Here is a 47,417-nt window from a genome sequence, read left to right as displayed (position 1 = left end):
TGTGGGCACGGGCACCGCTCCTACCTCACGACCTCAACCAAATGCCCCCGCGAGGGTGATGGATCGAACCGGTCGCCGAAATATTGCGTTTCGTGCGCTACCAGTCCGTCGCGGAATTCCATGATGCTCACGACGTAGGACGGCGCGCCGTCAAAAGTCAGCACGAACTCGCTCACCCAGAGATCGCCGCCGCCGATGATCCGCCGAACCGAGAAGCGCTTCTTGTTCGGCTGCACGAAGCGGCTCTCCTGAATGTTCCTCCGGCCGTGGATGCGCTCGCTCGATTGGGGATAGTCGAGCACCGCGTCGTCGCGATAGATGGCGTGCTCGGCCTCGAAATCGTTCGCGTCCGAAGCGTCCCAATGGCGCTGGAGCGCCGCCAATCTGGCCCGATCGTCCATCTCGACCTCCGATCCCGAATGAAACCGCCTCCCGCCGCCTTGATCTGATGACGCAGGACTCCGGCGGCAAGGGTTCCCTTGCAACGTCTAACAACGGCTAACGAGCTAACAGTTCGAATTGGATGCAGATTAGCGTGCAGGCGACCCGTCGGATCGGGTCGCACCTCAGGATCGAGGAAACCGTGATGGCACGTCTGCTTTCCGTCAATGTCGGCCTGCCGCGAGACGTCGCCTGGCAAGGCAAGACCGTCCATACCGGCATCTGGAAGGCCCCCGTCGAAGGGCCGCGCAGGGTGCGCAGGCTCAACATCGACGGCGACGGCCAGGGCGATACGGCCGGCCATGGCGGCGAACAGCGCGCCGTCTTCGTCTACCAGGACGAGTCCTATCGGTACTGGCAGGAACATCTGGGGCGACCGGATCTCGTTCATGGTCAATTCGGCGAGAACTTCACCGTCGAAGGCCTTGCCGACACCAACGTGTGCATCGGAGACCGCTACAGGATCGGCTCCGCCCTGTTCGAGGTGACGCAGCCGCGCGTCACCTGCTACCGGCTGGGCATTCGCATGGACGAGCCGGACATGCCCGCACTGCTCGTCAGGCACGGCCGGCCCGGTTTCTATTTTCGCGTGATCGAGGAAGGCGACGTGGAGGCCGGTGACGAGATCACGCAAGTCGCCAGAGGTCCTGAAAGCATGAGCGTGTTCGAGATCAACGCGCTGCTTTACCTGCCCCCTCACCCACGCGACCGCCTGGAGCGCGCGCTGCGGATTCCGGCGCTGAGCCGCGGCTGGAATCGTTCCTTCGCAGCGCTGCTCGAGCAGCAGCGCACAAGCAAGATTGCCGCAGGAAACGCCGGGCTCGGCCCGGCGGCGAGCCCACCTCCTGCCTGGCGCGGCTTCCGTCCGTTTCGCGTCTCGCGCAAGATCGCCGAAAGCGGCACCGTGACGTCACTGATCCTCGAACCCACGGACGGGCATCGCGCGGCCCCCGCCCTGCCCGGTCAATTTGTCGTCGTGCGGCTCGGGCCTTCTGAGGCACAGGCGATGACGCGCAGCTACTCGCTGTCGAGCCGCTCCGATGCCCCGCCCTACCGCATCAGCATCAAGCGGGAAGCGCACGGCGCGGCCTCCCTCTATATCGCCGACAGTCTCCGAGTTGGCGACGTCGTCGAAGTCGGTGCGCCACGCGGCAGCTTCACGCTCCGGCAGGATGCGCGGCCCGTCGTCTTGCTCAGCGCGGGCATCGGCGTGACGCCGGTGCTCGCCATGCTCCACGCGCTCGTCGCGGAAGGGTCGACGCGAGACGTCTGGTGGCTGCACGGCGCGCGCAACGGCCGCGAGCATGCGTTCGCCGCCGAGACGCGCGGGCTGTTGGCCGGACTCGCTCACTATCACAGCCACGTCTGCTTCAGCGCACCCGATCCGGCCGATCGTCCGGGAGCGGATTTCGACAGCGCCGGACATCTGGATCAGCACCTGATCGAACGGCTCAACATGCCGCGCGACGGCGATTTCTATCTCTGCGGGCCGGCCGCTTTCATGAGCGATCTCACGGCCGGCCTGGCCGCATTGGGCGTCGCGCCCGATCGCATCCACACCGAGCTGTTCGGCGCGAGGCCATCGCTGACGCCCGGCATCGCGGCTTCGCCGCGGACACCCGCGCATGCGCCGGTCGGAGCACCCGGCCCGGGCCCGATGGTGTCATTCGCGCGCAGCGGCCTCAATGTCCGCTGGGGACCATCCTATGCCAGCCTGCTCGAGCTGGCCGAAGCGTGCGACGTCCCGGTGCGCTGGTCGTGCCGGACCGGGGTTTGCCACAACTGCGAGAGCGGGCTCGTAGCCGGAGAGGTCAGCTACGCGCCCGATCCGCTCGACCCGCCGGCGGACGGCAATGTCCTGATCTGCTGCTCGCAACCGAAGGCAGATGTCGTGATCGATCTTTGACCGGCTTCGACACACCCTCGCCAAACCATGGAGCGATTCAAATGCGGCCCGACATCACGGAAGGTGTCACCTTCCCCGACTACGAGCTCAGTGACCACACCGGCAGACGCCGCAAGCTCTCGGATTTGCAAGGCGATGATCCCATGGTGCTCGTCCTTGGCCGCGGCGGCTTCTGTCCTAAGGATCGACGCCAGGCCGAGGGCTTGCTGCAACTCCATCGCGAGATGGAGGTGGGCTACTGCCGCATGGTCACCATCACCACCGACACGATCCTCCAGACCAACGAGTACCGCAGCGGGGTCGGAGCTCACTGGCCCTTCCTCTCCGATGCCAGGCGTATCGTTCAGAAGGATCTCGACATCGCCGAATACACCGATCCGGTCCACAATCCGATGATCCCGCACGTCGTCGTGCTGGAGCCCCGCCTCGTCGTTCACAAGATCTACAATGGCTATTGGTTCTTCGGCCGCCCGACCGTCGAAGAGCTTCGCCAGGATCTCAGGGCCGTCAGCATGAAGTGCCGTCCGGATTGGGACATCACCGCACCGGGGCTCAAGGCGCTCTGGGATCAGGGCCGCAAGGAGCATTTCTATCCGTATGGCAAGGCTCCGTCCAAGGTACTCGACGAGCAGGATTAGACACAGGCGGGTGTCGCGCGGTCGCCGCGGCTTCTGTCGGGAACACAAACGCCGTCGGGTTTGTTGGTGCACCTCAAGAATAACCCCTCGACTGGAACCTGCATGTGCCGCTGGATCGCATACCGGGGCGAGACCACCTCGTTCGAACCTTACGTCACCGAGCCCGAGCATTCGCTGATCGCGCAGAGCATCCGCTCGCTCCAGTCCACCGCGGGTTCGAATGGCGACGGCTTCGGGCTCGGCTGGTACGGCGAGCATCCGGAGCCCGGCCTCTACCGTGAGACGCGCCCGGCCTGGTCGGATGAAAACCTGCGCTATCTCTGCCGCCATCTGCGCTCGCATCTCTTCTTCGCTCATGTCCGCGCCGCCACCGGCACGGCGGTGACGCGGCAGAATTGCCATCCCTTCGCCTGCGGCCAATGGATGTTCATGCACAACGGATTCGTCGGCAGCTGGAACCGGCTGCGGCGCAAGGTCGAGGCGCTGATCCCGGATGCGTATTATCCGTCGCGATTGGGGACGGCCGACTCCGAAGCCGTTTTCCTCGCCATCATGGGCGCCGGCCTCGACAACGACCCGCTTCGAGCAACGCAGGCCGTGTTGCAATCGCTCGTCGGTCTCGTCAACGAAGGCCAGCTTCGCGAGCGGCTGCGCTTCACCAGCGCGATCGCCAACGGCAGGGATCTCTATGCGTTTCGCGTCGCGGTCAACGATGCCGCCAACACGCTCTATTTCCGCGAGGCCGGCGGCCAGGTCGTCGTCGTGTCCGAGCCGTTCGACAAGGAATCGGACTGGACGGAAGTGCCGCCGAATCACGCCCTGATCGCGCGCGCGTCCGAAAGCGCGAAAATTGTTCCGTTCGACCTTGCAATTTCCAGTGGGGCTGACGCGGAACCCGCCCCCGTCAGGAGGATTATTTCCCGCAGGTAATGCCTTCGCCGGGTGGCACGATGACATTTGCTTCGGACGTCTTGAAATTGCTGCGTCTCGATTCCTCCGACGACAAGCAGCACCTCGTCATTCGCTCGGCCGGCGGCCGTGGCAAGGCGGCTGAATATTCATTCGGCATCGAGGAGGAATACTTCCTCGCCGATCGGCGCAGCCTGGACGTCGCGATCCAGACGCCCAACGAGCTGTTCGAGTCGGCGAACTGGTCGACCGGCGGCCAGGCCATGCGAGAGATGCTGCAATCCCAGCTCGAGGTCGCCACCAACGTTCACGTCGACGTCAACGACGCGCGTGAAGAGCTGCGCTTTCTCCGCCGCGAAGTCGCGAACGTTGCCGCCCAGTACGGCTTCGTGATCATGGCCTGCGGCACCCATCCGACCGCCGTCTGGCGCATGTCGCAACCGAGCCCGAAGCCGCGCTACGAGGAGATGATCGAGGATCTGCGCAGCATCGGCCACCGCAACATGATGTGCGGCATGCATGTGCACGTCCAGCTGCCCGATCCCGAGAAGCGCATGGCGGTGATGCGGGCGATGCTGCCGCATCTGCCGCTGTTCATCGCGCTGTCGGCGTCCTCCCCGTTCTGGAACTCGCACAAGACGGGCCTGAAGGGCTACCGCCTGGCGGCCTATTCCGAGCTGCCGCGCACCGGCCTGCCCGAACTGTTCGAGAGCAGGCATGATTACGACGAGTATGTCGGCGCATTGCAGCGCTCCGGCGTGATCCCTGACGAGAGTCACATCTGGTGGGCGATGCGCCCTTCCATGAAGCATCCGACCCTCGAGCTTCGCGCGCCCGACACCTGCACCTTCGTCGACGACGCCGTTGCCATCGCCTCGCTCTATCGCTGCCTGACGCGACATCTGTATCGGCGGCCTCATCTGTCGAAAACCGTCACGGTCGTCGAGCGCGCGATCGCCGTCGAGAACAAATGGCGCGCCCAGCGCTACGGCACCGATTGCATCTTTGCCTCGAAGGACGGGCCAGTCACCATCTCGGAGCTGCTCTCCCGCCTGATCGACGACATCGTCGAGGACGCGGATGCGCTGAATTGCGCGGCCGAGGTCGAGCATTGCCGTACCATCGTGGAACGTGGCAGCTCGGCGGAATTCCAGCTTCGCGCCTACCGTGAAAACGGCAACGACATCGCAGCCGTGTCACGCTGGATCGCTGCATCGACGATATCAGGGACGAGCGCTCCGGTCGGACGCACCGCGTCTGCGCCGACATAGCGCCCGCGCAAGCTTTGGGAACGATAACGGCATTCCGGAATTTGCCGTGTCTCGTGCAGTGTCTTGGAGAAAAGCATGACCGACATCACCTGTTGCTGCGGCCACGGCCTGGTGCCCATCCTGTCCGAGAAGGGCGCGACGGAATCGAGCTGCTTCTGGTGCGAAGGTGTCGATGCCCGAACGATGGACATGGCGAAGTGGGCGGACAGCCCCTCCGGCAAGCCCGAGCGCGCCGCGCTTCAGTCGTTCGAATGAGCGGCTTCGGACGTCTTACGGAATTCCTGTCCCTCGGTGCTGCAATGCCTTCCGGCTTGCAGGATCACCATGCTGAGCAGGTGAGCCAGGAATGAAAGTCCGGCCGTGTGCGCGATCTCGCGCAGCTCGGTGCAGATCTCCGCAATGTAGCGGGCGGCCTCCTGCGGCCTTGCGTAGCCGTCTTGCATGGAAACTCCCGGGTTAGAGCCGGACGAGACCTGCTGCCTCGGTCGAAAGGCAACCTAGGACGCCTAATCCCGCCGAGCCGAATGCGTTCCGCGGTTGCGCCCGGGAGCAGCCATGCCCTGCACGCTGCCCGTCAGGGCTTGCCGACAAATTAGACAGTTTGCGTCACGTTCGCGAGATCGCGAGGTTCGGCAGGACGGTCGGGCAATCCCGCTCAACGCGCGGTCTAACCTTCGGCGGAACCACTGGATTTTCTGCTGTCCGGTCTCGCCATCCCGACCCGCGGTGGCCATTTGCTGCCCTGCAACCGAACTGGCCCAAAATTCGCAAAGCCGCATCAGGCCCCAAGTCCCCGCCCTCGCCACCAGGGCAGCCGGGACGAGCGGATCAGATCGGAGAATGCCATGAACGTGCATGCTGCGGGCGATCTCAAATTCACCGGCCTCACCCGTCCGAATGGCACGCCCCTTCGTCTGAACGATCAGGACTTCGTCGCGATCGACCGCGACAAGAATGCGAAGTTTGAGGCGACCTACCGGCCGCAAGCTCTCTACAATCGCGCCAACGAGGGCTTTCACGCCAACAACGAAACCTTCCTCCTGCACGAGGTCGCGACCAATCTGCCGATCTACCGCCCCGAGACCGGCCCCACCGATTTCCATCTTCATCTTCCGCCGGGCGGCTTTCAGCTCGTGCTGGTCACCTCGGGCGCATTCACCTTCGACTACGACGGACGCTTCTACAGTGTCGGCCCGGGCGCTGTGATGCTGCAAAGCGCGATCGTGCATCGCCAGCTCTTCTACACCTGGTCGGGCCTGTCGACCGAAGAGAACTTGAAGACGCCGCAGACAGTGGTGCCCGATCCGATCTCGATGGGCTATTCGGGCAAGTTCCTCGAAGCCTTCATCACCGATCCCACCACGTTTCCGAACCCGACCATCGTCGGTCCGAGCCAGATCAACGAGGCCGAGACGCCGCGTGTGGCCTGGCGCCATCCTCTGCATGATCGTCCCGCCGATGCAGGCTTCTGGCTTCAGGACCCGCTGGCTCTGGATGCGCTGTTCAAGCCGCTCACCGATGGCTCGGTCAAATCGGCCATGCCGGTCCATGTGCGCGATATCGGCATCGAGGTGCCGAGCGGGCATCTCGTCACCGGCCACATCATCGCAACCGACCCGCCCGGTCAGTCGCTGCTGCCGAAGAGCACGTCGGCAACAGCGGACGGCACCTCGTTTGCCAAGGGCGAGGTCGTGATCTATCGCGTCATCCGCGGCACGGCCGAATTCAAGAACAAGTCAGGCGAGACCTTCGAACTCTCTGCCGGCGACGTGGTGACGGCCGGCAAGAGCTCGATCAACCTCATTGGCGTCGGTGAGAACACCCAGGTCCTCCGGCTCGGCCTGCTCAAGGGCATGAACGACCTTCGCAGCTGGACGGCGACGCAGCGCGACGAGATCGACGGCCTGGCCGGTCAGATCATCACGCACAAGGACATCCGTCCCCTGCGCACCGAAGGCAAGCCGGTCGGGTATCTGTACGCGTAGTGCCAAAAAAACGGCCCGCCGGAGCGGGCCGTCGAGATCTCATTTAGCGCAATGATCCCCCGTAGAGCTTTCGCTCCTTGCGAACCTCTTCGGCGCCGTAAGGCTTGCTGGCAGGATCGAACGATTTCCATCCGGCCTTTTGCCAGCTGGCACTGCGGTCACGTAAATTGACGGAAGACTCGTTCAGGATTGAGTCAAAGCGGGACCGATCCGCGTCCGCCACCCGCGCCGACACGAGCGTGCCTCCGCGACGGACGCCCTCGGCGTAGGTGTCCGCATCCTCACGCGAAATGCCGGCCTCCGTGAGCGCCCCGACGATCCCGCCGGTAGCTGCTCCGGCGGCGGCACCAACCGCGGTCGCGGCCAGCCAGCCAGCTGCGACCACAGGTCCGAGGCCGGGAATTGCCAGCAAGCCAAGGCCGGCAAGAAGGCCAGCGGTACCACCGACGCCCGCACCGATGCCGGCACCCGTACCGGCTCCCTCGGCACGATCATCGACACCATCCCGGTCGCGATCTACCTTCTTGTCGGTGTTAAACCAGCTGTCCGAATTGTTGGCGACGATGCTGATGTCCGAGTGCGGCACGCCGGCAGCTTCGAGACGCTGAACCGCCTGCTGCGCGGTGTTATAGTTGTCGTAAAGACGAGAAATTGTAACGGTCATCTTGAGTCCTTCTTGCTTGCTTACTTGGCCGAATTGACGTTACCTTGAAAATCGACGCTGACCGCGGTGGCTGATCCACCCTTGCTGGCCTGTCCGCGCCACACGCCCTTGTCGTCCTTCTTCAATTCGGTGACGTTGGCGTAGCCGGCATCCTCGATCTTCGATTTGGCCTGTCCTTCGGTGAAGCTGTTGCGCCCCGCGACAGGAGCGTCGGAGTTGTTTTGGCCGGCAGTGTTGACCGCGCCGTTGTTAGGTCCGGACTGCGCCGGCGGAGTCTGCGCCGAAGCCGACGTCGCCGCCAATGCCGCGGCCGCTGTGAATAAAGAAATGCAAATGTAGAGTGATGGGCGTCTCATGATTGTCTCCAGTGTCTAAGGAGTGAGCCAAACCCCCATGGGTGCTTTGGTTCCTAAGCTCTTCGCCCGGGGACGTCGGCTTCGAGATCAAGCGCTGAAGAACATCATCCCCGTGACCGCCATGATGAGAATGGCAAGTCCCATACTCACGCCCAGCAGCATCAGCACGCTCGGACCGAGCTCGCCCTGGCGCGCTTCGAGCGCAGTCTCGACGATGCGTCCGCTCTTGTCCTTGTCCATGTCATTTGGTCCTGCATTTGAAGGGATCGGCTTGACCGTTTGCTGCGCTGGCATGACGCGCTTTGCCTTTGCCGAAATCCCGCGTCACCGGATTCAAGCGGCGCGGTCGCGCTTCTCAGTCATGAAAGTCGTTGCCGTGCGTCGGGAGAGTGGACGAGATCAGGCCTGCGCGCTTTGCGGCGGAGGTCGCGAGACCGGTGGCGTCTCGCCGTCGAGCCAATCCGGCGTGTCCGCGAGAGCGAGCCAAGCATCGCCCATGCGCCTGAACTGATTGCGCGCCATGTCGTCGGGAGCGGTGCCTTCCAGGGCCAGGCAGTGTCCGGCGTTCTCCCGAAGATGCTCGGACCGGTTCGATTGGAGATCCGTGCTGCTCGCGGGATCCGCAGAGGTCTGCCAGGCGTTCCGGCACACCGGGCACCGCCACTGATTGACGAGCTTCCCGGTGGGCAAATAGGTCGAGTGCACGGGAGTCACCACGAGCCGCCCGCAAGCGGTACAGCCGTTCGTCCCTTGCGACGGCGGCAATTGGCCGCTGTCCTGAATCACCTTCGTGCTCCAGCGACGTTCGAGCTTACGGCAAAGATGCAGAGGATAAAGCAAGACGTTCATCGCGCGCCTCCGGTTTGTGGCGGGAGCGCGGCAGCGTCTCTCGGTCACTGGCGCCTGTCGTGTCTGTGCCAGCGATATGCTGGATATGGTGTCTCACACGACATTCACCAGAGCGCGATCCTGAGAAACCGCTCTTGGCGGCGGCCTGCTTGCCGCATCGATTGGGGTTAGGAACATATCTCCACGCCTCCTGTTGCATCTCCACGACATGACCCGTGAATGCGCATGCCGCATGGAATCTGGCCATGGTGCCCTCCGTTGGCACGGCATAGGCAACGTCCAGGTCGATACGGTTCCGGATCCCAGGAGCGCATCATCAAGATCGCGATGAGACCAGGACGTTAATCCGGAAGCGTCCCTTCCTATTCTCCAACAGCTGGCCGCGGTCAGCGAAAGTGTCACATGCGCATACTGAAAAAGCGTTCGCCGTCTTTGGCGGCGACGACCCTTCATGCTCTTGCGGAATATCCGTTCGCCTCCGCGCTCATCGCAGCAGCCGGCCTGATGGCGGCCGCCGCGGTCGTCAATCGGCGGCTTGCCGACAAGGCACAACGCGACAACCCGCCACAAGGACGGTTCATCGACATCGACGGCGTTCGCCTGCACTATGTCGAGCGCGGATCCGGACGCCCTTTGGTCCTGCTCCATGGCAACGGCAGCATGATCCAGGATTTCGAGTCGAGCGGCTTGATCGACCTCGCCGCGAAGGACTATCGCGTCATCGTGTTCGACCGTCCCGGCTTCGGCCACAGCCTGCGGCCCCGCAATGTGGTGTGGACGCCTGCGGCGCAAGCCGATCTCTTCAAGGACGCGCTTGCGCATATCGGCGTCGAAAAGGCGATCGTGCTCGGACATTCCTGGGGAGCGTCGGTTGCGATCGCCCTGGCGAGCAGACATCCCTCGACGGTCGAGGCCTTGATACTGGCATCGGGCTATTATTTCCCGACCGCCCGCACCGATGCCATGATGGCGATAGCCGGGCCGGCGATACCGGGATTCGGCGATATCCTCAGTCACACGATTTCGCCAATCCTCAGCCGCCTGATGTGGCCGGCGATGCTGCGACAGCTGTTCGGACCGAAATCCGTCCCGCAAAAATTCGACGGCTTCCCTAAGTCACTGGCCGTGCGTCCCTCGCAGCTTCGTGCCGGCGCCGCCGAGGCGGCGCTGATGGTCCCTGCGGCAATGCTGTCGGCGAAGACCTACGGCGAACTGGCCATGCCGGTCACCATCCTGGCCGGCGAAGACGATCGCCTCATCGACATCGACGAGCAGTCGGGCCGTCTGCATGACGAGATCAAGCACAGCAAGATGCACCGTGTCCCGGACGCGGGTCACATGATCCAGCAATCGAACACGGCCGACCTGATGGCCGCAGTCGAGGAAGCCGCGGCCGGAACGTTGCATTGAGACGGGAACGCCCCTACTCCGCCGCCTGACGCACGTGGCGCGCGGTCGGGGTGCGCATGGTGACGAGCTCTTCGGCCGCGGTCGGATGCAGCGCGATGGTCGCGTCGAAATCGGCCTTGGTCGCCTTCATCTTCACCGCGATCGCGACCGCCTGGGTGATCTCGGCGGCGGCGTCACCGACGATGTGGCAGCCGAGCACGCGGTCGGACGTGCCATCGACGACGAGCTTCATGAGCACGCGGGTATCGCGGCCTGACATCGTCGCCTTGATGGGGCGGAAGGTCGTCTTGTAGATGTCGACGTGACTGAACTGCGCGCGCGCTTCGGTCTCGGTCAGACCGACGGTGCCGACCTCCGGCTGCGAGAACACCGCAGTCGGGATATAGGCATGATCCACCCTCGCCTCGCGCTTGCCGAACACGGTGTCGGCGAACGCATGACCCTCGCGGATCGCGACCGGCGTCAGATTGTGGCGATGGGTGACGTCGCCGATCGCATAGATGCTGTCGACCGAGCTCTTCGAGAAATGGTCGACCGCGATGCCGCCGTTCTTCGGATTGATGGCGACGCCGGCCTTCTCCAGGCCGAGATTGGCGACGGAAGGATGACGGCCGATCGCGAACATCACCTGGTCGGACGCAACGCTCGAGCCGTTCGACAGATGGGTGGTGAATTCCTCGCCATGGCGATCGACCTTCGCCACCGTGCAGCCTGTGAGAATGGTGATGCCCTGCTTCTCCATCTCGCTGCGAACGTGAGTGCGGACATCCTCGTCAAAGCCGCGCAAAATGTTGTCGCCGCGATAGATCACGGTGACGTCGGAGCCGTAGCCCGCGAAGATGCCGGCGAATTCCAGCGCGATGTAGCCGCCGCCCTGGATCACGATCCGCTTCGGCAGCATCTTGAGGTGAAACGCCTCGTTGGAGGAGATCACGTGCTCGATGCCGGGGATCGAGGCGCCATGGTTGGGCGCGCCGCCGGTGGCGATCAAAATGTATCTTGCTGTAATCTTCCTGTCGTTCTCGAGCAGGCGGACGGTGTGCTTGTCCTCGATCACCGCACGGCTCTTGACGATCTGCGCGCCCGACTTCTCGACATTCGTCGTGTAGGCCGCCTCCAGCCGCGCGATCTCCTTGTCCTTGTTGGCGATCAGCGTCGCCCAGTCGAAGCTCATGGACGGAATGGTCCAGCCGAAGCCGGCGGCGTCCTCGATCTCGTGACGGACATGCGAGCCGATCACGAACAGCTTCTTCGGCACGCAGCCGCGGATCACGCAGGTGCCGCCCATGCGGTACTCTTCCGCGATCATGACGCGGGCGCCGTGGCCGGCCGCGATGCGGGCGGCACGCACGCCGCCCGAACCACCACCGATGACAAAGAGGTCGACGTCGAATTCAGCCATTGTCCACTCCGACCTCTTTCAGGAACTCCCTATCAGATAGGTACTGTCAGATTTCCTTGCCACGCTTGCGCATCTCGGCGCGGAAGGCGCCCATCACGGTCTCGGCGAAGTTCTGGGCCCAGGAGTTCATGAAGGCCATGCTGAGGCCGATGGCGCGCGGCTCGGCGTCGATCAGCTTCTTGCCGAGCGGCGACTTGTAGAAGGTGACGAGATCCTTCAGCTCCTGCTCGGTGAACTCGCTGGCATAGATCTGCGCCATGCCTTCGCCGATCTCGTTCTGGCGGCCGTTGAGCTGCTGGGCGACGACCCCTGCCACCTCGTTGAGATCCTTCTGATAGTTCAGGTTCTGCTGGATCAGCGCGATCTTGGTCTTCTCGACCAGGCCGGGCACGGCGCCTTGATACATCGCCGTCGCGTTCTTGATTTGCAGAATTTCCCTGGCCGCCGCAACCGCCGCCGGCGAGGCTTTCGGCTGAGCCGGCGCCGCGGCGGCCTTGGGCTGGGCCGGCGCCGGCTGCTGCGCCATGGCCGGGGCAGCCGAGAGGGCCAGTCCCGCAGCGAGGGTCGCGGCCGGCAAGAATTTCAAAACGCTCTTCATTCCTAGTCTCCTTTCGGCTTTCGCCGTTCAATCACGCGAATTCCCTCGCCACCCGCCAGAACAGCCGAGCTGGCCAAGCCGATGAACAACCCATGCTCGACCACGCCGGGGATGGCGCTCAACGCCTTGGCGAGGCTGGGCGGATCCACGATCCGTCCGAGCTGGGCATCGAGGATCCAGTGGCCGCCATCGGTGACGAAAACGTGGCCATCCTTGTCCCCACCCTTGGCCTTGCGGACCGCCATTTGCCCGGAAACGCCGCACTGCGCAAATGCCGTCTCGATCGCCCGGCGCGTCGCCCCGAGCCCGAACGGGATGACCTCGATCGGCAGCGGAAAGCGGCCGAGCGTCGGCACCCATTTGGTGTCGTCGGCAATCACGATCATGCGATCCGATGCGGCCGCCACGATCTTCTCGCGCAGCAGCGCGCCGCCACCGCCCTTGATCAGGTTGAGCTCGGGATCGATCTCGTCGGCGCCGTCAACAGTGATGTCGAGATGATCGATCTCGTCGAGCGTGGTCAGCGGCACGCCGCAGCGCGTCGCATCGAGGCGCGTCGCCTCGGAGGTTGGCACACCGATCACCTTGAGTCCGGCCGCGACGCGCTCGCCGAGCAGCTCGACGAAATGCTTGGCGGTCGAGCCGGTGCCGAGCCCGAGTTGCATGCCGTCACGCACCTCCTCGAGGGCGCGCGCCGCAGCCTGCCGCTTCAACTGGTCCATGTTCACGATGCGCCGCCCCTGAATTGAGAGTGTGCCGCCGATAGGTTGCTTGCGGCGGCCTATGTAGCCTCGTTTTCCGCGCGGGAACAGGCCTATAAGCTGATCTTATGGCATCGCCCCTTGCGCCGGCACGGCCGGACCGATAGCGCTTGGACCATGACCTCCCCTCACACCATCGTCTTCGATCTCGACGGCACGCTCGTGGATACGGCGCCCGACCTGATCACCGCGTTGAACTACGTGCTCGACCGCGAAGGCCTGCCGCCCGTGCCGATGCAGTCAGCCCGCAACATGATCGGCGCCGGCGCCCGCAAGCTGATCGAGCGGGGCCTGGAGGCCGAGGGCCGCATCGTCACGCCTTCGGACATGGACCGGATGACGGCGGATTTCATCGCCTATTACGCCGAGCATATCGCGGTCGAATCCCGGCCTTTCGAAGGGCTCGAGACCGCGCTCGACCATTTTGCGGCGCAGGGCCATCGCCTGGCGGTCTGCACCAACAAGCTGGAATGGCTGTCCAAGCGCCTGCTGGACCAGCTCGACCTCAGCCGCCGCTTCGCGGCGATCTGCGGCGCCGACACCTTTGGCGTCCAGAAGCCCGATCCGGCCATTTTCCGGGAAACGGTGGCCCGCGCCGGCGGCGAGGTCAAAGCCAGCATCATGGTCGGCGACGCCGGAACCGATGTCGGGGTAGCCCGGCGCGCCGGGGTGCCCGTGATCGGGGTCAGCTTCGGCTACACGGACGTGCCGATCGCCGAGCTGAAGCCGGACCGGCTGATCCATCACATGCGTGACCTGCCGGCCGCAGCCACCAGCCTGATGACGCCGCTGGGTTCGGCAAGGTCCTGAAATCTCAGCAAAAAGCGAAGATACCCCCGCGTTAACCAACTATTAACTATGCGCGGCGCGCCGGTTGCCTGCCCTCAGCGACGTCCCTAAGGTCCGCCCGGGATGTGGCGGTTCGTCGCTGTAGAAGTGGGTGGTTGATGCGTCGTGTGATCGCGATTGCGCTAGCGGGAGCGAGCCTCCTGGGGACAACAAGTCTTGGTGGCTGCTCCTCGATGTCCTGGGACATGTTCAAATCGGCGCCCCCGACCGTTCAGGTCCGGCTCGAATCCAATCCCCCGGGGGCTGATGCCTCGACCTCGCTCGGTCCGGGCTGCAAGACCCCCTGCTCGGTCTCGGTTCCCGCCCCGGACGCGCCGTTCACGGTCGCCTTCGCGCTGCCCAAGTACCAGCCGGCGAGCGTCCCGGTGAACATCATCAAGAACCCCGGCGATCTCACCACGCCCGCCTCGGTCACCACCGATCCGAATCCGGTGTTTGCGGAACTCCAGCCGGCGGTGCCGCCCAAGCCGGTGAGGAAAGCGCACCGGCCGAAGAAGCCGAAACCGGTCGCAGCCGCGCCCGCAGCAGCCGAACCGGCCGCCGCCGGCTCGCCGTTCCCCGATCCGAACGCGGGCAAGCGCTGATCCAAGGGCTGAGTTACGTATACCACCCGATTGTCCTAGCCGCGTCCGATGCTTAGATTGCATTCAGAGCACCGTTGAAGCAAAGGTGCGCCCGTCGCCGTAAGTGACAAGGCATTTGGTATGAACGGATCTTCCGCGAACCCCCGCGCAGCGCTGTCCAGCGCCATGACCGATCCGTTCGGGCGGACCATCAGCTATTTGCGCGTTTCCGTCACGGATCGCTGCGACCTGCGCTGTTTCTACTGCATGTCGGAAGACATGACGTTCCTGCCCAAGGCGGACCTGTTGACGCTGGAGGAGCTCGACCGGCTCTGCTCGGCCTTCATCGCCAAGGGCGTCAAGAAGCTGCGACTCACCGGCGGCGAGCCGCTGGTCCGCCGCAACGTGATGACGCTGGTGCGCTCGCTGTCGCGCCATCTGTCGAGCGGCGCCCTGAGCGAGCTGACGCTGACCACCAACGGCACGCAACTGGCAAAGTATGCCAGGGAGCTCGCCGATTGCGGCGTCCGCCGCATCAACGTCTCGCTCGACACGCTCGATCCCAAGAAGTTTCGCGAGATCACCCGCTGGGGCGAGATCGACAAGGTGCTGGAAGGCATCGAGGCCGCGCGTGCCGCGGGGCTCGCCGTGAAGATCAACGCGGTGGCGCTGAAGAACCTCAACGAGGACGAACTGCCTTCGCTGATGCGCTGGGCCCACGGCAAGAACATGGGCCTGACGCTGATCGAGGTCATGCCGATGGGCGAGATCGGCGCAGGCCGGATCGACCAGTATCTGCCGCTGTCGCTGGTGCGCGCGCGCCTCGCCCAGCAGTTCACGCTGACGGACCTGGCCGAGAGCACCGGCGGGCCGGCGCGCTATGTCAGCGTCGCCGAAACCGGCGGCAAGCTCGGCTTCATCACGCCGATGACCCATAATTTCTGCGAATCCTGCAACCGGGTGCGCATCACCTGCACCGGCACGCTGCACACCTGCCTCGGCCACGAGGATGCCTCCGATTTGCGCAAACCTCTGCGTGCATCGGACGACGACATGCTGCTTGCGGATGCGATCGACCGCGCCATCGGGCTGAAGCCCAAGGGCCACGATTTCATCATCGACCGCCGCCACAACCGCCCCAGCGTCTCCAGGCACATGAGCGTCACCGGCGGCTGAGGATCGGCCCCGCTCCGCTAACCTAAGCTTTTGACGGCGCGTCAATTTGTCCATTTTCCAATTGACGGCACGTGACGCCACTGATTTGGTGCGACCGCCTTTGCTTGCCCGGCAACAATAAGCCGGCCCGCCCGTTGGCGGTCGCGGTCAAGACAGCAAGGCGCGAGGGGAGGACTGACGCCGCAATCGCTCCGGAATACAATCCGTGCGGTCGTGTGCATCTTGCACGCGAGCCGAGCGATGCGTGCTGAAGCCTTCCGTGAAGTGTAAGGCCGCGACGGAGAGAAAGTAAGATGCGTCCATTGCTGGCGCTGAGCAACGCCATCGACGCCCTCAACGAAAAGATTGGGTACGTCTGTAACCTGCTCGTGCTCCTGGCGTGCCTGGTCAGCGCGGCCAACGCCATGATCCGCTACGCCTTCAACGACTCGTCGAACGGCTGGCTCGAGCTGCAATGGTACATGTTCGCCATCCTCGTGATGTTCGGCTCGGCCTACACCTTCAAGCGCAATGAGCATGTGCGGGTCGAGATCTTCTACCTGACCCTGTCCGAGCGCGGCCAGCTCTGGCTCGACATGATCGGCACGCTGTTCTTCCTGATTCCCTCCTGTCTCCTGCTCGCCTATCTGTCCTGGCCGTTCTTCATGCAGGCCTATAGCGTCGGCGAGACGTCGGCCAATGCCGGCGGCCTGATCCGCTGGCCGATCAAGTTCGTGATCCCCGCCGGCTTCGTGATGCTGGCGCTCCAGGGTGTTTCCGAGGTCATCAAGCGTATCGCGGCTCTCCAGGGCTATGTGACGATCGACGCCAAGTACGAGAGGCCGACCCAATGATTACGCTGGAGATGATGCCGCCGTTGATGTTCGGCGGCCTGGTTCTGGCGATGCTGATCGGCTTCCCCGTCGCCTTCACGCTGGCGGCCGTCGGCCTTTCCTTCGGCTTCCTCGCCATCCATCTCGGCTTCTTCGATCTCAACTTCCTTCAGGCGATTCCCGGGCGCGTGTTCGGCAGCGTGCTCTCCAACGAGCTGCTGCTCGCGATCCCGTTCTTCACCTTCATGGGCGCCATATTGGAGAGATGCGGGCTGGCCGAGGACATGCTGGATTCGATGGGCCAGCTGTTCGGCCCGATCCGCGGCGGTCTCGGCTATTCCGTCATCATCGTCGGCTTCATCCTCGGCGCCATCACCGGCACGGTGGCCGCGCAGGTGATCGCCATGGCGCTGATCTCGATGCCGGTGATGATCCGCTACGGCTACAACATGCGCTACATCACCGGCGTGCTCGCTGCCTCCGGCACGATCACGCAGCTGGTGCCGCCCTCGCTGGTGCTGATCGTGCTCGCCGACCAGCTCGGCAAGTCGGTCGGTGACATGTATCTCGGCGCCTGGGGCCCTTCGGTGTTCCAGATCATGCTGTTCGCCGGCTACACGTTCATCCTCGGCCTGATCAAGCCGGGCCACGTGCCGCCGGTGCCGAAGGACGCGCGCACGCTGACCGGCTGGCCGCTGTGGAAGAAGTGCCTGATGGGCATCATCCCCTCGGCCGTGCTGATCTTCGTCGTGCTCGGCACCATGATGATGGGCCTTGCCACGCCGACCGAAGCCGGCGCGATGGGTGCCGTCGGCGCCATCGTGCTCGCCGCGATCCACCACAAGGACTTCACCTCGACCGACCGCAAGATCCTGATAACAGGCGTGATCGCCGCCGGCGTCGGCACCATCGTCGCGATGATGATGAGCGAGAACCTGATCTTCAAGCTCGCCTTCGCCCTCACCTATCTCGCGGTGGCGTGGATCTGCATCCGGGCCGCGCGCATCCCCGACCTGCGCGACCTGATCACGCAGGGCTACCAGTCCACCATGCGCCTCACCTGCATGGTCACCTTCATCCTGATCGGCTCGACCTGCTTCTCCGTGGTGTTCCTCGGCGTCTCCGGCGGCGTCTGGCTTGAGCACCTGCTGACCTCGCTGCCCGGCGGCGTCTGGGGCTTCCTGATCTTCATCAACCTCTTCATCTTCTTCCTGGCCTTCTTCCTCGACTTCTTCGAGATCGCCTTCATCATCCTGCCGATGATCGCGCCGATCGCGCAGAAGATCCTCGCCCCCGTGGTGGGACCGGACGCGGCGCTGATCTGGTTCGGCGTGATGCTCTGCGTGAACATGCAGACCTCGTTCCTGCATCCGCCGTTCGGCTTTGCGCTGTTCTACCTGCGCGGCGTGGCGCCGAAGGAAGTGAAGAGCTCCGACATCTACTGGGGCGCGATGCCCTGGATCGGCCTCCAGCTGATCATGGTGATGCTCGTGATCATCTTCCCGATCACCGTGACGGGCCTGCTCGACAAGCCTCTCAACGTCGATCTCGACAAGGTCAGGATCGAGGTGCCGCAGATCGAGCTGCCGCCGCTGGATCTCGGACCGCCGCAGAAGTAGCGGCCATGACCATCGCCGTCATGTTCCGCCTCGGCGGTTCATGACGCGCGCGTCCGCGCACGTGACACGCGCCGCAAACACGGGCATACCGGGCCATCCTCCAACTGATGGACCGCCGCGCATGTCCCGATCGCACCCTGCTCCGTCGTTCACTCCCTTGATCGCATCGCTCTGGCTGGCATGTGCCGCAACGTTTGCGCATGCGGAACCGATGACCGATGTCCATGCATTGGCGCAAAAGGAGCAGCAGCCGCTGCTCGACACGCTGCGCGATCTCGTCGGCATCGAATCGGGCAGCAAGGACGTCGACGGCCTGGAAAAGATTGCCGAGCGCGTTGCCGGCCAGCTCAAGCAGCTCGGCGGCACAGTGGAGATTTTGCACCCCACCGACATCTATCGCCTCGACGACACGCCCGAGACAATCGGCCCGGCCGTGCACGCCGTGTTCAAGGGCACCGGCAGCAAGAAGATCATGCTGATCGCCCACATGGACACGGTGTACCTGAAGGGCATGCTGAAGGACCAACCGTTCCGCGTCGACGGTGACAAGGCCTACGGCCTCGGCATTGCCGACGACAAGCAGGGCGTCGCGCTCATTCTCCATACCGTGGCGATGCTCCAGAAACTCAACTTCAAGGATTACGGCACGCTCACGGTGCTCACCAATGGGGACGAGGAGATCTCCTCGCCCGGCTGGCGCAGCACCATCGCCAAATTCGCCGCGGATCAGGACGTGGTGTTCTCGTTCGAAGGCGGCGGCACCGACGGCACGCTGCGCCTCGCCACCAGTGGCATCGGCTCGGCCTATCTCACGGTGCAGGGCAAGTCCTCGCACGCGGGCGCGCGGCCCGAGGGCGGCGTCAACGCGCTGTACGAGCTCTCGCACCAGGTGCTGCAGATGAAGGACCTGTCCAAGCCAGAGCAGGGCCTGAAGCTGAACTGGACGGTCTCCAAGGCCGGCACCAACCGCAACGTCATCCCAGCCGACGCCACGGCCCAGGCCGATGCGCGTGCGCTCAAGGTCGCCGATTTCGACGAGTTGCAGAAGGCGCTGCAGGAGAAGATCAAGAATCGCCTGCTGCCCGACTCCAGGGTCGAGCTGAAATTCGAGGTGCGTCGTCCGCCGTTGGAAGCCAACGACGCCTCGCGCCGCGTCGCGGCCTACGGCAAGACGATCTATGGGGAGATCGGACTGTCCCTCAAGGTCGACGAGAAGGCGACCGGCGGCGGCACCGACGCCGCGTTTGCCGCGCTCAAGACCAGCGGAGCCGTGGTGGAAGGCATGGGCCTGTCGGGCTTCGGCGCGCACTCCAACGATGCCGAATATGTGCAGATCAACAGCATCGTGCCGCGGCTTTATCTGGCCACGCGCATGATCATGGACCTGTCCACGGGTAAGCTGAAATAGCGGCCGCCTTAAAGTGGACGCCGATGCAAAGCATCGGCGTTATGAGGACGGCGGCCGAAGGCCGCCTATGCCACCCTCTCCCACATCCGCCTTCGCCAAGGCTTCGGCGGATATGAGGGGAGAGGGGCCGCCTGCCCTCTCCGCCAGCCGAAACCGCAGCGTGAACTCCGCGCCGCCACCGGGAAGGTTCTCCACCGCCACCGTCGCGTCATGGTCCTCCGCCACGCCGCGCACGATCGAGAGCCCCAGACCGGCGCCGTCGCTGCGCTGGCGGTCGGCGCGCCAGAAGCGCTGGAAGATCAGCTCGCGCTCGGCGTCCGCGATGCCGGGACCGCAATCGCGCACGCGCACTACACCGTCGTCACCGACCTCGACATCGACGGACGTATCCTTTGCGGTGAACTTGATGGCGTTTTCGGCGAGGTTGAAGATCGCGCGCTGAAGCATCTCGGAATTGCCGTGGACCATCACCGGCGCGTCGGTGCCCCTGAGTGCGATGTCCTTGTGCTGGGCGAGCGCGAACGGCGCGATCGCGCCGACCACCTCGGTGCAGACGGCGCGCAGGTCGGCGGTCTCGCCGGGATCGAGCACCAGCGTGTCGAGCTCGGCGATCTCCAGCAGCTGGGCGACGATGCGGCTCATGCCCTCGATGTCGGCATGCAGCGCCTGCCTTGCCTCGCGGTCGCCGAGCGTCTCGATCCGCGTGCGCAGGATCGCAAGCGGCGTGCGCAATTGATGCGCGGCATCCGCGGTGAACTGGCGTTGCACGCGAAAGCCGTCCTCGAGGCGATCGAGCGCCTGGTTCACGGCGGTGACGAGCGGCATGATCTCGCGCGGGATCTGCTCCGTCGGCAGGCGGATGTCGGTGCGCGCCGGGCCGATATTGCTGGCCTCCTCCGAGGCCTTCCACAGCGGCGCGACCGCACGGCGGAAGATGATGATGTCGGTCGCGAGCAGGATCAGCAGGATCGGGATGGTGATCCACCCGACCCGCCGGAAGAAGTTCGAGATGATGTCGTCGATGATGACGTCGCGGTGCGAAAGATCCTCGGCGACGCGGATGCGCACCGTCCTGCCCTCGATCACGCGGCTCACACCGGCACCGGAAATCGTCTCGGACAAGCGCGGCGGGGCGGTATCGCCGGTCTTTCGCCGCGACGAGAACAGCACGCGTCCCTCGGAATCGCGAATGTCGTACTGGTAGCGGCCATAGGCTTCCGAATAGAGGCCCTTCAGACTGTCGGGCAGATTGAAGGTCAACGTGCCGTCCGCCTGCGGGACGATGCGCTCGGCGAGCACCTCGGCCTGGGCGCGCATGGCATCGCGATGCAGCTGGTCGACCTCCGAGTTGAGCAGCCAGAACAGCACCAGCGGCAGGAAGATCGCGACCACCGCGACCGCCACGATGTGCAGGAACACGATGCGCGAGATCAGCGATTTGAACGTCGGCCTGGTGAATGACCGGGCGGCGGACACGCTATTTCTCCTCGGCCATGAGATAGCCGACGCCGCGGATGGTGTGGATCACGACCTTGGCGCCGTGTTCGGTGAGCTGCTTGCGCAGCCGCGAGACGTAGACCTCGACGGCGTTGGAGGCGACCTCGCCTTCGAGGCCGAAGATGTGATCCTCGACGTTCTTCTTCGGCACCACCCGCCCCTGCCGGCGCAGCAGGATCTCGAGCACCGAGGCCTCGCGCGCGGAGATGATCCGCGGCTGGTCGTCGATGAAGATCTGGCGGCTCTCGGTGTCGTAGACGAGGTTGGCCAATCGCAGCGAGCGGCCGAGCAGCTGGCCCGGCCGGCGCAGGATCGCCTCCAGCCGCGCCACCAGTTCCTCCATCGCGAACGGCTTTGCGAGATAGTCGTCGGCGCCGCTGCGCAGGCCGTTGACGCGATCCTGCAAGCCGCCGCGCGCGGTCAGCACCAGCACCGGCAGCGGCTCCATCTGCCGGCGCAGCTCGCGCAGCACCGACAGGCCGTCGCCGTCGGGAAGGCCGAGGTCGAGGATCATCGCGGCATAGCTGACGCTGCCGACCGCCTCGCGCGCCTCGGCCGCGCTGCTCACGATGTCGCTCTCGTAGCCGGCCGCCGACAGCCCAGCGGCCACCAGCCGCGACAGCTCGGCATTGTCTTCGACGATCAGAAGGCGCATCTCAGTCCCGCCGGATGTTCCGGTGTCATCTCACGGCCAAGGTTACGGCCAGGGCCGCATCATCGCTCTCTTCCACCATTCCGGACGCCTCGGCCAGCGAAAAAACACGCGGCGGGCCTTCCTGTCAGGCTCACGTAAGCCGATCAGATGTGTCCTGATAAAGCCGCGATGCCGGCCGGTGGAGCGCAACGAGACGGCATTGCCGCTTACAGGCCTCCGACGGTCATCCACCACACACCGGGTAGGATCGGATTCCAAACCCGAGCCCACCGCCGGTGAGCGCCTGATCCCGATGATATGGATCAGTTACTATCCAGGACTTGTTTGCTAATTTGCCGGATATGGGCAAATTTCTGTTCCAGGACGGAGGGACGAGCTTCATGAGCAGGCCGGTCAAGACTGAAGGCGAACTGATCGCAATGGCGAGGGCCGAGTTGAAGGTCCACGCCGACTGCCCCGATGGAATGGCGATTTCCATCGTTCGCGATGGCACCTCCTGGGAGTTTCGCGCCGACGCGGATCAGGCCACGTCCGATCGACCCGGCTACCCCGAATGTGTCGCCATGCTGGTCCAGATCGGCGATCACCTCAGCAAGCAGTATGACATCGGGGATTAGACCGACCTCGACGCTTCGAACATGCGCGTAGCGACTTCAGAACGCGCGCTCGATCACCAGCGTCAGACCAGCTGCGAATCCCATCACGACAAGCAGCGGAACTGCCGTTTCAAAGAACGGCAGCGCCATCCATCGGTGCGACTGCCCGTGGCTGATCCTGACCTGGCTCTCAAAACGCGGCACGGACCCCGGCTCCGCGACCATCGCCTGCTTCAGCTGATTTGTCCTGACGCATCAGGCTGTTGGCAGCATCCACGGAGCCTCTTGCCATGTCCCCTCGTCTATTGAGCATGGGGTCGTTTTTCATGTTTTGAGTCTGTCACCTCCAGAGCTGCGACCGCAACGCCCCGCAGCCTTCGCTCCGGGGCGCTGCATGCGACAGAAGTCGCGATCAGCTCTGCGACCGCCGCGCCATGAAGATGTCGTAGCCGACTTCCGCGACCTGGAACCAGGCGTAGCCATCGCCGGTGAACTTGGCGAGAGAGTCGTGGACCTTCTTGAAGTTGGCGTTGGTCGCACCGACTTCGGCGTGCAGCTCCTTGGCGGCCTTGTAGCAGGCCTCCATGATCGGCGGCGAGAAGGCGTGCAGCTTGGCGCCGTTGGCGAGCAGCTTCTTCAATGCGAGCGGATTGGCTGTGTCGTAGCGTGCCATCATGTAATTGTTGGCGTAATGGCCGGCCTGCTCCAGCACGCTTTGATAGTACTTCGGCAGCGCATTCCACTTGTCGAGATTGACGAAGGCCAGCAGCATCGGCCCGCCCTCCCACCAGCCGGGATAGTAGTAGTGCGGCGCGATCTTGTAGAAGCCCAGCTTCTCGTCGTCATAGGGACCGACCCATTCGGCGGCGTCGATGGTGCCCTTCTCCAGCGCCGGATAGATGTCGCCGCCGGCGAGCTGCTGCGGCACCACGCCGAGCTTCTGGAGCACGCGGCCGGCAAAGCCGCCGATGCGGAATTTCATGCCCTTGAGATCCTCGGGCGTGTTGACCTCTTTCCTGAACCAGCCGCCCATCTGGCAGCCGGTGTTGCCCGCAAGCAGCGAGACGACGTTGTAGCTCTTGTAGAACTCGTTGAGGACCTCCCGTCCCCCGCCCTGCATGTACCAGGCCTGGTTGATGCGCATGTTGGGCCCGAACGGCACCGCCGAGCCGAAGGTGAAGGTCGGGTCCTTGCCGAAATAATAGTACGAGGCGGTGTGGCCAATCTCGCAGGTGGCGTTCTGCACGGCGTCGAGTACCTGGAGGCCCGGCACGATCTCGCCGGCCGCGAAGATCTGGATCTGGAATTTGTTGTCGGTGGCTTCCGCAACCATCTTGCACATCATCTCGGCACCGCCAAAGAGCGTGTCGAGCGATTTCGGCCAGCTCGTCGGCATGCGCCATTTGATTTCCGGCATCGACTGCGCGATCGCGGGAGCGGCGAGCGTGGCGGCGCCGGCCGCACCAAGTCCTGTGACCTTGATGAAGTCTCTTCTCTTCATGATTTCCTGCCCTGATGGATCTGATTGTGAAGCCTTCTTGCCGAGGCTTGGGGCCAGCATGACGCAAGGCCCAACGGAATTCCATCGTCATCGCACTGCGGCAGAGAAAAAGCCTGGCCTCCTCCGGAGGCGCGAGTCTTGCGGCGTGCGACTTAAGGCGTAGCGCTTGGATCATCAGCCGCGGGTGCGCGAGCGGAGGGCGCGTCAGCAGATTTTCTGGAAGCGCGGCCGCCAGCGCGGCAGCGCGACCGGCGGCAGCACGTAGCTCTTGCCCTCGGCCGAGATCGTCAGCGGCTGCCCGGAGTCCAGAAGATCGAAGAGGCGATTTTCCAGCGCGCGCCATTTGTCTTCGGCAAGCCCGGGATAGCCGAGGTCCGGCTGGTTGAACATTGTTGTGTCCGGCGGGAAGGACTCGGGACCGGCGTAGTTGAAGCCGGCAAAATCCATCTGCGTCTTGCCGTTGGCGATCGTGATCGAGGCCTTGGTGTGGTCCTGTTTCGGCGCTTCCCCCGGATAAACCGCATCCATCTCGAAATGCGCGCCGCAGCCGATGCGAAATACTGTCTTGCCCCTGGTGTCGTAATAGCCGAGGTACGGCCGATCCTGGCGATCGATCTCGAATTTCCAGGCACCCTTCCAAATATCTTTCGACATACCGCCGGCCGCCGATGCCGCGGACCACCCGAGCCACGTTACAGCGACAACGATTCCAAGCAGCCTTGCATGCGTCATCATGGCAAGCCCCCAACGCGATCCGCGATCGTCACTCCAGGGATCATCGGACAAATTTCGGATTCTGCGATGATCGCTTTCTGGCACTGTTTTGCCCGACGAATCAAGCGGCTTCGCAGAGCGCAGCCAGTGCCGCGAATGCAATGCGGCGGGGCCAAGCTGCGCTCGCAATGACGGGGGGCCGATGCGGCGCGCCAAATGACGATGTCGTTCCGGTCGCCGTCGGGCAAATCGCCCCGTCGGCACCGGCTGCTCCATGATTGCTCTGTCCCGCTGATTTGCCCCGCCCCGTCAAACTGTTGGCAGCATCCACCGAGCAAGGCGCCCCGGCCCCACTTCTACTGTGCATGGGGTTGTCTTAGACATTTTTTGTTTCTGACCCTGGATGCACCAGCAAAGAAAAAGCCCGGCCTCGTCTGGAGGCCGGGCTTTCCGATCTTGCGACTTTTTCGAAGATCAGCCGCGGGTGCGCGAGCGGATCATGAAGCTGTCGTAGGTGTACTCGGCAACCTGCCACCACAGATATTCATCGGAGCGGTAGGCCTGCATGGCGTCGATTGACTTCTTGAAGTCGGCGTTCTTGGCCGAGATCTCGCCCCACAGCTCGTTGGTCGCCTTGAGGCAGGCTTCGAGGACCTCGTTGGTGAAGGGACGAAGCTGCGTGCCGCCGGCCACCAGACGCTTCAGCGCCGACGGGTTCTGCATGTCGTAACGCGCGGCCATCCAGCTGTTGGCATTGGCCATCGCGTTGGTGAGGATCGCCTGGTAGTTCTTCGGCAGCGAATTCCACTTGTCCAGGTTGGTGAAGGCATGGACGGTCGGGCCGCCTTCCCAGAAGCCAGGATAGTAGTAGTACTTGGCGACCTTGGCGAAGCCGAGCTTCTCGTCATCATAAGGGCCGACCCATTCGGCGGCGTCGATGGTGCCCTTCTCCAGCGCCGGATAGATGTCGCCGCCGGCGAGCTGCTGCGGCACGACGCCGACTTTCTGAAGCACCTGGCCGGCGATGCCGCCGATGCGGAATTTCAGGCCGGAGAGATCGGCAACCGTCTTGATCTCCTTGCGGAACCAGCCGCCCATCTGGGTGCCGGTGTTGCCGCAGGGGTGGCCAATCACGTTCGACTTCTTGAAGAACTCGTTGGCGAGCTCGTTGCCGCCGCCCTGGTACAGCCACGAATTCTGCTGGCGCGCGTTGAGGCCGAAAGGCACCGAGGCGAAGATCGCGAAGGTCGGATCCTTGCCGACATAGTAGTACGACACGGTGTGGCACATCTCGACCGTGCCGTTCGAGGTCGCATCGAGCGCCTGGAGGCCGGGGACGATTTCGCCGGCCGCGAACACCTGGATCTGGAATTTGTTGTCGGTCATTTCGGCGACGTACTTCGCCACCTGCTCGGCACCGCCATAGATCGTATCGAGCGACTTCGGGAAGCTCGAGGTCAGGCGCCACTTGATCTCGGGCGATGATTGAGCGATCGCCGGCGAGGCCACCGCGGCTGTCGCCGCCGCGCCTGCTGCCGACACTTTCAGGAAATCACGACGCTTCATTTTCAGGTCTCTCCTTGCTGGGGCGTTCCCCCGAACTTCCTCTTTGCCGCCGCTCATTCCGGCGACGCGCTTGGGCCGCGTCGAACCGATGGGGCTTGACTGCCGTGGGCGTTTAACACGGAAGCCCCGCCTGCGGAACGCGACATTGGCATGACGGGGCTCTACGAAAGTCGCATGTCCCCAATGGATTGGCGTCGTCCCGCTCAGGCCGCCGCGATGGCGCCCTTGAGCTGGTCCCGAACCTGGCCCGCAATGGCGCGGTAGATCGCCGCATGGGGGCCGTCCGGCTCGCTGTCGACGACGGGATTGCCGGCGTCCGAGGTAGCGCGAATCGCCATGTGCAGCGGGATCTCGCCCAGGAACGGGACTCCGAGCTTCTCGGCCTCGTGGCGCGCCCCGCCATGGCCGAAGATGTCGGATTTCGTGCCGCAATGCGGGCACTGGAAGTAGCTCATGTTCTCGACGATGCCGAGCACGGGCACGTTGACCTTGCGGAACATCGCAAGCCCCCGCCGCGCGTCGATCAGCGACAGGTCCTGCGGGGTCGAGACGATCACGGCGCCCTTCAGCGGCACGTTCTGCGCCAGCGTCAGCTGGGCATCGCCGGTGCCCGGCGGCATGTCGACGACGAGCACGTCGAGGCTACCCCATGCGACGTCGCGCAGCATCTGCGTGACCGCCGACATCACCATCGGACCGCGCCAGATCATCGCGGTCTCTTCCTCCACCAGGAAGCCAATCGACATGATCGCGAGGCCGAAGCGCCGGAGCGGAATCATCTTGCGCTCGCCATCCAGCTCCGGCTTGTCGCGCAGGCCCGTCAGCCGCGGCACCGAGGGGCCGTAGATGTCGGCATCCAGAAGCCCGACCTTGAGGCCGAGATCCCGCAGGCCCAGCGCCAGATTGAGCGCGGTGGTGGACTTGCCGACGCCGCCCTTGCCCGAGGCGACCGCGATCACGGCGGCGACGCCCGGAATCTCCGATTGCCGCGCCATCGGCGACCCACCGCCCTGCGGCGGCTTGTGGGCATGGACCGGCTGCACGCCCGGCGTGCCGCGGCTTGGCGTGGGCGGCGGCGGAGGTGCAGAGCCCGGCTTGCGCTCGGCGGTCAGCGCCACCATCACGGTGGTGGCGCCGGGAATGGCGCGCACGGCGGCCTCGGCCTCGGCCCGGACGGCCTCCCAGGCCCGCGCCTCCGCGGCATCGACATTGATCGAGAAGAACACCTTGCCGTCCGAGGCGCTGATCGCGCTCAGCACATTGGCATTGGGAAGCGCGACCCCGCGCGGCGATTTGATCCGGGCGAGGCTGTCGAGAACCTGTTGCTGCGTCACGCTCAAAGCGCATCTCCTTGAGTCCAGGATGTGCCCCATTAGAGCGGAAACGCCCAAAAGGCTACTGCCTGCCGATATCGTCAGCCATCTCGGCGGGCGCCGCCCCCTGCTCCAGGGCAGCCTCGTAATTCAGCTCGATCATCACCCCGTTGGGGTCGTGCACGAAGATCTGCCAGAGGTCGCCGCCGGGCACCTGGCGGGAGTCGAATTTCATCCCTTTGGACGTCAGCCGCTGCTTCATGCCGTCAAAACCGCGGCTGACGAAGGCGACGTGGTGGACAACGCCGGAATCCGGCTTTTGTGGCTCCGAGGTCGGAGAAATATCGACGAGGTGCACCACCGGCTTGCCCTCGCTGTACATCCAGGCACCCGGGAAGGCGAAATTCGGCCGGGCGCCTTTTTCCAGGCCCAGCACATCCTCGTAGAAGCGCACCGTCTCGGCCAGATTACGGGTCCGGATGTTGAAATGATCGAGGACGCCAACGCTCACGCCGCCCATGCTTTCGCTCCCTTTTTTTGAAGTCCTTTAGTCCCGCCATCCTAGCACAGGGGGCCGCCAAACGAAGCCGTTGCCCTCTGCCCTCAAGGGTTTATGGTGCGCCCCGATCCGCCCTCACGGCGGAACCCGGCGCGCCCCGCCCGGCAAGAACCGTAAAACCCAAACTACGGACAAGGTACCACACATGGCTAAAGTCGCTTTCCTCGGTCTCGGCGTGATGGGCTTCCCCATGGCCGGACACCTCGTGAAAAAAGGGGGCCATGAGGTCACCGTCTACAACCGCACCGCGGCCAAGGCGAAGGAATGGGCGGACAAGTTCGGCGGCAAGACCGCGGCGACCCCGAAGGCCGCCGCCGAGGGCCAGGATTTCGTGATGTGCTGCGTCGGCAACGACAATGACCTGCGCGCGGTCACGATCGGCTCCGACGGTGCCTTCGCCGGCATGAAGAAGGGTGCGACTTTCGTCGACCACACCACCGCCTCCGCCGAAGTCGCGCGCGAGCTCGACGCGGCCGCCACCAAGGCCGGCTTCAAGTTCATCGACGCCCCGGTCTCCGGCGGCCAGGCCGGTGCCGAGAACGGCGTGCTGACGGTGATGTGCGGCGGCGCCGAGGACGCCTATGCCGGCGCTGAGCCGGTGATCTCGGGCGCCTATGCGCGGATGTGCAAACTGCTCGGGCCCGCCGGCTCCGGCCAGCTGACCAAGATGGTCAACCAGATCTGCATCGCCGGCCTCGTGCAAGGCCTCTCCGAGGGTATTCACTTCGCCAAGAAGAGTGGCCTCGACGTCGCCGCGGTAATCGAGACCATCTCCAAGGGGGCGGCGCAGTCGTGGCAGATGGAGAACCGCTACAAGACCATGAACGAGGGCAAGTACGATTTCGGCTTCGCGGTCGAATGGATGCGCAAGGACCTATCGATCTCGCTGGCCGAAGCCCGCCGCAACGGCGCCACCCTGCCGGTGACAGCGCTGGTCGACCAGTTCTACGCCGAAGTCGAGAAGATGGGCGGCAAGCGTTGGGATACGTCCAGCCTGCTCGCGCGCCTCAACCGCTGACGCCTGACCATCTGAAACGACCTTGCTGATCGCGATCGCCGCCATCTTCATCCTCGCCTATGCGGCGATCGCGCTCGAACACCCGCTTCGCGTCAACAAGAGCGCCTCCGCGCTGCTCGGTGCGGGCCTGCTCTGGAGTGTCTACGCGATCGCGACGGGCGACCACGCGCTGGTCGGCCGCCAGCTCGACGAGTCCGTCGGCTCCACCGCGCAGATCGTTTTCTTCCTGATCGGCGCCATGACCATCGTCGAGGTGATCGACGCCCATGACGGTTTCGAGGTCATCACCTCGCTGATCCGCACCACGAGCCAGGTGGCGCTGATCTGGCTGATCGGCTTCGTGACGTTCTTCCTGAGCGCGATCCTGGACAATCTGACGACCACCATCGTCATGATCTCGCTAATCCAGAAGCTGATCGCCCGTCGCGACGACCGCCTGCTGTTCGCCTCCCTCATCGTCATTGCCGCCAATGCCGGCGGCGCCTGGACCGTGATCGGCGACGTCACCACGACCATGCTCTGGATCGGCGGGCAGATCTCGCCGCTGAGGATCATGAGTGCGGTGTTCCTGCCCTCGCTCCTCAATCTGCTCGTGCCGCTCGCCTTCATCAGCTTCTCGCTCAAGGGCAAGACCATCGCGCCGCCGTCGAAGGACACCGGGCTGCTGGCTGTCGACCGGTTCGAGCGCAACCTGATGTTCTATCTCGGGCTCGGCACCCTGATCGCGGTGCCGGTGTTCAAGGCGGTGACGCATCTGGCGCCCTTCATGGGCATCCTGTTCGGGCTCGGCGTGCTCTGGCTGGTCGGCGAGATCGTGCACCGGCACAAGGACGAGCATGTGCGCCAGCCCCTCACGCTGGTGCATGCGCTGGGACGGATCGACATGACCTCGATCGTGTTCTTCGTCGGCATCCTGCTCGCGGTCGCCTGCCTCGACCATGCCGGCCTGCTCTCGATGCTGGCCAAATGGCTCGACGCCACGCTCGGCCGACAGGACGTCATCGTCGTCGTGCTCGGCCTGCTCAGCGCCATCATCGACAACGTGCCGCTGGTCGCCGCGACCATGGGCATGTACGACCTCGCGCATTATCCGCCGGACAGCTTCATCTGGGAGTTCATCGCCTATTGCGCCGGCACCGGCGGCTCGATCCTGATCATCGGCTCGGCCGCGGGCGTTGCCGCGATGGGGCTCGAGCGGATCGAGTTCCTCTGGTACGCCCGCCGCATCGCCGGCCCCGCGCTCGCCGGCTATCTGGCGGGTGCGGTGGTGTACATCGCGCAGCACGCGGCGCTGCATTGAGCGGTTCGGACCGGCTCCAGATTAACGCCCGGTTAACGTAATTCTTTAGCTCCTTAAGTCAGCTCTTAAGGATTTCTTGCCAGAGATAGACAATGCAGAAGGCCCGCGTCCGGCGTGGGCAGGAATCGTGTTGCTTGATGAGTAACCCCGCTGAAAAGCCTGAGGTTGTCCAGCTTCCGGCCGAGCCGGTAAGCGCTCCATCGGCGAGCAGCCGAAGGGCTGCGGCGCAGCGGGTGCGCGAGGCGCGCGATAAGTTAACGTCGACCAGTGGAACCCGGCCGGCTTTTGACGCCGAGATGCTGCGCCAATATGCCCAGACGCGGCTGTCGGCCTCCTATGTCGTGATGCTGCTGGTGGTTGCGACCGGCGTGCTGTTCGGACTGTGGATGCAGCCGATCCCGGCCGCGGCCTGGACCGCCGGCATGCTCTGCATCCACGGCGCGATGATCCGCAGCTGCCGCCGGTTCCTGACCGAGCCCGCCTCGCCCGCCGCGACGCGCGCGTGGCGAACACGCTTCGTCGTGCTCGACCTGCTCTACGGCCTGTGCTGGATGGCGATCCTGATCCATCCCGTGCTCGACATGGTCACGGAAACGCTGATGATGTTCCTGATGCTGCTGGTGATCGCAGTATCGAGCATGCTCGCCGCCAATCTGCCGATCGCCGCCCTTGCCGCCACCGCACCGGTCGCAGTCGCCATGGCGCTGAGCTTTGCGGTGACCGGCTCGCTGGACAATTACATCCTGGCCGCACTCGCGCTCGCCGCCGAAGGCTATTTCGTGCTGCTGGCGCATCGCCTGCATTCCTCGACCTTCGCCACGCTCGAGGCGCGCGCCGAGAAGGACGCGCTGATCGGCGAACTCGAGCAGGCCAAGGCGATCTCGGACGAAGCGCGCCACCGCGCCGAATCCGCCAATGTCGCCAAGTCGCGCTTCCTCGCGCAGATGAGCCACGAGCTGCGCACGCCGCTGAACGCGATCCTCGGCTTCTCCGAGGTGATGAAGAGCGAGATTTTTGGCGCGCATGCCGTGCCGGTCTACAAGGAGTACTCGGCGGACATCCATAATTCCGGCGTGCACCTGCTCAACCTCATCAACGAGATTCTCGATCTGTCCCGGATCGAGGCCGGCCGTTACGAGCTGAACGAGGAAGCCGTGTCGCTGGTCGGCATCGTCGCCGACTGCCACCATCTGATGAAGCTGCGCGCTTCCAGCCGCGGCATCACCATCCACGAGGTATTCGAGCAGGCCATGCCGCGGCTTTGGGCCGACGAGCGCGCGATCCGCCAGGTCGTGCTCAACCTGCTCTCCAACTCGATCAAGTTCACGCCGCAGGGCGGCGAGATCTGGCTCAAGGCCGGCTGGACAGCTTCGGGCGGACAATATCTCTCGGTGAGGGATACCGGCTCCGGCATCCCCGAGGACGAGATTCCGGTCGTGCTCGCTTCCTTCGGCCAGGGCTCCAACTCGATCAAGTCGGCCGAACAGGGCGCAGGGCTGGGCCTGCCGATCGCAAAGAACCTGATCGACCTGCATGGCGGCACGTTCACGCTGAAATCGAAGCTGCGCATCGGCACCGAGGTGATCGTCACCTTCCCGCCGGAGCGCGTGATGAGCGCGCTGGCGCCGCTGTCAGATGATTCTCCGCCGCTCCAGCCGGAGGGCTCCCTCGCGCCTGACGAGAAGCGCCGGCCGCGCCACAAGCCGATCATGAGCGCAGGCACGGGCTCTTAACGATATGCTTGCAGAAATGCCCGACCATCCCTCACTATGCCGAAATGAGCAAAGAAACGCCGTGCGTCGCCGTCTGCATGATCGATCCCAAGACCAAGCTGTGCTTCGGCTGCGGCCGCACCTTGCCGGAGATCGCGCGCTGGCACGCCATGGAAAGCGCGGAACGGCTCTCGGTCATGGCGCTGCTGCCGGCACGCATGGCGGAAGCTGGACTTGCGCCGATCGCGGGATCGCGGAAACACGCCTGACCGGCCGGCGCGCATATGGAGGTGCGCAATGATCCGCTTCCTGCTCGTTCTCGTCATGCTTGCCGGCACCGCCGGTGCCGTCGTCGCCTATGGCGATCCCGATCAGATCGCGCGCGCGAGCAACAAGGTCTCGCACATCTTCCGCACCCAGACCGTCACACCGGCACCCGCCGTGCAGATCCAGCGCGGCCAGGGCGGTGAATTCGCGCTGCGCGCGAAGATCAACGGCGTCGCCGCACCGATGGTGATCGACACCGGTGCGACCTCCGTGGTGCTGACCTGGGAAACCGCAAAGGCGATCGGGCTGCCGCTCGAGATGCTCGAATATGACGTCGATCTCGAAACCGCGGGCGGCCACACCAAGGCGGCCCGGCTCACGCTCGACCGTCTTGCCGTCGGCCACCTCGTCGAGAAATCGGTGCCGGCCCTCGTCGTGCAGCGCGGGCAGATGAAGACCAATCTGCTCGGCATGAGCTTCCTCGACCGCCTGGAGAGCTGGGGCGTGCGCGCCGACAAGCTGATGCTCACCGGCTATCCGGAGCTCCAGGGCAGCCCCCGCCGCGCGCGGATGGCGGTCGACTAGAGCGCCGACGCGAGCCCCCGCTCGCCAGCCGACAGGCTCGATCGCGCGGGCTGTGACCCATCCAGACCACGACTTCAGTTGGCGCACCGCGAAAGCGCCGCGGCGTGGCATTTGCGCTATTTACAAACCGCCTAGTCGGTTTATAACAATCGCAGTCCCGGATCGGGGTTGGACAGGCGCTGCTCCCGAAGGGACGCGGCCAAGTGGGAGATTGTGATTGATGACTGCAAGAGCCGCGTTACGCCGCACGATGTGCGCCCTGCCCTTTGCGGCTGTGTTCGCCGCAGGCAGCGCCTGCGCTGCCGACCTGTCGCCGCGCTATGCAGCGCCCGCATCCGCCTATACGGCACCGCAGCCGGTGTATTCGTGGACGGGCCTCTATGCGGGCTTCAACGCCGGCTATGCCGAGAGCGGCGACGACGCCTTCAACAATCTCGCTGGCGCGACTGGCGGCAAGGTCAAGGGCGCCGTCGGCGGCGTGCAGATCGGCTACAACTACCAGCTCTCGCCGATGTTCGTGGTCGGCATCGAGAACGACTTCGAAGGCGGAGACATCAAGAACCACGACGCGCTCAACAGCGCCGCGGTCAGCCTGCCCTGGTACATGACCGGCCGCGCCCGCGCCGGCATCGCGACGATGGATTCACGCCTGCTGTTCTTCGGGACCGCCGGCCTTGCCGCCGGCGAATTCAAGGACGGTCCGATCAACAGGATGAAGATGGGCTGGACAGCGGGTGGCGGCGTCGAATGGGCGTTCCTGCCGAAATGGTCGGCCAAGGCCGAATATCTCTACACCGAGTTCAAGCACGACGACCTGCCGGACTGGAACGCCGCGAAATTCCACACCTTCCGCGTCGGCGTGAATTATCACTTCGACCTGTTACGTTGAGGCCGATCGACGAAGAGCCGGATGTTGCGATCCGGCTCTTCACGTCGCGGCAGTCAGGCGGCCGCCTCCGCCGGCGCACGCACACCGACGCGCGCGATCGCATCGCGCAGCACCTCGAGACCGGCGCCCGGCTTTACCCCCTGCTCGGCAAGATGGCGGCGGAAGGCCCGCGCGCCGGGCACGGCGTGGAATGCACCGACGAAATGCCGTGTGATGGCGTGCAGCCGCGTACCGCGCGCGAGCTGCGCCTCGATATAGGGCATCATCGCTTCGAGCGCGTCCTGCATGGTCGCATGCGGCGCCGCCTCGCCGAAGATATCGGAATCGACGGAGAGCAGCCGCCATGGCTCCTGATAGGCGGCGCGGCCGAGCATCACGCCATCGACGTGTTCGAGATGCGCCTTCGCCTCGTCGATGCCTGGGATGCCGCCATTGATGATGACGGGCACATCGGGCATCGCGCGCTTGAGCCGATAGACGCGCTCGTAGTCGAGCGGCGGAATATCGCGGTTCTCCTTCGGTGACAGGCCGTTGAGCCAGGCTTTCCGGGCATGCACGATCAGCGCATCGCAGCCCGCTGCGACCACCGCGCGCGCGAGCGTATCGAGCGCCACCTCCGGGTCCTGGGCGTCGATCCCGATGCGGCACTTCACCGTGACGGGCGCCGCAACTGCGCGCTTCATCGCATCGACGCACCTCGCCACCAGCTCCGGCTCCGCCATGAGACAGGCGCCAAAGCGGCCATCCTTCACGCGATCGGACGGACAGCCGACATTGAGATTGATCTCGTCATAGCCGAACGCCTCGCCGATGCGCGCGGCCTGCGCGAGCTCGCGCGGATCCGAGCCGCCAAGCTGAAGCGCCACCGGATTTTCGCACGCATCGAACCCGAGCAGCCGCTCCCGGTCGCCATGAATGACGGCGCCGGTGGTCAGCATCTCCGTATAGAGCAGCGCCCGCCGCGTGAGATGACGGTGGAACACCCGACAATGCCGGTCGGTCCAATCCATCATGGGGGCGACGGAAAATTTCCAGCGCAAGTCATTCATTTCATTTATCTATTCTGTCTCCACCCAATCCCATAACGGATTGGACCGATTGGGAAATCCAGCGCGACCCACCTTTGATATATTTTGCTTCTTTCCAGAATCATATCCCCCGTTGGAAGCCAAAACGCCCAATCTGCATTCTCGGTGCACACATTGTGCACACGAAAGCCCGAGTGCACACGAACGGCGGCGTTCACTCAGTCGCCTCGGAAAATTGGCGCTTTGTCGCTGGAGCCATTCCTCTCTCCATTCTCACCGCAACACGAGCGACACAAAGAAAACGCCAAGAGCGACGCACATTCAACCGAAACCAAGAAGCAGCTTTGGCAAGGAAATCAGCGTTGATCCAACGCTACGAGGGGTACGTCAGATGCGCCACAACGTGAGCGCAATTCAGGAAATGCCTCAATAGAGCGTGAGGGACATGGGACCGACGGGAAATAGCTCTCTACTCGGCACGTAAGAGAATGCCGTGCCCGAGGGACACGGCAAGTTTCAGGGAGGGTGAACCGGAAGACTCCCGGTGCATACGTGAGGCATGGCCTCGGCCGAGCGTCCGCCGGGGCGCGATCGAAAAAAGTCAACGGCCGTGCGCGGCCGCGGTCACCATTTCAACGCGGCCGTGCGCACTGGATGATCCCAGAGCGCTGTGGTCTCAGTGTCGAGCAGGCTTACGGTGAGCGAACACCCGGCCATGTCCAGCGAGGTGACGAAGCTGCCGACCAGCGAGCGGGCAATGCGCAGCCCACGCTTCTCGAGCATCCGGCGCGCCGCATTGTACATCAGATAGAGCTCGATCGTCGGCGTTCCGCCAAATCCGTTGACGAGCAAGAGGGCTTCGGCCCCGTCGCGCGCGTTGAGATCCTGCGCGATCGCCGTCGTCATCTCGTCCGCGATCGCGTCGGCCCGCTCCAGTTTGACCCGGCGACGTCCGGGTTCACCGTGAATGCCGACACCAACCTCCATCTCGTCCTCGCCGAGCGAGAACGTCGGCGTGCCTGCGGCAGGCACCGTGCAGCTCGTCAGCGCCACCCCCATCGAGCGCGTGCGCGCGTTGACGCGCTCGCCGAGCGCAACGCAGCCCTCAAGATCGGCGCCCTTTTCGGCGGCCGCGCCGACGATCTTCTCGACGATCAGCGTGCCGGCCACACCGCGGCGCCCGATGCTGTGTGTCGAGTTCTCGACCGCGACGTCATCATCCGTCACGATGGTGGCCGCGCGGCCCTCGGCGATCTCGGCTGCCATCTCGAAGTTCATGCGGTCGCCCGCGTAATTCTTCACGATGAACAGCACGCCGGCATCCCCCGCAACCGCCTGGGCGGCCTCGACGATCTGGTCCGGTGTTGGCGACGTGAAGACCTGTCCCGGACAGGCGGCGTCGAGCATGCCATAGCCGACGAAGCCGGCATGCAGCGGCTCATGCCCGCTGCCGCCACCTGAAACGAGTGCAACCTTCTTCGGGTTCAACTCACGGCGCCGCACGAATTTCCGTTCCGGCCCCAGCGCGACGAGATCGGCATGCGCGGCCGCAAGTCCGTCGAGGCTCTCCGCAAGCACGCCGTCGACCGAATTGATGAACTTCTTCATTGTCTCCTCCCCGCTTCTTCCCTTTGGCCTCACGCCTTATTTTTCCCGCATGATGGCAATCAAGCGCCGCGCAAATTCCTGGAGCAGCGCATCGAGCTCGGCGTTCCGCTTCGCACTGCCGAGATCTGGCAAATGCAGCGTCAAGGTCCGCTCATGCGATCCTTCGGTCAGTCGGCCGATCCGGCGCGGATGCGCGCGTGCATAGGCGCGAAGAAAGGCGGCCTTCGCCTGCGGAGGGAAGTGGCAGACATCGAAGATCGTATTGAGATGTTGCACGGGTATCGGCACCGGATAGGCGGGATTGCTGATTTGGCTGACGAAGCTGCGGTTCTTCCCAATGGCATGCGCCAGACGCAGCCGCATGCCCGAGGGGCGGCTCTCCAGCACTTCCTTGAAGATGCGCTTGTAAACTGCAACAGCGCCGGCTTCTGCCGGCTCATCGATCGCCGTGTCAGCCAAGGCCCCCTCCGCTGCTCAGCCGGTCGATCGTCTGCTTGATCTGCGCGAGCGCCGATGCATTCACAGATAGCTCGCGCAAGCCGCAATTCAGCAATGCGGGGAGGCAGCGCGGATCGCTCGCCATGTCGCCGCACAGACTGACGCTGATCGCGGCGCGCCGCCCATACTCGGCGGTCCGCGCAATCAATTCGAGCACCGCCGGATGCAGCGGGTCCATCAAGGGGGCGAGCGCTCCATTGGAACGATCGCAGGCAAGGACATATTGCGCGAGATCGTTCGAGCCGATCGAGAAGAAGGCGGCCTTGAAGCTCGTAACAGCCAGGGCCGCCGCCGGGACTTCGACCATGATTCCCAGCTCGGGAAGCATCGCGGCAATGCCGTCGGCCTGCAAGCGCTGCACGGCATCGGCGAACAGCTTCCGCCCCGCCTCGAGCTCGTCCGCCGATGTGACCATCGGAAACATAACCTTGAGGTTTCCGCGCACGGCGACCCGTGCCAGCGCGCGGAGCTGAATGGCAAAGATCTCGGGCCGGGCCAGGCAAAGCCGCAAGCCCCGAACTCCGAGGAAGGGATTGGATTCGCCCTCCAGCGTAAAGCCGGCGACCGGCTTGTCGCCGCCCGCGTCAAACGTGCGAATGGTGACCGGGCGCCGGTCGGCCCAACGCAGCACCGCATCGTAAGCCTGAAACTGTGTCTCCTCATCGGGCAAACCGCCCCTCTCCGTCAGCAGAAACTCGGTGCGCATCAGGCCGATCCCATCGGCATATTGCGCGTCGGGATGATCGAGGTCGTCGACGCGCTGGATGTTGATAAACAGCTTGATCCGCTCGCCGCGCCATGATGCGGTGGGCCGCCGCAGGATCGCACGGGCGGACGCCCTGCTCTTGCGATGGCTTTCGCGCCGCTTCTCGAACAGGCGAACCTGCTCCGCGCTGGGATCGAGCTCGAGCGTCGCGCCTTCACCATCGAGCAGCGCGGTGGCTCCGACGTCCGGAATGGCGCCAAGCTGCACGACCATGGGAATGCCCCGCGCGCGCGCCAGCATCGCGACGTGGCTCGTGGGACTGCCACGCAAGAGCGCCAGACCGCCGCCGCCGGACCAGTCGATCTCCAGGAATCGCGAGGGCGGCAGATCGTCGGCGCAGACGACGGCGCCGCTCGGAATCTCCAGCGCCGGGCCCCCATCGCCCCGCAAAATGTTGATCACGCGGTCGCGCAGGTCCGCAAGGTCCGAAGAGCGCGCCTTCAAATATTCGTCCGCGGCTGAATTGTAGTCCGCGATCTGCGCGTCGAGCGCCGAACGCCATACGACATCCGCCGGATCGCCATCGCCTATCGATGCGAAGATCGCTTGGATGAAATCCTCATCCTCCAGCAGCGCGACCTGGAATTCGAGAATCTGTGCAGCCTCGCCGCCGGCGATCCTGGCGAGATCCGCGATCTGCCCGCTTGCCGCGTCAATTGCAGCGCGAAGGGCAAGCGCTTCTTCAGCCAGGTTGCCCGCGACACGCTCGCCGTTCGTAGCGGCGTCGACCCGGACGAACGGACCATGGGCAAAGCCGATCGAGGCGGTTCTGCCGCGGTAGGCAAGTCCTGTCGCGCCACCCTGCATGCTGCTAAGCCCCGTCCGGAAAATCGGTTGCGATCAGGACGACCAGCGCCGCAACGGCGGCTTCCGCGTCACTGCCGGACGCCTTGATCTCGATCGTGCTGCCGTGGGCCGCACGCATCGCCATGATCTTGACCACGCTCTTGGCATTGATCCACTCGGCCGCGCCTGCGACCCGCACGGCAATCTGGGCCTGGAACTTCTTGGCGAGCTTGGTCAGCTTGACCGCGGGGCGCGCGTGCATGCCAACCGCGTGCACCAGCCGCACATTTCCGGTGAAAATCTGTCCGTCCGCTTTGTCCAGCATGCTCATCTTCCATCATCGCTTCGCCGACGCGTCAGTCGGCTGAGAGTTCCTCGGCCACGGCCTTGACCTGGGCCAGTGAGCTGCCGCCTGCGGCCTCGGTTGCCGCCATCACGGCGCCCTCGACGATCGGCGCGTTGCATACGACAACGAGATCGCGCCGCGTAGGCTCCAGCATCTCGACCGCCATTTCGCTGTTGGTTTCGGCACCGCCGAGGTCGACGAGGATTGCGACGCCCTTGGCAGACCAGGCATCATTAATGGCGTCGATGATCAGGGAGACGCTGGTGCCCAATCCGCCGTCGGGATTGCCGCCGCAAAAAGCCACCTTGACCTCGCTGCCGACCATCTGCCGCACCATGTCGGCGGTGCCCTTGGCGATGTCCTTCGAATGCGAGACGATCACGATACCCACAGTGTCGGTCATTGTTGTCCCTCCAGGCTCGCGCAGACCGCTTGCACTAGAACGCAACTCGAGCGGGCGCCGGGATCGACGTGTCCAATGCTGCGCGATCCAAGGAATGACGCCCGCCCCTTGGTGGCCTGCATCGGCGCGGTCCGCTCGACCGCCTCGGCAGCGGTGGTCCGGACGCGCGCGATCAGATCCGGCTGGCCGGCCGCCGTCTTCAGCGTCTCCAGGACGGGAACAAGCACGTCGAGCATCGTCTTCTCGCCGGCCTGCGAACGGCCACGCGCGCTGACTGCATTCACACCGCTGCCGAAAACGTCCGCGAGGTCGTCCGGCAAGTGTTTGTCGTGCGAGAGCGCTTCGCCGGCGGCGAGGAAGAAGCTCCCGTAAAGCGGCCCGGACGCGCCGCCGACAGTCATCACCAGGGTCTTGCCGATCATCTTCAGCGCCTCGTCGAGCGGTTGCGCGGAGATTACATCGAGCTTGCCCAGAACCGCTTCGAATCCGCGCTTCATGTTGATTCCGTGGTCACCATCGCCGATCGCCTGATCCAGGCTTGTCAGCTCCGGCGCACTGGCGATGACCTGCTCTGCGGCCACCTTGATCAACGACTTGAACGTCCCGGGTTGCAGCGACATCGACTTGATCCTCTAGTGAATCATCGCGGGGATGCGTCGCCCCGCGCGATCGAAACAGAGCGGATGTACCAGGTGCAATTCGACCTCCTGACCCGCCTCTAGCGGCTGCTGATGCGGATCCGCAAGCGTCACCAGCATTTCGCCCTTATAGTCCAGGTGAACGTGATTCTGCTCGCCGAGGTGCTCGACCCGGTGGACGCGGCCGACCATCCGTCCGCCATTGCGCGCACCGACCTTCAGATGCTCGGTACGGATGCCGACGGTCTCCGTTTCCGGCGGCACCGACACGTCCGACAAGAGACGTGCCGGAAGGAAATTGATCTGCGGCGTGCCGAGACGCGAGGCGACATAGGGGCTGGAGGGGCTTTCGTAGATCTCCCGCGGCGTGCCGAGCTGAAGGAGTTGGCCATCCCTGATCACGCCGATCCGGGAGGCCATGGTCATAGCCTCGACCTGGTCGTGGGTCACGTAAAGGATAGTCGCGCCAAGCTCGATCTGGATCCGCTTGAGCTCCAGACGCAGCTCCGACCGGAGCTTCGCATCCAGCGATGAGAGCGGCTCGTCCATCAGGTAGATCGAAGGATCGCGGACCAGTGCGCGGCCGATGGCGACCCGCTGCATCTCACCACCGGACAGGCGGGTGGCACGATTGTTCAGCTTGCTTGCGATATGCAACAGCTCCGCCGTCTGTTCAACGCGCTTGCGGATGACGGGCTCGGGCACGCGCCGCGCGGGCGAGCGCAGCGGGAACGCCAGGTTGTCATAGACCGTGAGATGCGGATACAGCGAGTACTGCTGGAAGACGAAGGCGATATCGCGGGATCCCGGCGGATCATGCGTGACGTCGCGGCCGTCGATCATGACTGAGCCGGCGTCGGGAGTCTCGAGCCCGGTGATCAGCCGCAGCGTCGTGGTCTTGCCAGCGCCACTCGGTCCTAGCAGGACCAGGAATTCCCCGTCATTGATCGCCAGCGAGAGCTCGCGCACCGCCTCTATTGTGCCGAAGCGCTTGCTGATGTTGCGCAGAATGACGTCAGCCATGGCGCGGGCTCCCCTCATTGGCGGTCCGGATCGCAAGGCCGCTGCCGACATCGAACAGCGCCAGCCGTTCGGAGTGGAATTCGAGACCCACCGTCTCGCCGATCCGTACTGACGCGCTCGAGGGCAACCGCGCCGCGACACGGCCATGCGCGGTGTCGACGGTGACGATCTGCGTGGTGCCTAGATATTCCGCGCCGAACACCTCGCCGCGAACGGGCGCCGTGTCGGTGAAGCGGATATGCTCCGGACGCACCCCGAGCGCCAGCGGTGCGCTCGCGCGATCCTCGCGGATCTCTGGGATCGAGACATTGACACTGTGAAAGGCGACGGCCCGATCGCCGGAGCGTAAGCCCGCCTCAAAGCGCAAAAAGTTCATGGGCGGCGAGCCGATAAAGTCAGCCACGAACATGCTCGCGGGCCGGTCATAGACCTCCTGCGGCGAGCCGATCTGCTCGACGCGTCCCTTGTTCATAACGGCGATCTGATCCGCCATCGACATCGCCTCGAGCTGGTCATGCGTCACGTAGACCGTGGTCGCACCGATGCGATCGTGCAGGTCGCGAAGCTCGCCACACATCAGATGACGAAACTCGGCATCGAGCGCCCCCAACGGCTCGTCCATCAGAAAGGCCTTCGGCCGCCTGACCATGGCGCGCCCAAGCGCGACGCGCTGGCGGTCGCCGCCCGACAGTTTCGATGTCTTGCTCGACAAGAGATGCTCGATTCGCAGCAGCCGCGCCGTCTCCTGCACCCGCGCGCGGATGTCGTGCCGGCCCATGCCCTGGCACTTCAGGGGAAAGCTGATGTTCTCCGCAACATTCATGTGCGGATAAAGCGCGAAGAGCTGGAAGACGAAGGCGATATCGCGGGCCGCCGCACGACGGAACGTCACGTCCTCGCCATCGAGAAGGATCTTGCCCTCGGTCGGCAATTCGAGGCCCGCGATCATGCGCAACGTAGTCGTCTTGCCACACCCGGACGGACCCAGCATGGCAAAGAAGGTGCCGTCGTCGATGGTGAAGTTCGAGCCTTCCACGGCCGTGAACTGATCGAACGACTTGCGCAGATTTTCGACGCGGATCTGTGCCATGCTGCCGCCCTATTCCGGAAAATGGCTGACGATGACGTAGCCGAGCGTGCCGGCGAGGATCGTCATGAAGGAATAGCTGTAGAGATCGATCGACCAGGGCTGCACCAGCATGATGATGCCGCCCCCGATCAGGATCATCGCGCCGGTCTCCCACGGCCCGCGACGGAACCAGCGGGACATTCCACTCCCTTTGGCAACCACAGAACCGCTCATTTTCGCACAGCTCCGAAGGTGATGCCGCGCAACAGGTGCTTGCGCAACAACACGGTGAACAGGACGATTGGAACGACGAACAGCGTGGTCGCGGCAGCGACGGCCGGCCAGTCCTGCCCGCCCTCGCCGATGATGAAGGGAATGAAGGGCGGCATGGTCTGCGCCTCGCCGCTGGTCAGCAGAACCGCGAAGGCATATTCGTTCCACGAGAAGATCAGACAGAAGATTGCGGTTGCCGCGATTCCCGTGACGGCCTGCGGCAACACGACCTTGCGCAACGCCTGCAGCCGCGTGTAGCCGTCGACAAGAGCGGCCTCCTCGTATTCGCGCGGGATCTCATCGATGAACCCCTTGAGCAGCCAGACCGCGAGCGAGACGTTCACGGCGGTGTAGAGCAGGATCATGCCGAGCCTGGTGTCGGTCAGGTTGAGCTGCCGGTACATCAGATAGATTGGGATCGCGACTGCGACCGGCGGCATCATGCGCGTCGACAGGATGAAGAACAGCAGGTCGTCCGCCAGCGGAATCCGGAAGCGCGAGAAGGCGTAGGCCGCGAGGGTGCCGAGAAAGACGGCCAGGAACGTCGAGCCGAACCCGATGATCAGCGAGTTGACGAAGCGCGGCACGACCTTCGATGGTCCGGCAATGACCATGTCCCGCTGGCGCACGAGCTTGTCGTACCACGTCTCCGGCGGCGGCAGCTTGGCGATGAAGTCCGGCATCTGGCGGGTGCGCACGGTGAAAAGGTTCACATAGCCTTCGAGGGTCGGCTCGAAGAGCACCTTGGGCGGATAGGCGATGGCGTCGCTCTGCGACTTGAATGCGGTAGCGACGATCCAGAGTAGCGGCAGGATCGTGATCACGGCATAGAGAATGACGAGGCCACCTGCCACGGCCTTCGAACGCGGCGAGGCTTCGACGATGGAATGAGCGGTGGACTTGGCCAGGACTGATTTGGCGAGTGCAGCGGTCATCGTTGCTTCACCTTGTTGAGCGCTTTGACGTAGATGTTGGCGGCACCGAACACGGTCACGAACAGGATGATGGCGAGCGCAGAGGAATAGCCGGTGCGCCATTTCTCGAATGCCGCGCGCTTCAGCGTGATCGACACGAGCTCCGTGGTCGATCCCGGGCCTCCCGACGTCAGGAGGTTGACCATGTCGAACATCTTGAAGTTCTCGATCGCGCGGAACAGCACGGCGAGCATCAGGAACGGCACCGTCATCGGCAGCGTGATCGACCAGAATTGCCGCCAGGGCGAGGCGCGATCGACTTCGGCCGCCTCATAGATGTAGTCGGGAATGGAGCGCAGCCCGGCGAGGCAGATCAGCATGACGTAAGGCGCCCACATCCAGGTGTCGACCAGCACGATGGTCCAGGGCGCGAGCGAGACCTGCCCGGTCATGCTGAACGAGCTCGGCGGCACCCCCGTGAACAGGCTGATCACGTAGTTGAACGGGCCGATCTGCGGCTGCAGCAGCAGCGTCCAGAAGTTGCCGACCACCGCAGGCGACAACATCATCGGCAGCAGGATGATCGTGGTCCAGAAGCTGTGACCGCGAAACTGGCGGTTGATCAACAGCGCCAGGCCATACCCGATGACCACCTGTAGTGCCACCGACCAGATCACGAATTGCGCGGTGGTCTGGAGCCGGAACCAGACGTCCTCGTCGGTGAGGATGTCGGTGAAATTGTCGAGCCCGACGAACCGCAGCGGAAGATAGGACATGCTGAGGTTGAGGCTGGTGAAGGACAGCCGGATCATCCACACCAGCGGAAAGATGTTGATCGCCAGCAACAGCGCGATCGTCGGCGCAACGAACAGCCACGCAATGGTGCGGTCCGACAAGCCGCGGACTCGCCGCGTGGCGCGAGATTTGGCGGGCTCGCTCATGCCGGCAATCGTAGCATCATCAGGTTGAAGGATCGTCGTCATCTGGTCCATCGGCTGGCTGGTTCGGTTTCCCCGGGATGCACCCCGGGGAAACCGGTTCAGTTGATGCGAGTGCCGTGTCTATTGCGACGCGACCTGCTTGCCCTGCTCCTTGAAGACCTTGGTCCAATCCTTGACCAGGAGATCGAGCGCCTGCTGCGCGGTGCCCTTGTCGGCGACGACGTAGTCATGCACACGCTTCTGCATGTCGAGCAGCAGTTGCGCGTAGGACGGCTCGGCCCAGAAGTCCTTGACGATGCCCATCGACTCCAGGAATTGCGGCGCGAACGCCGCGCTCTTCGGGAAGTCGGGCGCATCGACCACCGCCTTCAGCGCCGAGTAGCCGCCGAGCTGCCACCATTTCTGCTGCACGGCGGGCTGCGCGAACCATTTGATGTAGGCGAGCGCGTCGTCCTTGTGCTCGGAAGTCGCGACCACCGAGATGCCCTGTCCGCCGAGCTGGGTGAAGTGTCCATTGGGGCCGGCCGGGTTGACGAAGAAGCCGATCTTGTCGCCGCCGACATTCGGATCCTTGTAGAGGCCGGGGAAGAAGGCGAACCAGTTCATCTGCATCGCCACCTGGCCGGACTTGAAGGCGTCGAGCCCCTCCTGCATGTAGGCATTGGTCATGCCCGGCGCGGTGCAGCACTTGTAGAGCTCCTTGTAGAACTCAAGCCCCTTGGCCGCGTCGGCCGAATTGACGACGCCCTGCATCTGATACGGCTTCTTTGGATTGTCGTAGCTGAAGCCGTAATTGTAGAGCACATTGGTCACGCCCATGGTGATGCCCTCCGAGCCGCGCTCGGTGAAGATGTAGGCGCCATAGACTTTCTTGCCGTCGATCTCGCGGCCCTGGAAGAACTCCGCGATCTGCTTCAACTCGTCGTAGGTTTTCGGCGGCGCCAGGTCGCGGCCGCACTTGGCCTTGAACGCGGACTGAATTTCAGGCCGGGAGAACCAATCCTTGCGGTAGGTCCAGCCCACAGCATCGGCCATGGCCGGCAACGCCCAATAGTTCGGCGAGTTCTTCGGCCACTGCGAATAGCCCACGACCGTCGCCGGGACGAAGTCGTCCATCGAAATCTTCTCCTTGTCGAAGAAATCGTTGAGCTTGACGTACCACTTGTTCTCGGCGGCTCCGCCGATCCACTGGCTGTCGCCGATGATCAGGTCGCAGAGCTTGCCGTGGGAATTGAGTTCGTTGAGGAAGCGATCGGCATAGCTCGTCCATGGGACGAACTCGTACTTCATCTCGATGCCGGATTGCTTGGTGAAGTCCTTGCCGAGCTCGACCAGCGCGTTGGCCGGATCCCATGCCGCCCAGCACAGTGTGAGCTGCTTGTTCTGTGCTGCGGCTTCGCTTGTACCAAGTGCCCCCAGCAGCACGACCCCGAGCACCGCGGTCGCCGCTGAGCCGTCTAGCCATTTAGATCTTCGCATATCCGTTTCCTCTCTCGTTGAAGCATCTGACCGCTCAGCGCGCGCCCTGCCGGAGCGACGCCAAGACCCTGAAACCGAGTTTGAGGAGCGATGGGTAAGGAACGAGACAGCCGTTTCCGGAAGCGGTCCGGAAGGGTTGGGCTCCTCCCACACATCAACTCGATGCGTGATGTTTAGTCTTTTATACTACTAAACGTATTACTAAACGCGCGAGATCGTCAAGCCGATTTCTGGAGGACACCGAAAAGATTCACGATCTCCGGAAAATATACCGCAATGCAACAGATCGCGCGCCATCCTTTGACCGGAGGGCAGAAGCTTAGCTCGACAAACATGTTTACTATTTTCATTTTTACTGAACGTCTAAATGCGCTACGGCGAGCGAGAGCGGCGCGCCGTGCGAATTTGAATTAAGACTGGCCCGCGAAAGAACCAAGGTGGGGCGGCTGGACCGAGCAGTCGCCGGGAGCGAATGATCCTTGACCGAAAACGAACACTCGCCTCGACAGCGCGTGACCATCTTGCGAACGGAATCTTAGGCTGGCGTAGAAGCTCGAGGGCCATAGTAGCGAGGGCGCCTCGACCCCCGACACCAACTTTCCTTACCCTTACGCTGAAACAGCAGCCCCTATCCACTGGCGACACCGGCTGGCTCGCCCGTCATACCAACAAACGAGATTGGCCTCTCGGTCGCTGGTGAATGCACTGCTCTCGTCGATTCGACCGCGTTGAGCCCCGACGCCCAAATCACGACGCAGACCTACCGCGCAGCTTTGCCATTGCTAGATTTTTCTTGATCTCCCGGTGCACACGTCGTGCACACGCCGCCTTCTAACCGATTGAAAAAGTTGCACTCTCGCTCCAATCCATTATGGGGAAGTTTGAGCTAAGTCCGGCAATTAACACCCGGCCTAGAGTTGGTTGACGACAACTTCGTCAAAGCCGCGATCCTCAAGGCGACGTTCGGTCTGCCTAACGCGTTCGGACGGAAGGAATCGATTATCCCCATTGGTGCGAGCTCGACCACGACCGATCGGCATGTGGCGGCATCGCGCCTTTGTTCTCGCGGACCGGATCGTTGCGCTTTCGGATCGCGCGGCGCTTCAAGACCGCAGCGCCCACCCATAAGGGTACATGTCGAAGCAGATTGCCGTCACGCCGCGACTTCGATCGGTGGCCGCGCGCCGGTCATGAAGGCGACCGCATCCGACATCGTATAGGCCTTGGGATCGATCACTGTGAGCCGCCGACCGAGCCGATGGATATGGATGCGATCGGCGATCTCGAACACGTGCGGCATGTTGTGGCTGATGAGGATGACCGAAACACCTCGCCTTCGCACATCGAGGATCAGTTCCAGCACACGACGCGATTCCTTGACCCCGAGTGCCGCAGTCGGCTCGTCCATGATCACGACGCGCGAGCCGAAAGCCGCAGCCCTTGCCACCGCGACGCCCTGGCGCTGACCGCCTGACAATGTCTCTACGCGCTGGTTGATGCTCTGCACAGTCATAAGACCAAGCTCGGTGAGCTTCTCGCGAGCGATGCGCTGCATGGCGTTGCGATCGAGCATGCGGCAGATCGTGCCGAGCGGACCCGCCCGGCGCAATTCGCGGCCGAGGAACATGTTGTCGGCGATCGACAGGCTCGGCGACAGTGCAAGCGTTTGATAGACCGTCTCAATGCCGGCGGCCTGAGCGTCGAGTGGCGAACGGAACGCGACCGGCTTGCCGGCGAGCCTGATCTCGCCGGCGTCCGGAACGAGTGCGCCCGAGAGCGCGCGGATCAGCGATGACTTTCCGGCACCATTGTCTCCGATCACAGCCAGGATTTCGCCCGGATAGAGATCAAAGTCG

At 64.0% G+C, this 47,417-nt stretch carries 51 protein-coding genes (1 of these 51 running past the window's edge); 20 read left to right on the top strand and 31 right to left on the bottom strand.

The genetic code is table 11. The features are described from left to right. Positions 1 to 20: 20 nt before the first annotated feature. Positions 21 to 401 (bottom strand): nuclear transport factor 2 family protein, encoded by a 381-nt coding sequence (locus WN73_RS27975; protein WP_271555570.1) that lies wholly within the window; start codon positions 399 to 401, stop codon positions 21 to 23. Between the two features lie 185 nt (positions 402 to 586). Between WN73_RS27975 and WN73_RS27970 the strand changes: the two genes are divergently transcribed. The 5 genes from WN73_RS27970 (at position 587) to WN73_RS27950 (ending at position 5,420) form a co-directional block, all read left to right on the top strand. Beyond that, positions 587 to 2,347 carry an MOSC and FAD-binding oxidoreductase domain-containing protein gene (locus WN73_RS27970; protein ID WP_271555568.1) on the top strand — a complete coding sequence of 587 codons (1,761 nt, stop codon included), beginning with the start codon at positions 587 to 589 and terminating at the stop codon, positions 2,345 to 2,347. A 41-nt stretch (positions 2,348 to 2,388) separates the two neighbouring features. Then, positions 2,389 to 2,985, top strand: a complete 597-nt coding sequence (locus WN73_RS27965; protein WP_028170844.1) for a redoxin domain-containing protein — start codon at positions 2,389 to 2,391, stop codon at positions 2,983 to 2,985. A gap of 102 nt (positions 2,986 to 3,087) precedes the next feature. Then, a complete protein-coding gene (locus tag WN73_RS27960; RefSeq protein WP_271555565.1) occupies positions 3,088 to 3,915 on the top strand; it encodes a class II glutamine amidotransferase in 828 nt (275 codons plus the stop codon). Between the two features lie 20 nt (positions 3,916 to 3,935). Continuing rightward, positions 3,936 to 5,165 carry a carboxylate-amine ligase gene (locus tag WN73_RS27955; RefSeq protein WP_161535351.1) on the top strand — a complete coding sequence of 410 codons (1,230 nt, stop codon included), beginning with the start codon at positions 3,936 to 3,938 and terminating at the stop codon, positions 5,163 to 5,165. 75 nt (positions 5,166 to 5,240) lie between these two features. Next, positions 5,241 to 5,420 carry a hypothetical protein gene (locus tag WN73_RS27950; RefSeq protein WP_271555561.1) on the top strand — a complete coding sequence of 60 codons (180 nt, stop codon included), beginning with the start codon at positions 5,241 to 5,243 and terminating at the stop codon, positions 5,418 to 5,420. Here WN73_RS27950 and WN73_RS27945 read toward each other — a convergent pair. After that, on the bottom strand, positions 5,405 to 5,608 hold the full coding sequence (locus WN73_RS27945; protein ID WP_038966238.1) for a hypothetical protein: 204 nt from the start codon (positions 5,606 to 5,608) through the stop codon (positions 5,405 to 5,407). The genes WN73_RS27950 and WN73_RS27945 overlap by 16 nt on opposite strands. A gap of 402 nt (positions 5,609 to 6,010) precedes the next feature. Between WN73_RS27945 and WN73_RS27940 the strand changes: the two genes are divergently transcribed. Further along, a complete protein-coding gene (locus WN73_RS27940; protein WP_271555558.1) occupies positions 6,011 to 7,150 on the top strand; it encodes a hypothetical protein in 1,140 nt (379 codons plus the stop codon). A 43-nt stretch (positions 7,151 to 7,193) separates the two neighbouring features. Here WN73_RS27940 and WN73_RS27935 read toward each other — a convergent pair whose 3' ends face one another. The 4 genes from WN73_RS27935 to WN73_RS27920 all read right to left on the bottom strand — a co-directional run bounded on the left by WN73_RS27935 (position 7,194) and on the right by WN73_RS27920 (position 9,019). Then, positions 7,194 to 7,814: a general stress protein gene (locus tag WN73_RS27935; RefSeq protein WP_011086543.1), complete on the bottom strand. Its 621-nt coding sequence runs from the start codon at positions 7,812 to 7,814 to the stop codon at positions 7,194 to 7,196. Between the two features lie 20 nt (positions 7,815 to 7,834). After that, a complete protein-coding gene (locus WN73_RS27930; protein ID WP_011086542.1) occupies positions 7,835 to 8,170 on the bottom strand; it encodes a hypothetical protein in 336 nt (111 codons plus the stop codon). Positions 8,171 to 8,257: 87 nt separating this feature from the next. Then, on the bottom strand, positions 8,258 to 8,410 hold the full coding sequence (locus WN73_RS27925; RefSeq protein WP_053815111.1) for a hypothetical protein: 153 nt from the start codon (positions 8,408 to 8,410) through the stop codon (positions 8,258 to 8,260). A 159-nt stretch (positions 8,411 to 8,569) separates the two neighbouring features. After that, positions 8,570 to 9,019, bottom strand: a complete 450-nt coding sequence (locus tag WN73_RS27920; RefSeq protein WP_049832367.1) for a hypothetical protein — start codon at positions 9,017 to 9,019, stop codon at positions 8,570 to 8,572. A 402-nt stretch (positions 9,020 to 9,421) separates the two neighbouring features. On the opposite strand from WN73_RS27920, the gene WN73_RS27915 reads away from it, so the two are divergent. After that, complete coding sequence (locus WN73_RS27915) at positions 9,422 to 10,429, top strand: alpha/beta fold hydrolase (RefSeq protein ID WP_271555553.1); 1,008 nt, start codon at positions 9,422 to 9,424, stop codon at positions 10,427 to 10,429. 13 nt (positions 10,430 to 10,442) lie between these two features. On the opposite strand, the gene gor is transcribed toward WN73_RS27915, so the two are convergent. Genes gor through rpiA form a run of 3 tightly spaced genes read right to left on the bottom strand, consistent with a single transcriptional unit; the run spans position 10,443 to position 13,157 of the window. After that, positions 10,443 to 11,831, bottom strand: a complete 1,389-nt coding sequence (gene gor / locus WN73_RS27910; protein WP_060911526.1) for a glutathione-disulfide reductase — start codon at positions 11,829 to 11,831, stop codon at positions 10,443 to 10,445. Positions 11,832 to 11,877: 46 nt separating this feature from the next. Beyond that, positions 11,878 to 12,429, bottom strand: coding sequence for a DUF2059 domain-containing protein (locus WN73_RS27905; RefSeq protein ID WP_028170837.1), 552 nt, complete (start codon positions 12,427 to 12,429; stop codon positions 11,878 to 11,880). Between the two features lie 2 nt (positions 12,430 to 12,431). Further along, positions 12,432 to 13,157 (bottom strand): ribose-5-phosphate isomerase RpiA, encoded by a 726-nt coding sequence (gene rpiA, locus WN73_RS27900; RefSeq protein ID WP_011086536.1) that lies wholly within the window; start codon positions 13,155 to 13,157, stop codon positions 12,432 to 12,434. A 150-nt stretch (positions 13,158 to 13,307) separates the two neighbouring features. On the opposite strand from rpiA, the gene WN73_RS27895 reads away from it, so the two are divergent. From WN73_RS27895 to WN73_RS27870, 6 genes are all read left to right on the top strand, one after another. After that, positions 13,308 to 14,000, top strand: coding sequence for an HAD family hydrolase (locus tag WN73_RS27895; protein WP_011086535.1), 693 nt, complete (start codon positions 13,308 to 13,310; stop codon positions 13,998 to 14,000). A gap of 137 nt (positions 14,001 to 14,137) precedes the next feature. Next, a complete protein-coding gene (locus tag WN73_RS27890; protein WP_271555547.1) occupies positions 14,138 to 14,623 on the top strand; it encodes a hypothetical protein in 486 nt (161 codons plus the stop codon). Positions 14,624 to 14,743: 120 nt separating this feature from the next. Beyond that, the gene (gene moaA / locus WN73_RS27885; protein ID WP_028170835.1) at positions 14,744 to 15,778 is read left to right on the top strand and encodes a GTP 3',8-cyclase MoaA; all 1,035 of its coding nucleotides are present in this window, start codon (positions 14,744 to 14,746) and stop codon (positions 15,776 to 15,778) included. A gap of 293 nt (positions 15,779 to 16,071) precedes the next feature. Next, positions 16,072 to 16,611, top strand: coding sequence for a TRAP transporter small permease subunit (locus tag WN73_RS27880; RefSeq protein WP_011086532.1), 540 nt, complete (start codon positions 16,072 to 16,074; stop codon positions 16,609 to 16,611). Continuing rightward, positions 16,608 to 18,209, top strand: coding sequence for a TRAP transporter large permease (locus WN73_RS27875; protein ID WP_161535356.1), 1,602 nt, complete (start codon positions 16,608 to 16,610; stop codon positions 18,207 to 18,209). Before WN73_RS27880 ends, WN73_RS27875 begins: the two co-directional genes overlap by 4 nt. Before the next feature lie 121 nt (positions 18,210 to 18,330). Next, positions 18,331 to 19,617, top strand: a complete 1,287-nt coding sequence (locus tag WN73_RS27870; RefSeq protein WP_038966226.1) for a M20/M25/M40 family metallo-hydrolase — start codon at positions 18,331 to 18,333, stop codon at positions 19,615 to 19,617. A gap of 39 nt (positions 19,618 to 19,656) precedes the next feature. On the opposite strand, the gene WN73_RS27865 is transcribed toward WN73_RS27870, so the two are convergent. Next, a complete protein-coding gene (locus tag WN73_RS27865; RefSeq protein WP_011086529.1) occupies positions 19,657 to 21,093 on the bottom strand; it encodes a sensor histidine kinase in 1,437 nt (478 codons plus the stop codon). Between the two features lies 1 nt (position 21,094). Further along, entirely contained in the window at positions 21,095 to 21,769 is a 675-nt protein-coding gene (locus WN73_RS27860) for a response regulator transcription factor (RefSeq protein ID WP_011086528.1), read from the bottom strand. 380 nt (positions 21,770 to 22,149) lie between these two features. Between WN73_RS27860 and WN73_RS27855 the strand changes: the two genes are divergently transcribed. Then, on the top strand, positions 22,150 to 22,386 hold the full coding sequence (locus WN73_RS27855) for a hypothetical protein (protein WP_038966237.1): 237 nt from the start codon (positions 22,150 to 22,152) through the stop codon (positions 22,384 to 22,386). A 36-nt stretch (positions 22,387 to 22,422) separates the two neighbouring features. On the opposite strand, the gene WN73_RS27850 is transcribed toward WN73_RS27855, so the two are convergent. The 6 genes from WN73_RS27850 to WN73_RS27825 all read right to left on the bottom strand — a co-directional run bounded on the left by WN73_RS27850 (position 22,423) and on the right by WN73_RS27825 (position 27,979). Continuing rightward, positions 22,423 to 22,590, bottom strand: coding sequence for a hypothetical protein (locus tag WN73_RS27850; RefSeq protein ID WP_158516564.1), 168 nt, complete (start codon positions 22,588 to 22,590; stop codon positions 22,423 to 22,425). Between the two features lie 187 nt (positions 22,591 to 22,777). Continuing rightward, positions 22,778 to 23,866 (bottom strand): TRAP transporter substrate-binding protein, encoded by a 1,089-nt coding sequence (locus WN73_RS27845; protein WP_028170831.1) that lies wholly within the window; start codon positions 23,864 to 23,866, stop codon positions 22,778 to 22,780. Between the two features lie 204 nt (positions 23,867 to 24,070). After that, positions 24,071 to 24,856, bottom strand: coding sequence for a hypothetical protein (locus tag WN73_RS27840; RefSeq protein WP_249163289.1), 786 nt, complete (start codon positions 24,854 to 24,856; stop codon positions 24,071 to 24,073). A 198-nt stretch (positions 24,857 to 25,054) separates the two neighbouring features. Then, complete coding sequence (locus WN73_RS27835) at positions 25,055 to 26,146, bottom strand: TRAP transporter substrate-binding protein (RefSeq protein ID WP_028170829.1); 1,092 nt, start codon at positions 26,144 to 26,146, stop codon at positions 25,055 to 25,057. A gap of 203 nt (positions 26,147 to 26,349) precedes the next feature. After that, complete coding sequence (locus tag WN73_RS27830; protein WP_028170828.1) at positions 26,350 to 27,486, bottom strand: Mrp/NBP35 family ATP-binding protein; 1,137 nt, start codon at positions 27,484 to 27,486, stop codon at positions 26,350 to 26,352. A gap of 55 nt (positions 27,487 to 27,541) precedes the next feature. Continuing rightward, on the bottom strand, positions 27,542 to 27,979 hold the full coding sequence (locus WN73_RS27825) for a VOC family protein (RefSeq protein ID WP_011086522.1): 438 nt from the start codon (positions 27,977 to 27,979) through the stop codon (positions 27,542 to 27,544). Between the two features lie 184 nt (positions 27,980 to 28,163). Between WN73_RS27825 and WN73_RS27820 the strand changes: the two genes are divergently transcribed. The 6 genes from WN73_RS27820 (at position 28,164) to WN73_RS27795 (ending at position 33,789) form a co-directional block, all read left to right on the top strand. Further along, a complete protein-coding gene (locus WN73_RS27820) occupies positions 28,164 to 29,036 on the top strand; it encodes an NAD(P)-dependent oxidoreductase (protein WP_271555534.1) in 873 nt (290 codons plus the stop codon). A 22-nt stretch (positions 29,037 to 29,058) separates the two neighbouring features. After that, positions 29,059 to 30,336 carry a sodium:proton antiporter NhaD gene (gene nhaD / locus WN73_RS27815; protein WP_271555532.1) on the top strand — a complete coding sequence of 426 codons (1,278 nt, stop codon included), beginning with the start codon at positions 29,059 to 29,061 and terminating at the stop codon, positions 30,334 to 30,336. A gap of 137 nt (positions 30,337 to 30,473) precedes the next feature. Then, complete coding sequence (locus tag WN73_RS27810; protein WP_038966223.1) at positions 30,474 to 32,069, top strand: sensor histidine kinase; 1,596 nt, start codon at positions 30,474 to 30,476, stop codon at positions 32,067 to 32,069. A gap of 44 nt (positions 32,070 to 32,113) precedes the next feature. After that, entirely contained in the window at positions 32,114 to 32,317 is a 204-nt protein-coding gene (locus WN73_RS27805; RefSeq protein ID WP_011086518.1) for a DUF1289 domain-containing protein, read from the top strand. A 28-nt stretch (positions 32,318 to 32,345) separates the two neighbouring features. Then, on the top strand, positions 32,346 to 32,900 hold the full coding sequence (locus tag WN73_RS27800; protein ID WP_028170824.1) for a TIGR02281 family clan AA aspartic protease: 555 nt from the start codon (positions 32,346 to 32,348) through the stop codon (positions 32,898 to 32,900). 220 nt (positions 32,901 to 33,120) lie between these two features. After that, a complete protein-coding gene (locus tag WN73_RS27795; RefSeq protein WP_271555527.1) occupies positions 33,121 to 33,789 on the top strand; it encodes an outer membrane protein in 669 nt (222 codons plus the stop codon). 53 nt (positions 33,790 to 33,842) lie between these two features. Here WN73_RS27795 and dusA read toward each other — a convergent pair whose 3' ends face one another. The 14 genes from dusA to WN73_RS27725 form a co-directional block, all read right to left on the bottom strand. Then, on the bottom strand, positions 33,843 to 34,838 hold the full coding sequence (dusA, locus tag WN73_RS27790) for a tRNA dihydrouridine(20/20a) synthase DusA (protein ID WP_271555524.1): 996 nt from the start codon (positions 34,836 to 34,838) through the stop codon (positions 33,843 to 33,845). Positions 34,839 to 35,441: 603 nt separating this feature from the next. Further along, complete coding sequence (gene dhaK / locus WN73_RS27785) at positions 35,442 to 36,425, bottom strand: dihydroxyacetone kinase subunit DhaK (protein ID WP_271555522.1); 984 nt, start codon at positions 36,423 to 36,425, stop codon at positions 35,442 to 35,444. A 36-nt stretch (positions 36,426 to 36,461) separates the two neighbouring features. Further along, positions 36,462 to 36,788, bottom strand: a complete 327-nt coding sequence (locus WN73_RS27780) for a hypothetical protein (protein WP_442868824.1) — start codon at positions 36,786 to 36,788, stop codon at positions 36,462 to 36,464. A gap of 88 nt (positions 36,789 to 36,876) precedes the next feature. After that, on the bottom strand, positions 36,877 to 38,496 hold the full coding sequence (gene ptsP / locus WN73_RS27775; protein WP_271555519.1) for a phosphoenolpyruvate--protein phosphotransferase: 1,620 nt from the start codon (positions 38,494 to 38,496) through the stop codon (positions 36,877 to 36,879). A gap of 4 nt (positions 38,497 to 38,500) precedes the next feature. Next, positions 38,501 to 38,800: an HPr family phosphocarrier protein gene (locus WN73_RS27770; protein WP_442870130.1), complete on the bottom strand. Its 300-nt coding sequence runs from the start codon at positions 38,798 to 38,800 to the stop codon at positions 38,501 to 38,503. Positions 38,801 to 38,831: 31 nt separating this feature from the next. Next, entirely contained in the window at positions 38,832 to 39,224 is a 393-nt protein-coding gene (dhaM, locus tag WN73_RS27765) for a dihydroxyacetone kinase phosphoryl donor subunit DhaM (protein WP_271555515.1), read from the bottom strand. Next, positions 39,221 to 39,844, bottom strand: a complete 624-nt coding sequence (dhaL, locus tag WN73_RS27760; RefSeq protein WP_271555513.1) for a dihydroxyacetone kinase subunit DhaL — start codon at positions 39,842 to 39,844, stop codon at positions 39,221 to 39,223. Before dhaL ends, dhaM begins: the two co-directional genes overlap by 4 nt. 12 nt (positions 39,845 to 39,856) lie before the next feature. Continuing rightward, positions 39,857 to 40,885 (bottom strand): ABC transporter ATP-binding protein, encoded by a 1,029-nt coding sequence (locus tag WN73_RS27755; RefSeq protein ID WP_271555511.1) that lies wholly within the window; start codon positions 40,883 to 40,885, stop codon positions 39,857 to 39,859. Then, positions 40,878 to 41,975 (bottom strand): ABC transporter ATP-binding protein, encoded by a 1,098-nt coding sequence (locus tag WN73_RS27750; protein WP_271555509.1) that lies wholly within the window; start codon positions 41,973 to 41,975, stop codon positions 40,878 to 40,880. Before WN73_RS27750 ends, WN73_RS27755 begins: the two co-directional genes overlap by 8 nt. Positions 41,976 to 41,984: 9 nt before the next feature. Then, positions 41,985 to 42,188, bottom strand: a complete 204-nt coding sequence (locus WN73_RS27745; RefSeq protein WP_271555507.1) for a hypothetical protein — start codon at positions 42,186 to 42,188, stop codon at positions 41,985 to 41,987. Then, positions 42,185 to 43,162: a carbohydrate ABC transporter permease gene (locus tag WN73_RS27740; protein ID WP_271555505.1), complete on the bottom strand. Its 978-nt coding sequence runs from the start codon at positions 43,160 to 43,162 to the stop codon at positions 42,185 to 42,187. The genes WN73_RS27745 and WN73_RS27740 overlap by 4 nt, the downstream gene beginning before the upstream one ends. After that, entirely contained in the window at positions 43,159 to 44,082 is a 924-nt protein-coding gene (locus WN73_RS27735; protein ID WP_271555587.1) for a carbohydrate ABC transporter permease, read from the bottom strand. Before WN73_RS27735 ends, WN73_RS27740 begins: the two co-directional genes overlap by 4 nt. A 120-nt stretch (positions 44,083 to 44,202) precedes the next feature. Beyond that, positions 44,203 to 45,561, bottom strand: coding sequence for an ABC transporter substrate-binding protein (locus tag WN73_RS27730; protein ID WP_271555503.1), 1,359 nt, complete (start codon positions 45,559 to 45,561; stop codon positions 44,203 to 44,205). Positions 45,562 to 46,714: 1,153 nt separating this feature from the next. After that, positions 46,715 to 47,417, bottom strand: the 3' portion of a protein-coding gene (locus tag WN73_RS27725) for an ATP-binding cassette domain-containing protein (protein ID WP_271555501.1). Its footprint extends 95 nt past the window's final position; only the last 703 of its 798 coding nucleotides appear in the window; the start codon falls outside the window, past its right edge; it ends in the stop codon at positions 46,715 to 46,717.

The sequence above is a fragment of the Bradyrhizobium sp. CCBAU 45394 genome, from assembly GCF_028128655.1.
GTDB lineage: Bacteria > Pseudomonadota > Alphaproteobacteria > Rhizobiales > Xanthobacteraceae > Bradyrhizobium > Bradyrhizobium diazoefficiens.
Note: the sequence above shows the minus strand (reverse complement) of the source record. Positions and strands in the feature narration are given on the sequence as shown.

What these genes read in the sequence shown, in the direction of transcription:
- WN73_RS27975 (WP_271555570.1), bottom strand. Translation starts at nt 401, where the DNA reads ATGGACGATCGGGCCAGATTGGCGGCGCTCCAGCGCCATTGGGACGCT.
- WN73_RS27970 (WP_271555568.1), top strand. Translation starts at nt 587, where the DNA reads ATGGCACGTCTGCTTTCCGTCAATGTCGGCCTGCCGCGAGACGTCGCC.
- WN73_RS27965 (WP_028170844.1), top strand. Translation starts at nt 2,389, where the DNA reads ATGCGGCCCGACATCACGGAAGGTGTCACCTTCCCCGACTACGAGCTC.
- WN73_RS27960 (WP_271555565.1), top strand. Translation starts at nt 3,088, where the DNA reads ATGTGCCGCTGGATCGCATACCGGGGCGAGACCACCTCGTTCGAACCT.
- WN73_RS27955 (WP_161535351.1), top strand. Translation starts at nt 3,936, where the DNA reads ATGACATTTGCTTCGGACGTCTTGAAATTGCTGCGTCTCGATTCCTCC.
- WN73_RS27950 (WP_271555561.1), top strand. Translation starts at nt 5,241, where the DNA reads ATGACCGACATCACCTGTTGCTGCGGCCACGGCCTGGTGCCCATCCTG.
- WN73_RS27945 (WP_038966238.1), bottom strand. Translation starts at nt 5,608, where the DNA reads ATGCAAGACGGCTACGCAAGGCCGCAGGAGGCCGCCCGCTACATTGCG.
- WN73_RS27940 (WP_271555558.1), top strand. Translation starts at nt 6,011, where the DNA reads ATGAACGTGCATGCTGCGGGCGATCTCAAATTCACCGGCCTCACCCGT.
- WN73_RS27935 (WP_011086543.1), bottom strand. Translation starts at nt 7,814, where the DNA reads ATGACCGTTACAATTTCTCGTCTTTACGACAACTATAACACCGCGCAG.
- WN73_RS27930 (WP_011086542.1), bottom strand. Translation starts at nt 8,170, where the DNA reads ATGAGACGCCCATCACTCTACATTTGCATTTCTTTATTCACAGCGGCC.
- WN73_RS27925 (WP_053815111.1), bottom strand. Translation starts at nt 8,410, where the DNA reads ATGGACAAGGACAAGAGCGGACGCATCGTCGAGACTGCGCTCGAAGCG.
- WN73_RS27920 (WP_049832367.1), bottom strand. Translation starts at nt 9,019, where the DNA reads ATGAACGTCTTGCTTTATCCTCTGCATCTTTGCCGTAAGCTCGAACGT.
- WN73_RS27915 (WP_271555553.1), top strand. Translation starts at nt 9,422, where the DNA reads ATGCGCATACTGAAAAAGCGTTCGCCGTCTTTGGCGGCGACGACCCTT.
- gor (WP_060911526.1), bottom strand. Translation starts at nt 11,831, where the DNA reads ATGGCTGAATTCGACGTCGACCTCTTTGTCATCGGTGGTGGTTCGGGC.
- WN73_RS27905 (WP_028170837.1), bottom strand. Translation starts at nt 12,429, where the DNA reads ATGAAGAGCGTTTTGAAATTCTTGCCGGCCGCGACCCTCGCTGCGGGA.
- WN73_RS27895 (WP_011086535.1), top strand. Translation starts at nt 13,308, where the DNA reads ATGACCTCCCCTCACACCATCGTCTTCGATCTCGACGGCACGCTCGTG.
- WN73_RS27890 (WP_271555547.1), top strand. Translation starts at nt 14,138, where the DNA reads ATGCGTCGTGTGATCGCGATTGCGCTAGCGGGAGCGAGCCTCCTGGGG.
- moaA (WP_028170835.1), top strand. Translation starts at nt 14,744, where the DNA reads ATGAACGGATCTTCCGCGAACCCCCGCGCAGCGCTGTCCAGCGCCATG.
- WN73_RS27880 (WP_011086532.1), top strand. Translation starts at nt 16,072, where the DNA reads ATGCGTCCATTGCTGGCGCTGAGCAACGCCATCGACGCCCTCAACGAA.
- WN73_RS27875 (WP_161535356.1), top strand. Translation starts at nt 16,608, where the DNA reads ATGATTACGCTGGAGATGATGCCGCCGTTGATGTTCGGCGGCCTGGTT.
- WN73_RS27870 (WP_038966226.1), top strand. Translation starts at nt 18,331, where the DNA reads ATGTCCCGATCGCACCCTGCTCCGTCGTTCACTCCCTTGATCGCATCG.
- WN73_RS27860 (WP_011086528.1), bottom strand. Translation starts at nt 21,769, where the DNA reads ATGCGCCTTCTGATCGTCGAAGACAATGCCGAGCTGTCGCGGCTGGTG.
- WN73_RS27855 (WP_038966237.1), top strand. Translation starts at nt 22,150, where the DNA reads ATGAGCAGGCCGGTCAAGACTGAAGGCGAACTGATCGCAATGGCGAGG.
- WN73_RS27850 (WP_158516564.1), bottom strand. Translation starts at nt 22,590, where the DNA reads ATGGTCGCGGAGCCGGGGTCCGTGCCGCGTTTTGAGAGCCAGGTCAGG.
- WN73_RS27845 (WP_028170831.1), bottom strand. Translation starts at nt 23,866, where the DNA reads ATGAAGAGAAGAGACTTCATCAAGGTCACAGGACTTGGTGCGGCCGGC.
- WN73_RS27840 (WP_249163289.1), bottom strand. Translation starts at nt 24,856, where the DNA reads ATGGAGCAGCCGGTGCCGACGGGGCGATTTGCCCGACGGCGACCGGAA.
- WN73_RS27835 (WP_028170829.1), bottom strand. Translation starts at nt 26,146, where the DNA reads ATGAAGCGTCGTGATTTCCTGAAAGTGTCGGCAGCAGGCGCGGCGGCG.
- WN73_RS27825 (WP_011086522.1), bottom strand. Translation starts at nt 27,979, where the DNA reads ATGGGCGGCGTGAGCGTTGGCGTCCTCGATCATTTCAACATCCGGACC.
- WN73_RS27820 (WP_271555534.1), top strand. Translation starts at nt 28,164, where the DNA reads ATGGCTAAAGTCGCTTTCCTCGGTCTCGGCGTGATGGGCTTCCCCATG.
- WN73_RS27810 (WP_038966223.1), top strand. Translation starts at nt 30,474, where the DNA reads ATGAGTAACCCCGCTGAAAAGCCTGAGGTTGTCCAGCTTCCGGCCGAG.
- WN73_RS27805 (WP_011086518.1), top strand. Translation starts at nt 32,114, where the DNA reads ATGAGCAAAGAAACGCCGTGCGTCGCCGTCTGCATGATCGATCCCAAG.
- WN73_RS27800 (WP_028170824.1), top strand. Translation starts at nt 32,346, where the DNA reads ATGATCCGCTTCCTGCTCGTTCTCGTCATGCTTGCCGGCACCGCCGGT.
- WN73_RS27795 (WP_271555527.1), top strand. Translation starts at nt 33,121, where the DNA reads ATGACTGCAAGAGCCGCGTTACGCCGCACGATGTGCGCCCTGCCCTTT.
- dusA (WP_271555524.1), bottom strand. Translation starts at nt 34,838, where the DNA reads ATGAATGACTTGCGCTGGAAATTTTCCGTCGCCCCCATGATGGATTGG.
- dhaK (WP_271555522.1), bottom strand. Translation starts at nt 36,425, where the DNA reads ATGAAGAAGTTCATCAATTCGGTCGACGGCGTGCTTGCGGAGAGCCTC.
- WN73_RS27780 (WP_442868824.1), bottom strand. Translation starts at nt 36,788, where the DNA reads ATGCGGCTGCGTCTGGCGCATGCCATTGGGAAGAACCGCAGCTTCGTC.
- ptsP (WP_271555519.1), bottom strand. Translation starts at nt 38,496, where the DNA reads ATGCAGGGTGGCGCGACAGGACTTGCCTACCGCGGCAGAACCGCCTCG.
- WN73_RS27770 (WP_442870130.1), bottom strand. Translation starts at nt 38,800, where the DNA reads ATGCTGGACAAAGCGGACGGACAGATTTTCACCGGAAATGTGCGGCTG.
- dhaM (WP_271555515.1), bottom strand. Translation starts at nt 39,224, where the DNA reads ATGACCGACACTGTGGGTATCGTGATCGTCTCGCATTCGAAGGACATC.
- dhaL (WP_271555513.1), bottom strand. Translation starts at nt 39,844, where the DNA reads ATGTCGCTGCAACCCGGGACGTTCAAGTCGTTGATCAAGGTGGCCGCA.
- WN73_RS27755 (WP_271555511.1), bottom strand. Translation starts at nt 40,885, where the DNA reads ATGGCTGACGTCATTCTGCGCAACATCAGCAAGCGCTTCGGCACAATA.
- WN73_RS27750 (WP_271555509.1), bottom strand. Translation starts at nt 41,975, where the DNA reads ATGGCACAGATCCGCGTCGAAAATCTGCGCAAGTCGTTCGATCAGTTC.
- WN73_RS27745 (WP_271555507.1), bottom strand. Translation starts at nt 42,188, where the DNA reads ATGAGCGGTTCTGTGGTTGCCAAAGGGAGTGGAATGTCCCGCTGGTTC.
- WN73_RS27740 (WP_271555505.1), bottom strand. Translation starts at nt 43,162, where the DNA reads ATGACCGCTGCACTCGCCAAATCAGTCCTGGCCAAGTCCACCGCTCAT.
- WN73_RS27735 (WP_271555587.1), bottom strand. Translation starts at nt 44,082, where the DNA reads ATGAGCGAGCCCGCCAAATCTCGCGCCACGCGGCGAGTCCGCGGCTTG.
- WN73_RS27730 (WP_271555503.1), bottom strand. Translation starts at nt 45,561, where the DNA reads ATGCGAAGATCTAAATGGCTAGACGGCTCAGCGGCGACCGCGGTGCTC.